This window comes from Brotonthovivens ammoniilytica (assembly GCF_025566885.1).
Classification (GTDB): domain Bacteria; phylum Bacillota; class Clostridia; order Lachnospirales; family Lachnospiraceae; genus Brotonthovivens; species Brotonthovivens ammoniilytica.
In genome coordinates this window covers 601,029-658,699 of record NZ_JAOQJQ010000001.1, presented here as the reverse complement: position 1 = coordinate 658,699, position 57,671 = coordinate 601,029, and the positions used below count along the sequence as shown (strand labels likewise).

General features: G+C 40.8%; 60 protein-coding genes (1 of these 60 only partly in view). 57 read left to right on the top strand and 3 right to left on the bottom strand.

The features are described 5' to 3' along the window. The 16 genes from nuoF to OCV88_RS02935 all read left to right on the top strand — a co-directional run. Positions 1-758, top strand: partial view of an NADH-quinone oxidoreductase subunit NuoF gene (gene nuoF, locus OCV88_RS03010; protein WP_158424145.1) — the 3' end only. Its footprint begins 1,033 nt before the window's first position; the window shows 758 of its 1,791 coding nt (coding positions 1,034-1,791); the start codon falls outside the window, past its left edge; its stop codon occupies positions 756-758. A 14-nt stretch (positions 759-772) separates the two neighbouring features. Continuing rightward, entirely contained in the window at positions 773-2,518 is a 1,746-nt protein-coding gene (locus tag OCV88_RS03005; RefSeq protein ID WP_158424144.1) for an NADH-dependent [FeFe] hydrogenase, group A6, read from the top strand. A gap of 135 nt (positions 2,519-2,653) precedes the next feature. After that, complete coding sequence (locus tag OCV88_RS03000; protein ID WP_158424143.1) at positions 2,654-4,363, top strand: [Fe-Fe] hydrogenase large subunit C-terminal domain-containing protein; 1,710 nt, start codon at positions 2,654-2,656, stop codon at positions 4,361-4,363. After that, positions 4,363-5,535, top strand: a complete 1,173-nt coding sequence (locus OCV88_RS02995; RefSeq protein ID WP_158424142.1) for a SpoIIE family protein phosphatase — start codon at positions 4,363-4,365, stop codon at positions 5,533-5,535. Before OCV88_RS03000 ends, OCV88_RS02995 begins: the two co-directional genes overlap by 1 nt. 141 nt (positions 5,536-5,676) lie before the next feature. Continuing rightward, positions 5,677-7,152, top strand: coding sequence for a tRNA (N6-isopentenyl adenosine(37)-C2)-methylthiotransferase MiaB (gene miaB / locus OCV88_RS02990; RefSeq protein WP_158424413.1), 1,476 nt, complete (start codon positions 5,677-5,679; stop codon positions 7,150-7,152). Further along, entirely contained in the window at positions 7,136-7,555 is a 420-nt protein-coding gene (locus OCV88_RS02985; RefSeq protein WP_158424141.1) for a NusG domain II-containing protein, read from the top strand. Before miaB ends, OCV88_RS02985 begins: the two co-directional genes overlap by 17 nt. 10 nt (positions 7,556-7,565) lie before the next feature. Then, a complete protein-coding gene (locus OCV88_RS02980) occupies positions 7,566-8,054 on the top strand; it encodes a Gx transporter family protein (protein ID WP_158424140.1) in 489 nt (162 codons plus the stop codon). A gap of 18 nt (positions 8,055-8,072) precedes the next feature. Next, positions 8,073-8,687: a Holliday junction branch migration protein RuvA gene (gene ruvA / locus OCV88_RS02975; RefSeq protein WP_158424139.1), complete on the top strand. Its 615-nt coding sequence runs from the start codon at positions 8,073-8,075 to the stop codon at positions 8,685-8,687. A gap of 13 nt (positions 8,688-8,700) precedes the next feature. Further along, positions 8,701-9,705, top strand: a complete 1,005-nt coding sequence (gene ruvB / locus OCV88_RS02970; protein ID WP_158424412.1) for a Holliday junction branch migration DNA helicase RuvB — start codon at positions 8,701-8,703, stop codon at positions 9,703-9,705. A 64-nt stretch (positions 9,706-9,769) separates the two neighbouring features. Then, positions 9,770-11,941: a peptidase U32 family protein gene (locus tag OCV88_RS02965; protein WP_262590615.1), complete on the top strand. Its 2,172-nt coding sequence runs from the start codon at positions 9,770-9,772 to the stop codon at positions 11,939-11,941. Positions 11,942-11,950: 9 nt separating this feature from the next. Beyond that, positions 11,951-13,447, top strand: a complete 1,497-nt coding sequence (locus OCV88_RS02960; RefSeq protein ID WP_158424137.1) for an FtsW/RodA/SpoVE family cell cycle protein — start codon at positions 11,951-11,953, stop codon at positions 13,445-13,447. Beyond that, entirely contained in the window at positions 13,371-14,852 is a 1,482-nt protein-coding gene (locus OCV88_RS02955; RefSeq protein ID WP_158424136.1) for a peptidoglycan D,D-transpeptidase FtsI family protein, read from the top strand. Before OCV88_RS02960 ends, OCV88_RS02955 begins: the two co-directional genes overlap by 77 nt. An 88-nt stretch (positions 14,853-14,940) precedes the next feature. Then, positions 14,941-15,393, top strand: a complete 453-nt coding sequence (locus OCV88_RS02950; RefSeq protein ID WP_158424135.1) for an NUDIX hydrolase — start codon at positions 14,941-14,943, stop codon at positions 15,391-15,393. A gap of 300 nt (positions 15,394-15,693) precedes the next feature. Then, a complete protein-coding gene (locus tag OCV88_RS02945; RefSeq protein ID WP_158424134.1) occupies positions 15,694-16,020 on the top strand; it encodes a hypothetical protein in 327 nt (108 codons plus the stop codon). An 8-nt stretch (positions 16,021-16,028) separates the two neighbouring features. Beyond that, positions 16,029-17,000 carry a hypothetical protein gene (locus OCV88_RS02940; RefSeq protein ID WP_158424133.1) on the top strand — a complete coding sequence of 324 codons (972 nt, stop codon included), beginning with the start codon at positions 16,029-16,031 and terminating at the stop codon, positions 16,998-17,000. A gap of 18 nt (positions 17,001-17,018) precedes the next feature. After that, positions 17,019-17,447, top strand: a complete 429-nt coding sequence (locus OCV88_RS02935; protein WP_158424132.1) for a GerW family sporulation protein — start codon at positions 17,019-17,021, stop codon at positions 17,445-17,447. Between the two features lie 372 nt (positions 17,448-17,819). Here the strand turns inward: OCV88_RS02935 and rpmB are convergent, their stop codons facing one another. Beyond that, positions 17,820-18,005, bottom strand: coding sequence for a 50S ribosomal protein L28 (rpmB, locus tag OCV88_RS02930; RefSeq protein ID WP_158424131.1), 186 nt, complete (start codon positions 18,003-18,005; stop codon positions 17,820-17,822). 225 nt (positions 18,006-18,230) lie between these two features. Here rpmB and OCV88_RS02925 point away from each other — a divergent pair, with 225 nt between their 5' ends. The 5 genes from OCV88_RS02925 to OCV88_RS02905 all read left to right on the top strand — a co-directional run bounded on the left by OCV88_RS02925 (position 18,231) and on the right by OCV88_RS02905 (position 23,887). Beyond that, positions 18,231-18,587, top strand: coding sequence for an Asp23/Gls24 family envelope stress response protein (locus tag OCV88_RS02925; protein WP_158424130.1), 357 nt, complete (start codon positions 18,231-18,233; stop codon positions 18,585-18,587). A gap of 14 nt (positions 18,588-18,601) precedes the next feature. After that, positions 18,602-20,269: a DAK2 domain-containing protein gene (locus OCV88_RS02920; protein WP_158424129.1), complete on the top strand. Its 1,668-nt coding sequence runs from the start codon at positions 18,602-18,604 to the stop codon at positions 20,267-20,269. A gap of 13 nt (positions 20,270-20,282) precedes the next feature. Next, the gene (gene recG / locus OCV88_RS02915; RefSeq protein WP_158424128.1) at positions 20,283-22,340 is read left to right on the top strand and encodes an ATP-dependent DNA helicase RecG; all 2,058 of its coding nucleotides are present in this window, start codon (positions 20,283-20,285) and stop codon (positions 22,338-22,340) included. A 113-nt stretch (positions 22,341-22,453) separates the two neighbouring features. Next, complete coding sequence (locus tag OCV88_RS02910) at positions 22,454-22,660, top strand: alpha/beta-type small acid-soluble spore protein (RefSeq protein WP_158424127.1); 207 nt, start codon at positions 22,454-22,456, stop codon at positions 22,658-22,660. A 303-nt stretch (positions 22,661-22,963) separates the two neighbouring features. Next, a complete protein-coding gene (locus OCV88_RS02905) occupies positions 22,964-23,887 on the top strand; it encodes a LysR family transcriptional regulator (protein ID WP_262590614.1) in 924 nt (307 codons plus the stop codon). A 103-nt stretch (positions 23,888-23,990) separates the two neighbouring features. On the opposite strand, the gene OCV88_RS02900 is transcribed toward OCV88_RS02905, so the two are convergent. After that, positions 23,991-25,736, bottom strand: a complete 1,746-nt coding sequence (locus OCV88_RS02900; RefSeq protein ID WP_158424125.1) for an Rqc2 family fibronectin-binding protein — start codon at positions 25,734-25,736, stop codon at positions 23,991-23,993. A gap of 167 nt (positions 25,737-25,903) precedes the next feature. Here OCV88_RS02900 and OCV88_RS02895 point away from each other — a divergent pair, with 167 nt between their 5' ends. From OCV88_RS02895 to OCV88_RS02850, 10 genes are all read left to right on the top strand, one after another. Continuing rightward, positions 25,904-26,782 carry a YicC/YloC family endoribonuclease gene (locus tag OCV88_RS02895; RefSeq protein ID WP_158424124.1) on the top strand — a complete coding sequence of 293 codons (879 nt, stop codon included), beginning with the start codon at positions 25,904-25,906 and terminating at the stop codon, positions 26,780-26,782. Between the two features lie 9 nt (positions 26,783-26,791). Further along, a complete protein-coding gene (locus OCV88_RS02890) occupies positions 26,792-27,052 on the top strand; it encodes a DUF370 domain-containing protein (protein WP_158424123.1) in 261 nt (86 codons plus the stop codon). A gap of 1 nt (position 27,053) precedes the next feature. After that, on the top strand, positions 27,054-27,695 hold the full coding sequence (gene gmk / locus OCV88_RS02885; RefSeq protein ID WP_158424122.1) for a guanylate kinase: 642 nt from the start codon (positions 27,054-27,056) through the stop codon (positions 27,693-27,695). Continuing rightward, positions 27,692-27,949, top strand: coding sequence for a DNA-directed RNA polymerase subunit omega (rpoZ, locus tag OCV88_RS02880; protein ID WP_158424121.1), 258 nt, complete (start codon positions 27,692-27,694; stop codon positions 27,947-27,949). The genes gmk and rpoZ overlap by 4 nt, the downstream gene beginning before the upstream one ends. A gap of 61 nt (positions 27,950-28,010) precedes the next feature. Next, a complete protein-coding gene (rimO, locus tag OCV88_RS02875; RefSeq protein WP_158424120.1) occupies positions 28,011-29,336 on the top strand; it encodes a 30S ribosomal protein S12 methylthiotransferase RimO in 1,326 nt (441 codons plus the stop codon). Next, positions 29,333-29,875, top strand: coding sequence for a CDP-diacylglycerol--glycerol-3-phosphate 3-phosphatidyltransferase (gene pgsA, locus OCV88_RS02870; protein ID WP_158424119.1), 543 nt, complete (start codon positions 29,333-29,335; stop codon positions 29,873-29,875). The genes rimO and pgsA overlap by 4 nt, the downstream gene beginning before the upstream one ends. Beyond that, on the top strand, positions 29,875-30,378 hold the full coding sequence (locus OCV88_RS02865; protein ID WP_262590613.1) for a CinA family protein: 504 nt from the start codon (positions 29,875-29,877) through the stop codon (positions 30,376-30,378). The genes pgsA and OCV88_RS02865 overlap by 1 nt, the downstream gene beginning before the upstream one ends. Beyond that, a complete protein-coding gene (rsmD, locus tag OCV88_RS02860) occupies positions 30,375-30,923 on the top strand; it encodes a 16S rRNA (guanine(966)-N(2))-methyltransferase RsmD (protein WP_158424117.1) in 549 nt (182 codons plus the stop codon). The genes OCV88_RS02865 and rsmD overlap by 4 nt, the downstream gene beginning before the upstream one ends. A 22-nt stretch (positions 30,924-30,945) precedes the next feature. Further along, positions 30,946-31,431 (top strand): pantetheine-phosphate adenylyltransferase, encoded by a 486-nt coding sequence (gene coaD, locus OCV88_RS02855; protein ID WP_158424116.1) that lies wholly within the window; start codon positions 30,946-30,948, stop codon positions 31,429-31,431. 13 nt (positions 31,432-31,444) lie between these two features. After that, a complete protein-coding gene (locus OCV88_RS02850; RefSeq protein ID WP_158424115.1) occupies positions 31,445-32,071 on the top strand; it encodes an ATPase in 627 nt (208 codons plus the stop codon). Here the strand turns inward: OCV88_RS02850 and OCV88_RS02845 are convergent. After that, positions 32,060-32,983, bottom strand: a complete 924-nt coding sequence (locus OCV88_RS02845; protein ID WP_158424114.1) for a hypothetical protein — start codon at positions 32,981-32,983, stop codon at positions 32,060-32,062. The genes OCV88_RS02850 and OCV88_RS02845 overlap by 12 nt on opposite strands. A 54-nt stretch (positions 32,984-33,037) precedes the next feature. On the opposite strand from OCV88_RS02845, the gene OCV88_RS02840 reads away from it, so the two are divergent. From OCV88_RS02840 to nadD, 26 genes are all read left to right on the top strand, one after another. Then, positions 33,038-34,489 (top strand): aminoacyl-histidine dipeptidase, encoded by a 1,452-nt coding sequence (locus OCV88_RS02840; RefSeq protein WP_158424113.1) that lies wholly within the window; start codon positions 33,038-33,040, stop codon positions 34,487-34,489. Between the two features lie 44 nt (positions 34,490-34,533). Next, the gene (locus tag OCV88_RS02835) at positions 34,534-35,160 is read left to right on the top strand and encodes a M23 family metallopeptidase (RefSeq protein WP_158424112.1); all 627 of its coding nucleotides are present in this window, start codon (positions 34,534-34,536) and stop codon (positions 35,158-35,160) included. Next, positions 35,157-35,873 carry a pseudouridine synthase gene (locus OCV88_RS02830; RefSeq protein ID WP_262590612.1) on the top strand — a complete coding sequence of 239 codons (717 nt, stop codon included), beginning with the start codon at positions 35,157-35,159 and terminating at the stop codon, positions 35,871-35,873. The genes OCV88_RS02835 and OCV88_RS02830 overlap by 4 nt, the downstream gene beginning before the upstream one ends. A gap of 3 nt (positions 35,874-35,876) precedes the next feature. Continuing rightward, positions 35,877-36,545, top strand: a complete 669-nt coding sequence (locus OCV88_RS02825) for an HAD family hydrolase (RefSeq protein ID WP_158424111.1) — start codon at positions 35,877-35,879, stop codon at positions 36,543-36,545. Further along, positions 36,542-38,443, top strand: coding sequence for a YgiQ family radical SAM protein (locus tag OCV88_RS02820; protein WP_158424110.1), 1,902 nt, complete (start codon positions 36,542-36,544; stop codon positions 38,441-38,443). Before OCV88_RS02825 ends, OCV88_RS02820 begins: the two co-directional genes overlap by 4 nt. A 5-nt stretch (positions 38,444-38,448) precedes the next feature. Further along, positions 38,449-39,468 (top strand): RluA family pseudouridine synthase, encoded by a 1,020-nt coding sequence (locus OCV88_RS02815; RefSeq protein ID WP_158424109.1) that lies wholly within the window; start codon positions 38,449-38,451, stop codon positions 39,466-39,468. Between the two features lie 4 nt (positions 39,469-39,472). After that, positions 39,473-40,117 carry a histidine phosphatase family protein gene (locus tag OCV88_RS02810; protein WP_158424108.1) on the top strand — a complete coding sequence of 215 codons (645 nt, stop codon included), beginning with the start codon at positions 39,473-39,475 and terminating at the stop codon, positions 40,115-40,117. Next, positions 40,117-40,650, top strand: a complete 534-nt coding sequence (locus tag OCV88_RS02805) for a Holliday junction resolvase RecU (RefSeq protein ID WP_158424107.1) — start codon at positions 40,117-40,119, stop codon at positions 40,648-40,650. The genes OCV88_RS02810 and OCV88_RS02805 overlap by 1 nt, the downstream gene beginning before the upstream one ends. A gap of 119 nt (positions 40,651-40,769) precedes the next feature. Continuing rightward, positions 40,770-41,957 carry an ATP phosphoribosyltransferase regulatory subunit gene (gene hisZ / locus OCV88_RS02800; RefSeq protein ID WP_158424106.1) on the top strand — a complete coding sequence of 396 codons (1,188 nt, stop codon included), beginning with the start codon at positions 40,770-40,772 and terminating at the stop codon, positions 41,955-41,957. A 12-nt stretch (positions 41,958-41,969) separates the two neighbouring features. Continuing rightward, positions 41,970-42,614, top strand: a complete 645-nt coding sequence (hisG, locus tag OCV88_RS02795; RefSeq protein WP_158424105.1) for an ATP phosphoribosyltransferase — start codon at positions 41,970-41,972, stop codon at positions 42,612-42,614. A 13-nt stretch (positions 42,615-42,627) separates the two neighbouring features. Next, positions 42,628-43,920, top strand: coding sequence for a histidinol dehydrogenase (hisD, locus tag OCV88_RS02790; protein ID WP_158424104.1), 1,293 nt, complete (start codon positions 42,628-42,630; stop codon positions 43,918-43,920). Between the two features lie 12 nt (positions 43,921-43,932). Then, a complete protein-coding gene (hisB, locus tag OCV88_RS02785; protein ID WP_317258582.1) occupies positions 43,933-44,526 on the top strand; it encodes an imidazoleglycerol-phosphate dehydratase HisB in 594 nt (197 codons plus the stop codon). A 6-nt stretch (positions 44,527-44,532) separates the two neighbouring features. Further along, on the top strand, positions 44,533-45,816 hold the full coding sequence (gene hisIE, locus OCV88_RS02780; protein WP_158424103.1) for a bifunctional phosphoribosyl-AMP cyclohydrolase/phosphoribosyl-ATP diphosphatase HisIE: 1,284 nt from the start codon (positions 44,533-44,535) through the stop codon (positions 45,814-45,816). An 83-nt stretch (positions 45,817-45,899) separates the two neighbouring features. Beyond that, positions 45,900-46,223, top strand: coding sequence for a hypothetical protein (locus tag OCV88_RS02775; protein ID WP_158424102.1), 324 nt, complete (start codon positions 45,900-45,902; stop codon positions 46,221-46,223). Positions 46,224-46,304: 81 nt separating this feature from the next. Further along, positions 46,305-47,900: an ABC transporter substrate-binding protein gene (locus tag OCV88_RS02770; protein WP_158424101.1), complete on the top strand. Its 1,596-nt coding sequence runs from the start codon at positions 46,305-46,307 to the stop codon at positions 47,898-47,900. Positions 47,901-48,475: 575 nt separating this feature from the next. Next, positions 48,476-49,813, top strand: a complete 1,338-nt coding sequence (locus OCV88_RS02765) for a papain-like cysteine protease family protein (protein ID WP_262590611.1) — start codon at positions 48,476-48,478, stop codon at positions 49,811-49,813. Positions 49,814-49,857: 44 nt separating this feature from the next. Next, a complete protein-coding gene (locus OCV88_RS02760) occupies positions 49,858-50,301 on the top strand; it encodes a hypothetical protein (protein ID WP_158424099.1) in 444 nt (147 codons plus the stop codon). Positions 50,302-50,523: 222 nt separating this feature from the next. Then, positions 50,524-52,386 (top strand): TIGR03960 family B12-binding radical SAM protein, encoded by a 1,863-nt coding sequence (locus OCV88_RS02755; protein WP_158424098.1) that lies wholly within the window; start codon positions 50,524-50,526, stop codon positions 52,384-52,386. Then, positions 52,370-53,089 carry a TIGR03936 family radical SAM-associated protein gene (locus OCV88_RS02750; RefSeq protein ID WP_158424097.1) on the top strand — a complete coding sequence of 240 codons (720 nt, stop codon included), beginning with the start codon at positions 52,370-52,372 and terminating at the stop codon, positions 53,087-53,089. Before OCV88_RS02755 ends, OCV88_RS02750 begins: the two co-directional genes overlap by 17 nt. 71 nt (positions 53,090-53,160) lie before the next feature. After that, complete coding sequence (locus tag OCV88_RS02745; protein ID WP_262590610.1) at positions 53,161-54,447, top strand: ribonuclease E/G; 1,287 nt, start codon at positions 53,161-53,163, stop codon at positions 54,445-54,447. 106 nt (positions 54,448-54,553) lie between these two features. After that, positions 54,554-54,862: a 50S ribosomal protein L21 gene (gene rplU, locus OCV88_RS02740; protein WP_158424096.1), complete on the top strand. Its 309-nt coding sequence runs from the start codon at positions 54,554-54,556 to the stop codon at positions 54,860-54,862. 16 nt (positions 54,863-54,878) lie between these two features. Further along, positions 54,879-55,202: a ribosomal-processing cysteine protease Prp gene (locus OCV88_RS02735; protein WP_158424095.1), complete on the top strand. Its 324-nt coding sequence runs from the start codon at positions 54,879-54,881 to the stop codon at positions 55,200-55,202. Between the two features lie 4 nt (positions 55,203-55,206). Next, the gene (gene rpmA / locus OCV88_RS02730) at positions 55,207-55,497 is read left to right on the top strand and encodes a 50S ribosomal protein L27 (protein ID WP_158424094.1); all 291 of its coding nucleotides are present in this window, start codon (positions 55,207-55,209) and stop codon (positions 55,495-55,497) included. Positions 55,498-55,584: 87 nt separating this feature from the next. Continuing rightward, the gene (obgE, locus tag OCV88_RS02725) at positions 55,585-56,871 is read left to right on the top strand and encodes a GTPase ObgE (RefSeq protein ID WP_158424093.1); all 1,287 of its coding nucleotides are present in this window, start codon (positions 55,585-55,587) and stop codon (positions 56,869-56,871) included. Positions 56,872-56,885: 14 nt separating this feature from the next. Then, complete coding sequence (gene yhbY / locus OCV88_RS02720; protein ID WP_158424092.1) at positions 56,886-57,179, top strand: ribosome assembly RNA-binding protein YhbY; 294 nt, start codon at positions 56,886-56,888, stop codon at positions 57,177-57,179. A gap of 11 nt (positions 57,180-57,190) precedes the next feature. Continuing rightward, positions 57,191-57,671: nicotinate-nucleotide adenylyltransferase (nadD, locus tag OCV88_RS02715; RefSeq protein ID WP_158424408.1), on the top strand; the 481-nt coding region annotated here is incomplete at its 3' end.

The window sequence follows — 57,671 nt, the reverse complement described above, 5'->3', positions numbered from 1 at the left end:
AAAAGTCAAAAGGCACCAAAGTATTTGCTCTTGGCGGCAAGATTAATAATACCGGTCTTGTGGAAATTCCTATGGGTACAACCCTGCGTACCGTAATTGAAGAAATCGGCGGCGGAATTCCAAACGGAAAACGTTTTAAAGCGGCTCAGACCGGCGGTCCGTCCGGCGGATGTATCCCGGCAGAGCATTTTGATATTCCAATTGACTATGATAACCTTATCAGCATCGGCTCTATGATGGGCTCCGGTGGTCTCATTGTTATGGATGAAGATACCTGTATGGTAGATATCGCAAAATTCTTCCTGCAGTTTACGGTAGATGAATCCTGCGGTAAATGTACGCCGTGCCGTGTGGGAACCAAACGTCTGCTGGAGATTTTAGAAAAGATTACAAGCGGAAAAGGTACGCCGGAAGATATTGATAAAATGGAAGAGCTTTGTTATTACATAAAAGATAATGCATTATGTGGTCTTGGCCAGACAGCGCCAAACCCGGTATTATCGACTCTGCGTTACTTTAGAGATGAATATATGGCTCATGTTGTAGATAAAAAATGTCCGGCAGGTGTGTGTAAAAATCTGCTTACTTATAAAATTGATTCTTCAAAATGTAAAGGCTGTACGTTATGTGCCCGCAACTGTCCGGCTGACGCCATTGCCGGAAACATCAAAGAACCTCATATTATCAGTGTTGACAAATGTATCAAATGTGGTACCTGTCTGGATAAATGTCGTTTTGGTGCTATTTACAAGGAATAATGGAGGAATCAATCATGGAAAATATTACGATTAAAATAAATGGGACAGAGGTTTCTGCTCCTTCGGGTTCAACCATCCTGGAGGCAGCACGTCTGGCAAATATTGAAATTCCCACTTTATGTTTTTTGAAAGATATTAATGAAATCGGCGCCTGCCGTATGTGTGTGGTAGAGGTAAAAGGAGCAAGAACACTGGTAACTGCCTGTGTTTATCCAATCAATGAAGGTATGGAAGTATTTACAAATACCCCTAAGGTCATTGAGTCCAGAAGAAAAACTCTGCAGCTTCTTCTCTCTATTCATGACAGAAAATGCCTCTCCTGTGTCAGAAGCGGCAATTGTGAGCTCCAGAAGCTCTGCAAAGAATACAAAATTGACGATGAAGCCAAATATGATGGAGAAAGAATTCCGTATGACCTGGATGTAAGCGCAGCTCACATGGTTCGGGATAATAATAAATGTATCCTCTGCCGCAGATGTGTGGCAGCCTGTGAAAAGGTTCAAAATATTGGCGTAATTGGAGCAAATGAAAGAGGATTTTCAACCTTTATCGGTTCTCCGTTTGGAATGGGACTAGGCGAAACAAGCTGTGTTTCCTGTGGCCAGTGTATCGCAGTATGTCCAACCGGAGCGCTGTATGAAAAAGATTATACCTCAGAAATCTTTGAGGCCATTGCAGACCCTGAAAAATATGTCATTGTACAGACGGCTCCGGCGGTTCGTGCAGGACTTGGAGAAGCCTTTGGATATCCAATCGGCACAGATGTAGAAGGAAAACTGGCTGCAGCTCTCAAAAAACTTGGATTTGACAAAGTATTTGATACAAACTTCTCAGCAGACCTTACCATTATGGAGGAAGCAAACGAATTTCTGGATCGTGTGCAAAACGGCGGTGTACTGCCGCTGATCACTTCCTGTTCTCCCGGATGGGTAAAATACTGTGAGCACTATTTCCCGGATATGACAGAAAATCTTTCAAGCTGTAAATCTCCCCAGCAGATGTTTGGAGCAATAGCAAAATCTTACTATGCTGAGAAAATGGGAATTCCCAAAGAAAAAATGGTTGTAGTCAGCGTTATGCCTTGTACAGCCAAAAAGTTTGAAATCGGAAGAGACCATGAAGACGGAGCAGGTGTTCCGGATGTTGATATTGCCATCACCACCCGTGAGCTGGCAAGAATGATTGAACGTGCAGGTATCCGGTTTACGGAACTTGCTGATGAAGAATTTGATATGCCTCTGGGACTTGGTACAGGTGCTGCCGTTATCTTTGGAGCAACCGGCGGTGTTATGGAAGCAGCGCTTCGTACAGCAGTTGAAAAGCTTACCGGAGAAGAGCTTGAAAAGCTGGATTTTGCCGATGTCCGGGGAATTGAAGGCATCAAGGAGGCGTCTTACAATGTTGCAGGAATGGAAGTGAAGGTAGCAGTAGCTTCCGGTCTTGGAAACGCAAAAGAACTGCTGACAAAAGTGAAAAACGGCGAAGCAGATTATCACTTTATCGAGATTATGGGATGTCCGGGAGGATGTGTTAACGGCGGAGGACAGCCGCAGCAGCCTGGTTATATCCGTAATACCGTTGATATTAGAGGAAAACGTGCAGAGGTTCTTTACAATATTGATAAGAACAATCCCATTCGTAAGTCTCATGAAAATCCTGCTATTATTGAACTTTACGAAACCTATCTTGGAGAGCCGGGAAGCCATAAGGCACATGAGCTTCTTCATACAACCTATGTAAAACGAACCATTAATAAATAACGAAACTGGTTTTTTGAAAAGCCATTATTTATTTCAATCAAAAAGAATCCTGCATCTGCGGGGTTCTTTTTGATTGCAGATTGTTTCTGTATTGCGTATACTGAAAACAGGAAATTATGTGAGGAGGTATCATCAATGAATGTCATTAGTTTTCAGGACGCGTCCTGTGCGCACTGCTATAAATGTTTAAGACACTGTCCTGTAAAAGCGATCCGGGTAAAGGGGGGGCAGGCCCAGATTATTCAGGACATTTGTGTATACTGCGGACACTGTATGGAAATCTGTCCTCAGAATGCAAAAACATTTGAAAGTGATCTGGCTTATGTAAAAAGCATGTTATATAAAAAAGAAAATGTCGTTATCTCTCTGGATCCGTCGTTTCGAGGGCTTTTGCAATATGAAAAACAGGGACAGGTAGTGGACGCCTTTTTGAAACTCGGATTTTCCCAGGTCCGGGAAACAGCGGAAGGAGCAGCTCTTGTAACAGAAGAATACTGCAGGCTGGTCAAAGAAGGTTCCATGGAAAATATTATTACAACTACATGTCCCGGGGTAATTTCTCTTGTAGAAAAGCATTACCCTATGCTGATTCCTTATCTGGCGCCGGTTATTTCTCCGATGCTGGCACATGGAAAATTAATAAAAGAAATGCTTGGAAATGATGTGAAAGTAGTATTTGTAGGCCCCTGCGTGGCAAAGAAAATGGAGGCCGAGTTAGACCCCAGAACCAGGGGGGTGATTGATGCGGTAATTGAATTTAATGAACTGGAAGCCTGGCTTGAGGAAGAGGGAATTGATTTTATGGATTGCGGAGAAGCAAAGTTTGCAAATCCGGATCCTATGGTCAATCAGCTGTATGCAGTAAATAACGGGGTAATTCGAAGTGTGAAAGCCAGCGGCGGAATGGGGGCTTATATTGATATCAGCGTCAACGGTTTAACCAACTGCAGGGAACTGCTCCACAGTATGAAACGGGGATATATCAGCCGTTGTTTTATTGAATTAAACTGCTGTGACGGCGCCTGTGTAAATGGGCCTGGTGTGAACAAAAAAAGAGGATATCGATTTAAAGCCCGTATGGATATTGAAAATTATGTGTTAAATGCTGCGCCAAAGCTTTTATATCAGCTGTCCGGGGAAAAAATGACCAGAACCTATATGCCAAAACCGGTAATGGAAAAGGAACCAACAGAAGAAGAGATACAAAAAATTTTAAAAACCATCGGAAAGAGCAACAGCGACAAAGAGTTTAACTGCGGAGCCTGTGGATATCAGACCTGCCGGGATAAAGCAATTGCTATCTATCAGGGAAAAGCGGAATCCTCCATGTGTCTGCTCCGTACCTTTGAAATCACCCGTTCAAAGGCGAATGTTGTTATGGAAACCACCCCAAATTTAATTTTTATTTTTGACAGGGAGCTTCGGATTAAAGAGTTCAACCGCCGGGCAGAAGAAGTATTTAAAACAGAGCGGAGAAAAGCTCTGCAGATGTATTTATTTGATTTTATTGATCCAACAGATTTTGAAGAAGTTTTCAAAACCCATGAAAATAAGCTTCGGGAAAAACGTCAGTGGCCCATGTATCATATGACAATTCTAGAGACAATTGTATATATTGAAAATTCTGATACCTGCCTGGCCATTATAGAAGATATTACTGCGGAAGAAAAACGCTCGGAATATATTTTAAACAGAAAACTGAAAACCGTTCAGATTGCTCAGTCTGTGATAGATAAGCAGATGCAGACCGCCCAGGAAATTGCAGGACTTCTAGGGGAAACAACTGCAGAGACAAAAGCAATTCTGACAAAACTGCGGGATTCCATTCTGGAGGATGAAGTATAATGAATGTTTCAGTTGATATGGCGTACAAAAGTCTGAACAAACATGGCGAAGAGCTTTGCGGGGATAAAGTAGAACTGGTACAGACCAGCTGCTCTAAAATTATGATTCTTGCCGATGGAATGGGAAGCGGTATAAGGGCCAATATCCTGGCTACCATGACCTCAAAGATTCTTGGAACACTGTTCACAAACGACTTAAATATTGATGAGGCCGTGAGTACCATTGCCAGAACACTTCCGGTATCAAGTGTTAATGGTGTTGCGTATTCTACATTTAGCATTCTGCAGATTTTTAACAATAAAGACGCTTATCTGGTAGAATTTGACAATCCCGGCTGTATTTTTATCCGGAACAACCAGGTGCTGAATATTCCGTTTTCAGAACGGACGGTTGAAGGAAAGAAAATCAGAGAATACCGGTTTAAGGTACAGGTAAATGACGCATTTGTATTGATGAGTGACGGCTGCATTTACTGTGGAACCGGAGATATTATGAACTATGGATGGGACTGGAAAAGCATTTCTGCCTATGCTCTGAAGGTGTACGGTCAGACAAATTCCGCACAGCATATGGCGGCTATGCTCAGCAAAGCCTGTGAAGATCTGTATCTTCAAGAGCCAAGCGATGATACAACCCTGGCAGTGGCACGGGTTATTCAGGAAAAGGTTGTCAGCATTTTTACTGGCCCCCCTTCTAGCAGGTCCGATGACTGGAAAATTGTCCGGGATTTTATGAATGAACCCGGGGTTAAGATTGTCTGCGGAGGCGTTACCGGACAGATAGCGGCAAGAGAGCTGAAAGAAGAGCTTGTAATGTCCGTAGGTGAATTAGATCCTGAGATTCCGCCGGTTTCTTTTATCAAGGGCATTGATCTTGTAACAGAAGGAGTCATTACATTGAACAAAGTCATTGAAATACTGACAAAATATAACGAAGACGATGTTTCTTTTGAAGTATTTGATGAACTTGCTAAAAATAACGGGGCGGCAAAAATTGCCAATTATCTCATTGACAGCTGCACAAAGGTGAATCTTTATGTAGGGAAAGCAGTAAATGAAAATTACAGCAGTAAAAGTCTTCCCTTTAATATAACAGCCAGAAAAAATATTATTCACGGGCTGGAAGACGCATTGAGGGCATTAAATAAAAATGTTTCTCTGTACTTTTATTAAATTTGTACAATCCAAATTTCCATGCTATAATATCCCAGAATGACTTCAAAAAAGTATGAAAGATTATGGAAACGCAGCTAAAAAGTGTCTGCTGGGAAGCCTTCATACGGAAGTCCTGTTTTGAAAGGAATAATTATGAATATGCTGGACAAGGAAAAAACTGAAGAAATTTTTCAGAATATAAATTTAAATGAGCCGGCTCCGGAAAAAGAGCCTGACCGGCAGTACTATTTTATGAAAAAAGCAAGGCTTTATGTGCAGCAGCTAAAACAGCAGATGGGACGGGAACTGACTTTTTTTGTAAAAACCTTTGGCTGTCAGATGAATGCTAGAGATTCCGAAAAGCTGACCGGAATTTTAGAAACCATCGGATATCTTCCGGCAGACTCCGAAAAAGCAGATTTTGTTGTATATAATACCTGCACCGTTCGGGAAAATGCCAACAATAAGGTGTATGGAAAGTTAGGGTATCTCCACGGATATAAAGATAAAAACCCTGAGATGATGATTGCTCTGTGCGGCTGTATGATGCAGGAAGAAACGGTAGTTGAAAAATTAAAGAGCAGTTACCGGTTTGTGGATTTGATTTTTGGAACCCATAATATTTTTCAATTTGCAGAGCTTATTGTGAAATCAATGGAAGAAAAACAGATGACGGTGGAGATCTGGGAAGGAACTGAGCAGATTGTGGAAAATCTGCCCAATGAAAGAAAGTATCCTTTTAAGTCTGGAGTAAATGTGATGTATGGCTGCAATAATTTTTGCAGCTACTGCATTGTTCCGTATGTGCGGGGACGTGAGCGCAGCCGGCAGCCGGAAGAAATTTTAAAAGAAATCCGTTCCTTTGCCGCTGACGGAGTAGTTGAAATTATGCTTCTGGGACAAAATGTGAATTCTTACGGAAAAACCCTGGAACATCCGGTTACCTTTGCCGCTCTGTTAAGGGAAATTGAAAAAATAAAAGGCATTGAACGGATCCGCTTTATGACTTCCCACCCAAAAGATCTTTCTGATGAACTAATTGAAGTAATGGCAGCATCCGAAAAAATCTGCAGACATATTCATCTGCCGCTGCAGTCGGGCAGCTCTAGAATTTTAAATCAAATGAACCGACATTATACGAAGGAACAGTACCTGGAGCTGGTGGAAAAAATACGTACCGCTATGCCGGATATGGCTATTACAACAGATATTATTGTGGGATTTCCGGGAGAAACGGAAGAAGATTTTGAAGAAACCATGGATGTAGTCAAAAAAGTCGGCTATGACAGCGCATTTACTTTTGTATATTCTAAAAGAACCGGCACTCCGGCTGCCATTATGGAAAATCAGGTTTCAGAAGAAACTGTGAAAGACCGGTTTGGACGTCTGCTGGCAGCTGTACAGGAAATAGCATCCGAAAAATCAGGACGTTTTACCGGAACCTGCCAGAAAATTCTGGTGGAAACAGTCAATGAACAGGATGATAAACTGCTTACCGGGCGCATGAGTAATAACAGCGTCGTTCATTTTAAAGGTGATGCCTCATTAATTGGAACCATTGTGGATGTGGCATTAAAAGAATGCAAAGGTTTTTACTATATGGGAGAATTGATATTACATGAAACAGAAAAATAATGCAGATGGTTCAGATCAGCTCCGGCGTTTTTCAAAACGGGATGCCATCATTTTGGCTCTGGTGTTTGCAGTGATTGTTTTTGTATTTCTTGTGTTCTGGCTCAGACCCAAAACAGGGGGGAGTGCTGTCCGCATAACGGTTGACGGAAAAGTTTATGGGACTTATGCACTGGAGGAAGCGCAGACAATAAGCATCAAAGATAAAGACGGAAAGGTTACCAATCAGCTGGTGATAGAAAATGAAACTGCTCATATGCAGAAGGCGGACTGCCCGGATCAGCTCTGTGTCCACCAGAAGGCTGTTTCCAAAGAAAATGAGACTATAGTCTGTCTGCCTAACAAAGTTGTTGTGGAAGTTACACAGGCAGAAGAACAGGCAGAATTTGATGCAATTGTAAATTAGAGGTTTAGGAATGAAACGAAATGTTGCTTTTATCGGTGTGTTTCTGGCTCTTGCCCTGGTCTGCAGTTATGTAGAATCCCTGATTCCATTTTATTTTGGAATACCGGGCATGAAGCTGGGGCTGACAAATATTGTGATTATTATTATGCTGTACTGCATGGGGACAAAAGAGGCATATCTGATTTCTGTGCTGCGGGTATTACTGGCAGGTTTCCTGTTTGGAAATATGTTCAGCATTCTATACAGCCTGGCGGGAGCGATGTTAAGCTTAAGCATTATGACCCTTTTGAAAAAATCCTCTCTCTGCAAGATAATCACTGTCAGCACCATCGGCGGAATCTGTCACAATGTGGGACAGCTGATTGTTGCCGCGCTGGTAGTAGAAAACTATAACATATTTTATTATCTGCCTTTTTTATTAATTGCAGGATTTATTACCGGGCTTGTAATTGGAATTGCAGCACAGGAAACAATTTTACGTGTAAAAAGATTTTTTTAAAGGCATCTGGAGGCATTTATGTATTCCTATATAAAAGGAACGTTAGAGGAAATAGAAGAAGATAAAATCATAGTAGAAAATCAGGATATTGGATACAATATTTTTGTACCAGGGCGTGTGATGGACAACCTGCCTCAAATCGGAAGTGTTGTTAAAATCTATACATACCTTCATGTAAAAGAAGATTGTTTCTGGCTGTTTGGATTTTTAAATAAGGATGAAATTACACTGTTTAAGATGATGCTAAATGTCAGCGGCATTGGGCCGAAAGGAGCTCTTGGCATACTTACAGTACTTTCTCCGGAAGAATTATGTGCCGCAGTGGTTTCAGAAAATGCAAAAGCTATTGCAAAAGCACCCGGCGTTGGAAATAAAACTGCCCAGAAATTAATAATAGAATTAAAAGATAAGGTGCATCTTGAAGATCTTTTAGATCAAGAGGAGGGGACTCTTTACCCCCAAAACGGAAATGATATGTTATCCTCCAGGAAAAATGAAGCAGTGGAGGCGCTTACCTCTCTGGGATATTCTGTAAAAGAAGCACGGCAGGCGGTAAGTATGATTGAAATTACAGATCAGATGGATACGGAAGCGATTTTAAAAGCATCCTTAAAAAACATGGCATTTTTGTAGGTGGTAAAAAATGATGGAAAAACGTATGATTTCTACCCAGATCCAGGAAGAAGATATTAAAAATGAAAAGACCCTTCGTCCTCTGAGACTGGAAGAATATATTGGACAGGAAAAAATCAAAAAAAATCTGCGGGTATTCATTGAGGCCGCAAAGCAAAGAGACGAGGCTTTGGATCATGTGCTTTTCTATGGACCTCCGGGGCTTGGAAAGACGACGCTGGCAGGTATTATTGCCAATGAAATGGAAGTAAATATTAAAGTCACTTCCGGTCCTGCAATTGCAAAGCCCGGGGAGATGGCGGCTATTTTAAGTAATCTTCAGGAAGGAGATCTGCTGTTTATTGATGAAATCCACCGTCTGAACCGCCAGGTAGAAGAAGTACTGTATCCGGCTATGGAAGATTATGCCATTGATATTATGGTGGGAAAGGGTGCTTCCGCCCGTTCCATCCGGCTGGATCTTCCAAAGTTTACCCTTGTGGGGGCTACCACAAGAGCCGGATTATTATCGGCCCCTTTAAGAGACCGTTTTGGGGTGGTCCATCATCTGGAGTATTATACCCCAAAGGAACTGCAGCTGATTATTGAACAGTCTGCCACGAAGCTGGATGTGGAAATTGATCCGGAAGGAGCCATAGAAATGGCCTCTAGATCCCGGGGAACACCGCGGCTTGCCAACCGGCTTTTAAAGCGGGTCAGAGATTTTGCTCAGGTGCAGTATGACGGTGTGATTACAAAAAAGGTAGCGTCTTTTGCCCTGGATCTGCTGGAAGTAGATAAACTGGGCCTTGATAAAAATGACCGTTCCCTGCTGCTGACAATGATTGAAAAATTTCACGGTGGTCCCATTGGCATTGAGACGCTGGCAGCGGCAATCGGGGAAGATTCCGGAACCATTGAGGATGTATATGAACCTTATCTGGTAAAAAACGGATTCTTAAACCGCACCCCCAGAGGCAGAGTCGTAACAGAATTTGCATATCATCATTTTGGAATACCGATGGAATCAGAAACATAATTTCATACTTGATATGTCTCAAAACCGGTATCTGTTTTGGGACATTCTTTTTTGGAGAAACAACATGAAAAAATTAGAGTTATTATCGCCGGCAGGTTCCCTTGATATTTTAAAAGCTGTGATTCAGGCCGGGGCAGATGCTGTATATCTGGGCGGCAGCCGTTTTGGGGCCAGAGCCTATGCAAAAAATTTCACTGAAGAACAGGTTTTAGAAGGGCTTGACTATGCCCATATGTTTGGCAGTAAAATATTTCTGACCGTAAATACATTACTAAAAAATAAAGAACTTAACCGGGAACTGTATGATTATATAGAACCCTTTTATCAAAGAGGACTGGATGCTGTGATCGTTCAGGATTATGGCGTACTGTCTTTTCTGCACCGGGAATTTCCAGATCTTCCGCTCCATGCCAGCACTCAGATGTCCGTAACCAATGGCTGCGGGGCAGAATTTCTAAAAGAAAACGGCGTTAAACGAATTGTAACGGCCCGTGAAATATCATTGGAAGAAATCCGGGATTTATATGAAAGCACAGGAATGGAAATCGAAAGTTTTATACATGGAGCGTTATGCTACTGTTATTCCGGCCAGTGTTTATTCAGCAGTATGTTAGGAGGCCGCAGCGGCAACCGAGGGCGGTGTGCCCAGCCATGCCGCTTAAATTATCAGGTTATCGACAAAAAGAATCGTATTTATAATCCGAAAGAGTTGTATCCTGTAAGTCCCAAAGATTTATGCACGATAAAGCTGCTTCCGGCTATGGCAGAAGCGGGGGTATATTCCCTGAAAATTGAAGGAAGAATGAAACAGGCAGAGTATGCGGCGGGTGTTACTTCTGTTTACCGAAAATATCTGGATTTATATGAAAATGATCCGGGAAACTATGCCGTTTCAGAGGAAGACTGGCAGTATCTTTTGGATCTTGGCAATAGAGGCGGATTTACAGAAGGGTATTATGAAAAACGCAATGACCGTTTTGTAATGTCTTTTGTTTCTTCTGCTTATAAAAGTAATATGGATAAAAAAACACGGGAAATTCCAGCTCGAAACATAGCATTATCTGCAAGGGCTGAATGTTTCACAGGGTCGGCTTTTAGACTGCATCTGTCAGACGGACGGCATACTTTGACTGTGGCAGGGGCAGAGGTATTAAAGGCACAAAAACAGCCTCTGAAACCGGAAGAGCTTGAAAAACGTCTGAAAAAAACAGGAGATACTGTTTTTCAGATCACAAACCTTTCTATTCAGTGTGATCCGGATGCATTTCTTCCGGTAAAACAGATCAATGAGTTAAGAAGAGAAGCATTAGATCAGTTTGGAAAACTGCTGGCCGCCCCTTATCATCGGACACTGCCCGAAAAAAACAACATTAGCCCGGTGCTTCGGAAAGCACAGAACGCATCAGAAAAACTGTCTGTGCTGATCAGACAAAAAAATCAGCTGAATGCTGTGCTTGAAGCTTCTTTTGTCAATACAGTGCTGATTGAGACCGATTGCTTTCATACCCAGCAGGAACTTTCCGATGCGGTTTTAAAGATTCAAAATACCGGAAAAGAAGCGTTTTTCTGCCTGCCTCCCACAGTACGGAAACAGACAGTCAGCCGGTACCTGGACTGGGAACAGAAGTTCTGGGAACAGTTTGACGGTGTCTTAGCCAGAAGCTATGACGGACTTGGGTTTGCCCTGCACGCTCTTCCCAGATCTGTAACGATTCATACAGATTACGGGCTGTATGCAATGTCTGATACCGCAGGAACAGCTTTTTTAGAAAGCGGAGCGGCAAACATTACAGCTCCCTTGGAACTGAATGAAAAAGAATTGCGGGATTGGGACAATAGGCGGGCAGAGCTGGTTATATACGGGTGGATACCATTGATGGTAACCGCACAATGTCTGTATAAAAATTTTGACCGCTGCTATAAAAATAAGCCGGCCGCAGACCGGGAATTGTATTTAAAGGACCGTTACCTTAAAAAATTCTTAATCACACGAAACTGCAAAGACTGCTATAATGTTATTTATAACAGTCAGCCATTATATCTGATGCATCACAGTGCAAAAATTTCTGATATGAAATTTCAGTCCCTGCGCATAGAGTTTCTTTCGGAATCAGAACAGGAAATAAAGAGGATATTTATGGATTATCAGCAGGCTTTTATGGAAAAGAAAAAAATAGATATGTCCGCCTGGGAAAACCGTTTTACCAACGGACATTTCAGACGTGGAATCGAATAAGGAGCATTCATGGTACATTTAATTACAGAATTTTCAAAATACCTGATGATTATTTTATTTGCCGTGTATACATTTTACAGCTATACGGTGTTAAAACAAAAAGATGGCTCAGACCGGGCACAGCTGATTTACAAAAGGCAGACTGTATGTATGTTTTTGCTGCATCTGGACGCATATGCAGTTATATTTGCCAACACCGGCCAGATAAAAATGCTTGTCTTTTATGCTGCTCAGACAGCCTTTATATTATTTTTGTTTTTTATTTATAAAGTGCTTTATAAGCGTTCGGCAAAATTAATCGTCAATCATATGTGTATGCTGATGATTATCGGGTTTATTATTCTGACACGTCTTAACTTTGAATCTGCTTTGCGTCAGTTTGAGATTGCCTGTGTGGCAGCGGTACTGTCTATATTTGTACCGTTTTTGATCCGCAAAATGAAAGCACTTCGCAGGTTTACATGGTTTTATGCAGTGTTTGGCATTTTAGTGCTGGGGTTTGTCTGCCTGTTCGGAAGCACTACTTATGGCGCCAAGCTTTCTATTCCCATTGGTTCTATTGCGGTACAGCCTTCGGAATTTATAAAAATCTTATTTGTCTTTTTTGCCGCATGTATGCTCTACCATGTAAAGGATTTTAAACAGGTTGTGATAACAACTGTAATCGCAGCTCTTCATGTAATGATTCTGGTGGTATCCAAAGATCTTGGAGCAGCTTTGATCTTTTTTGTTACTTACATTGTCATGCTTTATGTGGCAACCAGAAATCCGCTGTACTTTTTTGGAGGTTTGGGACTTGGAGCCGGGGCAGCGCTGCTGGCCGGAAAGTTTTTTGATCATGTAAAGGTCCGGGTGTCTGCCTGGAAAGACCCCTTTGCTTCCATAGACGGCGGAGGGTGGCAGGTTGCACAGTCGCTGTTTGCCATCGGAACCGGCGGATGGGCGGGAATGGGCCTGTTTCAGGGAATGCCTGAGAGTATACCGGTCCGGGAATCCGATTTCGTGTTTGCAGCCATTTCAGAAGAAATGGGAGGGGTATTTGCTCTTTGTATTATACTTGTTTGTTTTAGCTGCTTTTTAATGACACTTAACATTGCAATGCAGATCAGGGATCAGTTTTATAAGCTGATTGCGCTGGGACTTGGAACGCTGTATGGATTTCAGGTATTTTTAACCATTGGCGGGGTAATCAAATGCATCCCCTCCACCGGCGTTACACTGCCCTTTATCAGTTACGGCGGCAGTTCACTGTTGTGTACTATGATCTTATTTGCAATTATACAGGGACTTTATATTTTAAGACAGGACGAAGGGGAATCTGATGAAAAGAGAAAACCAGCTCAGAAATCCAAAAAGAAAACAGCCACAGAAAAAAAACACGAAACTGACAAAACGCCAGGAAGAAAAGAAACTCCAAAAGACAATCGAAATGATAGACATGAATCTGACAGGAGGCCGGGAAGAAAATCAAGGTTCGATCAGGAAGAAATCGACGAAATCTGGTAGAAATCAGGAATTTGCTATTATCACTTATCTGTTTTTGGCTATCTTTCTGATATTGATCGGTTATTTTATTTATTTTCAGGTATTCAAAAGCGAGGACGTAATCAGCAGTCCGTATAATTCCAGGGCCAATCTGTATGCAGAACATGTAATCCGCGGGGATATTCTCTCAAGTGACGGAAAAGTTCTGGCGGAAACGGTTACAAACAGTAAAGGGGAACAGACCCGCAGCTATCCTTATGAAAATATGTTTGCTCATGTGGTTGGATATGTAAACAACGGAAAATCAGGACTGGAGTCACAGATGAATTTTAAACTGCTGCGGTCCCATTCCTTTTTCCTGGTACAGCTTATGAATGAGCTGAGAGACGAGAAAAACCAGGGAGACTCTGTTGTATCTACCCTTGACTACCGGGTACAAAAAGCTGCCTATGACGCTCTTGGGAATCAGGACGGGGCAGTTGTAGTATTAGAGCCCAAAACGGGAAAGATACTGGCCATGGTTTCAAAACCGGATTTTAACCCCAATACCCTGGCAAAAAACTGGGATTCCATTGTAGCTGATGAAGACAGCTCCATCTTGTTAAACCGGGCAACACAGGGGCTGTATCCTCCGGGGTCTACCTTTAAAATTGTAACGGTTCTTGAATACATCCGTGAAAACGGCGTAAACAATAAATTTCATTTTGACTGTGACGGAAGCGTGGAAGTAAACGGAGAGGTGATTCACTGTTACAACAACAGTGTACATGGTGAAGAGGATTTGAAAAAAGCATTTGCCAAGTCATGTAACAGTGCTTTTTCCACTATAGGTCTGGATTTGAATCTGAAAAAATATGCTGAGCTTTGCAGTGACATGTTGTTTAATCAGGACCTTCCGGTTTCTTTTGAAGCAAATAACAGCCGTTTTTCCCTGGGCACAGACGCTTCCACCGGTAAGATTATGCAGACAGCCATTGGACAGGGAGATACATTAGTTACGCCTCTGCACATGGCAATGATCGCGGCGGCTATTGATAATGACGGAACCGTTATGAAGCCATATCTTGTAGATCATATTGAAAATGACGGCGGTGTGAATATAAAGTCTTATAAGCCTTCCGAGGCCGGAGCTATGATTTCCAAAGAGGAAGCCGGTATTTTGCAGGAGCTTATGGAAGAAGTAGTAAACAGCGGTACTGCCTCTAAATTATCCGGTCAAAGCTACAGCGCTGCCGGCAAAACAGGCTCCGCGGAATTTGGAACTGTAAAGGGCCACAGCCATGCCTGGTTTGTGGGGTATGGTTCCAAAGATTCTTACAATGATATTGCCATAGCCGTTATTGTGGAAGACGGCGGTTCCGGCAGCGGGACAGCTGTGCCAATTGCAAAAAAAGTATTTGATAAATATTTTAATACAAAATCCTGATGGATGTTCCACTGTGAAACCTAGTTGCATGTTCCTTTCAAAAGAGGTATACTGATTGCAGATTTATACCACATCAGGAGGGATTGCAATGATTGAAGCAACCAGTTGTGGTGGTGTGGTTATATTCCGAGGGAAAGTATTAGTATTATATAAGAATTATAAAAACAAATACGAGGGCTGGGTTCTCCCCAAGGGGACTGTGGAATCCGGCGAGGAGTATAAAGATACTGCTACAAGAGAAGTCAAAGAAGAGACCGGGGCAGACGCGACCATTATCAAATATATCGGAAAAAGCCAGTATACATTTTCTATCCCGCAGGATACCGTGGAAAAGCAGGTACACTGGTATTTGATGATGTCCGACAGCTATTACAGTAAACCCCAGAAAGAAGAGTATTTTGTGGACTCCGGATATTATAAATATCATGAAGCATACCATCTGCTGAAATTTGCAAACGAAAAACAAATACTGGAAAAAGCCTATAACGAATATCTGGACCTAAAAAAAAGTAATCTGTGGGGCAACAAAAAATACTTTTAAAAGCTACAAGCAACGCGGCTATCTAAAAAATAGAAAGCTGAGCAGAAAAGCTTGCTTTATCATTCAGCTTTCTATTTTTTAGATGACATGTGGCGCCAGCCACAAAGCGATAAAACCGAAGGTTTTAGAGCTTGCCGCGTTGCGAAAATAAAATTCAGATATACGGCGCCAGCCGTAAGCGATAAAACCAAAGGTTTTAGAGCTTGCATGGCGTATAACTGACATGCGGCTTGCCGCGTTGCGAAAGTAAAAGGTTTTAGAGCTTGCATGGCGTATACAATGCTATCACGGAGGAATTTTATGATATGGAGCAGCCGGATTTATCTGGGAACCGGACTAAAAAAAAAATATCGGCGTATAAAATGGAAAATTATGCACAACATAGCACAACAGGGAATTTTTATTTTGAGGCTGCCTTTGGGCTATTCCGGTAATCCGGAAATCATTTCTTCCTCCATACTCCGGCAGAAATATTATCCTGGAGAACCTTTTTGTGTGATCGGTCTGGCCAATACAAAAAGAGAAGCATTCAGGTTAATAGAACAGATTACTTCAGAAATGTATCAAAAACTGAATGAAATTGATTATTACTGTTTTTTTGAACTGGAAAAACCTAAAACAGACTGAGGAAACCAATGGCAATCATACTGAGTATTCTGAAAATAATCGGGACGGTACTTTTAATTGTCCTGTTGATTCTGGCCATATTAGCCGCCTGCATCTTATTGATACCAGCCAGATATTTTGGACAGGGAGATATCGAAAATAAAAAATATTTTGTAAGGATCAGCTGGTTCTTCCGGCTGCTCCAGTTCCGTTTTCAATATGAAAATGAAAATCCGGAATATGATATCTATATTCTTGGAATCCGCTCCGGAATTTTAGATCCACGGCGCATAAAAAAAAGGAAAGAAAAAAAAGAGAAGCGGCAGGCTGAAAAAAGATTAAAATTAAGACAGCGTTACTTAAAGAAACACAGAAAAGATAAAAAAAATATCGTTTTAGATGAAGAAGTTCCGGCAAAAGAAACTCTCCAAAAAGGAATTTCAGAAAAAAATATTTCAGAAAAGGAAGTTTCAAATAGAGATACTTCGAATGAAGAAATTTCAAATAAAAATACTTCTGATCTTTTAAAACAGGCAGATACAAAGGAAGAACAGGACCAGGAGTCAAAAGATTCAGATGCCGTCCAAAAAGAAGAATTTGAGAAAGATAATTCTTCCTTTTATGAACTATTAAGTAAAGGCAGAAAAGTCTTTCAGATATTAAAGAAGATCAAAGACGGTCATTTGGCAGAGCTTCTTATGCCCCACTTTAAAACATTGATGTATCATGTGCGGCCCAGGGATATCAGAGGAGACTTAAGCTTTGGGCTTTCTGACCCGTCGCTGACGGGAAAGGCAGTGGGAGCCTTCAGCTGTATTTTTTTCCTGTACCAGTATGAGGACTTAAATATAAATCCGGACTTTGAAACCGAAGATACTTATTTTAAAGGCACGTTTCAAATTATGGGACATATACGCGGAATCCATATTGTGCTTTTTATCTTTCGGATTTTTCGCCAGAAAGAATTCCGCACATTTTTAAAATCATTAAAGCAGAAATAAAAACGGAGGTACTGCAGTATGACAGACAATTCATTTCACACCACAGTTGATTCACTGATTCAGGGTATGAGCAGCTTTCTTTCCTCTAAAACAGTAGTAGGAGATGCCATTCACATTGGAGACACTATCATTATGCCGCTGGTAGATGTCTCTTTTGGCATGGGCGCCGGTTCCTTTACCGGTGAAAAGAAAAAGAACTGCGGCGGCGGAATTGGAGGAAAAATTTCCCCTTGTGCTGTTTTAGTGATTCAAAATGGAATTACAAAAATGGTCAGTGTGAAAAATAATGACGGAATTACAAAACTTCTGGATATGGTACCTGATTTTGTAGATAAGTTTATGAAACAGATTCAAAATAAAAAAGATCCGGAAAAAGCGAAGCAGGAACAGGAAGCCAAAGAAAAAGCGGCAGAAGAAATGAAAGCGATTTTAAATATTGAAGAATAAGGCAAGATTTTCAAGGGGGATTCATATAATAAAGTATGAATCTCTTTTTTGATGTGGAGGCCATTATGAAAGAAATGATCGGTTTTATATTGTTCTGGGTGGCGGCTGGCATGATTTTCATGATGCTGATCTCTAACATTTTTATAGGTATTATCATTATCGCACTTTTTTTAATTATAGGTTACAATCTTTATTGCTGCCGGAGATGGAAATAGTGTGTAAAAAATAAAAAAGAATCTCGCCTGCGGCGGGTCGCTTTTGCGACATGACTCCATTCCGCCGCGGTGCGATCAAAAGCGGAGCGTTTTTTATATCATAGGAGCAATTTCCTATGATATAAGAAAAGCTGCCCGGATGGACAGCTCGCATTTTCTATGCTCTTTCTACTTTATTGGATCTCAGACAAGAAGCACAAACATATAATGATTTATGTGTTCCATTAACATTACATTTAACTTTTTTAATGTTAGATTTCCACATTCTATTTGATTTTCTATGAGAATGGCTCACGTTGCATCCAAAATGAGCGCCTTTTCCACAAATACTACATTTTGCCATAATTGCACCTCCTTGCGTTTACTAAGCCTTATCAGCAGGCTCACAACAAATGTATTCTACCAGATACATATTCATATTGCAAGAATAATTTCAAAAAAATAAATTATTTTTCAAAATGTTATTTTCATTTCCTTAAAAAATGGTTATAATATGCTAAGTGTATCAGCCGGAATGAAGTATTTAAGACAGGGCAACCACATAGTAATCGAATGATTGGAGGATATTATGAAAGGATTTATGAGTAACGAATTTGGTACGGTAAGCATTGAGCCAGAAGTCGTTTCTACATATGCCGGCTCCGTAGCTGTAGAATGTTTCGGAATTGTAGGCATGGCTGCAGTCAATGTAAAAGATGGACTGGTAAAATTATTAAAAAAGGATTACCTTCATCATGGAATTTCTGTATTAATTTCGGATAATAAAATTACATTGGATTTTCATGTAATTATTTCATATGGGGTAAGTATTGAGACAGTAGCGGATAATCTTATTTCTACTGTAAAGTATAAAGTAGAATCCTTTACAGGCATGACCATTGAGAAAATCAATATTTTTGTGGAAGGTGTCAGAGTGATTGACTAAGGAGGACAAGTATAGTGGAATGTGCAACATTAGATTCAGCGCTTCTTGCCAAAATGTTTTTAGCAGGCGCTAAAAATCTTGATGCAAAAAAAGAATGGATTAACGAATTGAATGTATTTCCGGTACCTGACGGTGATACCGGTACCAATATGAGTATGACAATTATGTCTGCGGCCAGAGAAGTCAGTGCAGTTGAAAATCCAGATATGCATGCACTCTCAAAAGCGATTGCATCCGGATCTCTGCGTGGAGCCAGGGGAAATTCAGGCGTTATATTATCCCAGCTGTTTCGGGGATTTACAAAAGTAATCGGAAGCCAGGAAACTATTGACAAAATTACACTCTGCAATGCTGTGGAAAAGGCCTGTGAAACTGCTTACAAAGCAGTTATGAAGCCAAAAGAAGGGACAATTCTTACTGTGGCCAGAGGCGCTGCAGATAAAGCCATAGAGCTTTCCTGCGATGAGACTTATGATCTGTCTTCCTATATGAAAGCGATTATAGAAGAGGCAGAAACAGTTCTTTCAAAAACACCGGATATGCTTCCGGTATTAAAACAGGCGGGAGTAGTGGATTCCGGCGGCCAGGGACTAGTAGAAGTCTTAAAAGGCGCTTATGACGCATATCTTGGAAAAGAAATTGATTATACCATAGAAACCGGAAAAACGGCTTCCGGTATTGTTAAGATTTCTGCGGAAACAGAAAAGGAAATAAAATTTGGGTATTGTACAGAGTTTATTATCGTGCTGAACAAACCCCTTACCCAGGAACAGGAGCATGATTTTAAGCAGTTTCTACAGTCTATGGGAGATTCCATTGTACTGGTTGCCGATGATGAAATTGTAAAAATCCATGTACATACCAATGACCCGGGACTGGTAATACAAAAGGCATTGACACATGGTTCTTTAAGCAAAATCAAAATCGACAATATGCGCGAGGAACACCAGGAAAAACTGATTAAAGATGCACAGAAACTGGCTGAAAAACAGGCTCAGGAAGATGCAAAAAAAACACCTCCAAAAGAAATGGGATTTATTTCTGTTTCTATCGGAGAGGGACTGACCGAGGCGTTTAAAGGACTTGGCGTTGACTATATCATAGAAGGCGGCCAGACGATGAACCCCAGCACAGAGGATATGCTGCAGGCAATTGAGAAAGTAAATGCTGAAAATATTTTTATTCTTCCTAATAATAAAAATATTATCCTGGCAGCCCAGCAGGCATCTTATCTGGTTGAGGATAAAAATATTATAGTGGTTCCCACCAAAACCATTCCTCAGGGAATTGCCGCAATGATTAACCTGATTCCAGGACAGTCCTGGGAAGATAATCTTCAGGCAATGGAAGATGCCATTAAATCAGTTAAAACCGGACAGGTAACTTATGCAGTCCGGGATACGGTAATTGACGGGAAAGAGATTACAGAAGGGGATTACATGGGCATCGGAGATGCTTCGATTTTGTCTGTGGGTTCTGATATGAATACCGTATTAAAAGAACTGCTTGCAGATCTGGTAGATGAAGATTCTTCCTTTATCAGCGTTTATTATGGTGAAGATGTATCAAAAGAAGATGCGGAGGCTTTTGGGGCCTATGTATCTGAAACTTACCCGGACTGCGACTTGGATGTAACTTTTGGCGGGCAGCCAATTTATTATTATGTACTATCGGTAGAATAAACGGAGAAAGTTTATGAATATAGATTCCAGTATTCGGGAAATAAAAGGAATCGGCACAAAAACAGAAGAGTTATTTCGAAATGCAGGAGTATATACAGTTGGTGATATACTCCTGTATTTTCCAAGAGATTATGAGCGTTACCCAAAACCTGTTGCACCTGCAGAGGCTGTTGCGGACCGAAAGAATGCGATTGTAGCAAAGCTCCGCCAGAAGCCGGTGCTGATACCGGGCAGCCGTCTTAATATGGTTACTGCAGAAATCGGAAGTGACGATCTGCGGTTTCGATTGAGCTGGTTTCGCAGTCCCTTTGTACGCAGCCTTCTTAAGCCTGGAAAGACCTATATCTTTTACGGAATTGTCCGGCAGAAAAAGCAGATGTTTACTATGGATCAGCCCGAAATTTTTGAACCGGAAAAGTATGAGGCGGTAAGTGCTACCTTACAGCCCGTATATCCGCTGTCAGGGGGCCTTAACAATCACCTGATCCAGCGTACCGTACAGACCTGTTTAAAAGAGATGGCTCTGACCCTTGAATATCTGCCGGAAGAGCTCCGTACCCGCAATCATCTGTGCGAATATAATTTTGCCATAGAAAATATTCATTTTCCCCAGGATGAGGAAAGCTGTATTGCGGCCAGAAACCGTCTTGTTTTTGATGAATTTCTGTTTTTTATTCTCAGCATGCGTTTCGGGAGGGAGCAGTCTGCACAGTTTGAAACGGACTACCGCATCAAAGATCATGACTTTACAGATCATATCTTAAGAAAACTGCCCTATCAGCTTACCGATGCACAGCTGCGCGCTTTTGAAGATATCAAAAAAGACATGAAAAGCGGCTGTGCTATGCAGCGGCTGATTCAGGGAGATGTAGGATCCGGAAAAACAATTGTGGCATTTCTAGCTATGTTTCATGCAGCGCATCAGGGATACCAGGCAGCCTTAATGGCTCCCACTGATGTACTGGCAAGACAGCATTATGAGAAACTGACTGCTCTGTGCCGGGAGCAGCACCTTTCCTTTCCGGTTGTTTTACTGACCGGTTCCTTAAGTGCAAGGCAGAAACGGGAAGCCTTTGAGATGCTGGCTTCTTCCTCCGGTGCTTTGATTGTAGGCACACACGCTTTAATTCAGGAAAAACCGGAATACAAAAATTTAGCCCTTGTAATTACCGATGAGCAGCATCGGTTTGGTGTGAAGCAAAGAGAAACATTTTCCAAAAAGGGAATGCATCCTCATATTCTTGTTATGAGTGCAACCCCCATTCCAAGAACCCTGGCCATTATATTATACGGGGATCTGGACATATCAGTCATTGATCAGGTTCCGGCCAGACGCCTTCCCATCAAAAACTGTGTCGTAGACACCGGGTTTCGCCAAAAAGCATATACTTTTATTTTAAAAGAAATTCAGGCCGGACACCAGGCTTATGTTATTTGTCCGTTTGTGGAAGCTTCTGAGACTCTGGAAGGTGAAAATGTTTTGGACTATTCTGCACAGCTAAAACAGCTTTTTGGAGCACAGTGCACGGTAGGATGTCTTCACGGAAAAATGAAACCGGATGAAAAAAATGAAATTATGGAAGCATTTTTAAAAAATGAAATCCAGGTTTTAGTTTCTACAACCGTTGTGGAGGTAGGCGTGGATGTTCCAAATGCCACAGTTATTATGATTGAAAATGCTGAACGGTTTGGACTTGCCCAGCTGCATCAGCTCAGAGGACGGGTAGGCCGTGGAAGTGCTCAGTCTTATTGTATTATGATAGACGGCTCGGGAAATAAAAAGCAGAATAAACGTTTGGAGATTTTAAACAAAACCAATGACGGATTTGAGATTGCAAGTCAGGACTTGAAATTACGGGGACCCGGCGATTTCTTCGGAATCCGTCAGAGCGGCGAGTTCTCCTTCCGCCTGGCAGATATTTTCCAGGATTCTGATTTATTAAAAAAAGCAGCTTATGAGGCAGGGCTTGTGATCAAAGAGGATCATCAACTGGAACAGGAATGCAATTTTAAATTAAAAAAACGTCTGGAGGCCTATAAAAAAGATTTCAGCCGGCAGCTTAATTTGTAAAGGTTAAATTTACCTGTGTACATCTAAAAAAATGAGAGATACTATATTTACAGCTGTAAAAAAGAAAACATGTTTTCTGACAAAACTTTTTATCTACACAGGAGGAAAATGCAATGTCAGGAAAATCTACAAATAAAGCATCTGTCCCTGAAGCAAAGGCTGCTTTAAACAAATTCAAATATGAAGTAGCGAACGAAATCGGTGTTCCTTTAAAAGAAGGATACAATGGTGACCTTACTTCCCGTCAGAATGGTTCTGTTGGGGGGTATATGGTAAAGAAGATGATCGAAGCACAGGAACGTCAGATGGCTGACAGATAAAAAAACTATGAGTAAAAAGCAGAGCGGATGCGTCCGTTCTGTTTTTTTACGCTATAGGAAATACCATGTTGTGATAAAGCCGAAAAGTGCCGATTCCTATAGAGCAAAAAACGCTCCGCTGATGATCGCACTGCGGCGGAGTGGAATCATGTCGCAAAAGCGACCCGCCGCAGGCGGAGAATTCTGCCGTGGCAGGATTCTTTTTTAGTGTAAGAAAATCTTCTGGCGGCAGTGTGGGTTTCCTGTTACAATATTTATAGAAGCGGAAAAGAAATGATTCTTTTTGGAAAGGGGGCGTATTTTGTGGAATATCAACGAATTAAATACTTTTTAAAAGCAGCCAAAACCCAGAATTTTTCAAAAGCAGCTAAAGAAATGTATATTTCCCCCCAGGCTTTAACCAAACAGATCTCGCTGTTAGAAGAGGAGCTTGGTGTAAAATTGTTTGAACGGTCAACCAGAAATGTGCATCTGACAGAGCTTGGAGTTCTGGCTGAAAATAAGTTTGGCCAGATAGACAAAGAACTGAAGCTGGCGGTTTCTGAAATTAGAAAAGCCGGAGAAGTGTTAACCGGAAAGGTAAGAGTTGGAATTTTTTCGGCCCTTCCAAAGGAAGAGTTTATTACCCCTATACTGACACTGATTCTGGCAAATGTACCCAATAGTCATATTGAGCTTAAAATGATGGAGCTATTTGATATTCAAAAAGATATGATGGAGGGGAAACTGGATCTGGCATTTACCAATGCCCATGAAGAGGAGGACTGGGGCAGCTGCCATAAGCTGGTGTTTCATACAGTTCCCGCTCAGATTGTTGTATCACTGTATCATCCCTGGGCAGTAAAAGATGAGATTACAGAAGAAGATATGAAAAAAGAGACATTTTTGAAAATGGATCACAATGCACCTTATAAAAAGGAAGTAGGAAATGACGGATTTTATTATCATATTCCCTGCAGGGAAGTGGTAACGGTCCCCAACTTTATAACACTGCTTACTATGCTGTCCCAGGCAGAAGGATTCGCTGTGTTTCCAAAAGCGTTTCATGATTCTCATACTGCAAAGTTTAAATATTTTGACGTTCCCGGAAAAGATTTTAGATTTCAGACGGCATGTTTTTATCATAAGGATTCTCCTAATCCTAACATAACCCCCATTCTGCAGCTGATTCGGGACGAATTTAATGTCAGAGAAGCAGATTTTCACGGAGAATGCTGTGAAATTTAAAATACCGGAAAGTAACTGAAGTTTTCAAAACCGAAAAGCCTTACAGCTGTGTGATAATATGGCGCAGCTGTAAGGTTCTTTTGTTTTAGCAGCCGAGAATTGTTTATGATTCAGAAATCAGCTTCAGCGCGCTGATATCCGGTTCCATAGTAAGAGAATAGTTTGTATAGTAAACTACAAACCCCGGCTTGCTTTTATTTGGTTTTTTCACATTTTTTTTCTGCAGATAATCTATCTCCACTTTATCACTGTCCCGTCCCTTTGAGTAGTAAGCTGCCAGACGTCCGGCATCTTCAAATACATGATCCGGCAGATCGCCGGTTTTCGTTTTTACAATGACATGTGATCCCGGCATTCCTTTTGCATGAAACCACCAGTCATTTCCTTCTGCAAATTTAAAGGTTAATTCATCATTCTGAAAATTATTTTTTCCCACATAAATGTCATAACCGTCCTGTGTCTGATAATGATATGGGCGGTTTTTTTTCCCTGATTTTTTCTGACCGGATTTTCGTTTGATGTATCCATATTCCACAAGCTCTTCTTTAATCTGTGCCAGGTCAGATTCTGACACTGCAAGATCAAGGGCAGTAGCAATGGATTCTAAATGTTCGATATCGCTTTTTGTTTCTACAAGTAATTTTGTTAAAGCCTCGCTGGTCCTTTTCAGCTTATTATAGCGTTCAAAATATCTGCCGGCATTTTCTGCCGGAGAAAGTGCCGGATCCAGAGGAACTTTGATTTCTTTATTATTGTCATAGTAGTTTTCACATACTAGTTCTTTTGCTTCTGGTTCCACTCCATAACCGTAAGTATGAAGCATTTCACCATAAATTCTGTATTTTTCCCTTTTTTCGGTATCCTGCATCTGTTTTTGCTGCAGTGCATATTTCTTTCGATTCCGCTCTAATGCAGTGGTAACAATTCTTCTTAAGTCAGAGGACTTCTGCCTGATTCTTGTAAAAATATTTTTTTCTGCGTAAAAGGTTTCTAAAACCTCTGATATAGAATCGCAGGAAACACTGGCAAGGTCACTATATTCCTTTAATGCCACAGAGGAAAATTCCACAGGCTCCTTTCCTCGCTTGATGATGCAGGGCGCATAGGTGTGACTGGATACACAACTTAAAACTGCACAAAAGGAGATATAAAGCTGTCGGATTTCTGCCTCATTGCAGGATGCAGCAGGCTGATCTCCGTCCAGCTTGCAGCGGTAACAGATCTCATTTGCAATCAGCGGACTGATTCCGGTGTAAGAAGTGTAGAGCGTTTTTGAGAGTGTCATGGGCTTTGATAAAATCAACTGGCAGAAAGATGTTTCATCACAGGTCAGAGGATCCTCTTTTTGAGCCGTGTTGGGAATAAAATAGGTTCTGCCGGGAAGCACTTCCCGGACGGAGCTTACCTGTGCGGAAATATGTTTGATACTGTCAATGATTTTATCCTGTTCATCGCAAAAAATAATATTGCTGTGTTTTCCCATAAGCTCTGCAATAAGCTTTTTGTGCCGCAGATCTCCAAGATCATCCAGATGCTCAATCTCAAAAACAACGATCCGCTCTAAACCCGGCTGATAAATCTTTGTAATTCTGCCATTTGCAATATGTTTGCGCAAAAGCATACAGAAATTGGGCGCAGTCATAGGACTGGGTTTATTTTTATCAGTAAGGTACATCAGCGGAAGAGAAGCGCTGGCTGAAATCAGCAGCCGCTTTTGTCCATTGTGACCTTTCAGTGTCAGTAAAAGCTCGTCTGTTTCTGGCTGGGCAATTTTGCTGATTCTGCCGCCGGAAGCAAACTGATTAAGATCATATATTAAATTGGATATTACAATGCCATCCAAAGCCATAATTCATTCCTCCGATTTTGATTTACATATCAGTTTAGTATAACTGATTTTTCCCAAAAAACCAAGAATGTGATTTGACTTCCTTGGAAAAACCTTTTATAATACCATTATCATGCATTCAGAATGTCCGGTTCCAGGAGATGCAATGCATATGAATGGAGGAATCTATGATAAAAAGTATGACCGGTTTTGGCCGCTGTGAACTTAACCATGAGAAGCTTAAGCTGACAGTGGAAATGAAATCTGTTAATAACCGGTATCTGGATTTGAATATCAAGATGCCGAAAAAATTGAATTTTTTTGAGGCGGCCATCCGTTCGCTTCTGAAAGAAAAAATTCAGCGGGGAAAAGTAGATCTTTACATTTCCTATGAAAATCTGGCAGAAAGCTGTGTTACCGTCAAATATAACCGGGAACTTGCCGCTGAATATCTCCGGCATTTAAACAGTATGGCCGAAGAATTCAAACTGGAAAATGACATTCATACCAGTACCCTTTCCAGATATCCGGAAGTTCTTTCCATGGAAGAACAGCCATCAGATGAAAAAGCGCTGTGGCCGTATCTTGAAACAGCCATTCAAGAGGCCTGCTGTCAGTTTATTACTGCAAGAGAAACAGAGGGAGAAAATCTGTACCGGGATTTGAATCAGAAACTGGACCAGATGCTTGTCAATGTGGACAAAGTAGAAGCGCGTTCCCCCAGGATACTGGCTGAATACCGGCAGAAGCTGGAGGAGAAAGTACAGGAGCTTCTTGGGGATACCCAGATTGAGGAATCGCGCCTTGCAGCAGAAGTGGTGCTGTTTGCGGATAAAATATGTACAGATGAGGAAACTGTCCGCTTAAAAAGCCATATTCAGACTACAAAGGAAACTCTGAATATGACCGGAAGCATTGGACGAAAGCTGGATTTTATTGCCCAGGAAATGAACAGGGAGGCAAATACCATTCTGTCTAAGGCAAATGATCTAGAAGTGTCAAATCTGGCAATTGCACTGAAAACAGAAATTGAAAAAGTAAGAGAACAGATTCAGAATATAGAATAAGGACAGCATATGGCAGGTTTAATGAATATTGGTTTTGGCAATGTTGTCAATACAGATAAAATTATTACAATTATCAGCCCTGATTCCGCTCCGGCCAAACGAATGGTGCAGCGGGCAAAAGAAGATGACAGGATTGTAGATGCAACTCAGGGAAGACGCACAAAAAGTGTAATTCTGACGGAAAGCAGTCACATTATATTATCTGCACTGCAGCCGGATACCTTAGCAGGTAGATTTCAGGGAAAAGATTTAACGGAAGAAGGGAAATAACATGAATCAAAAAGGAAAACTGATTATTATGTCAGGCTTTTCCGGTTCCGGAAAGGGTACCATTACCAAACTGCTTCTAGAACAATTTCAAGATGAATATGCGTTGTCTGTTTCAGCAACTACCCGCGGCCCCAGAGAGGGAGAAGTAAACGGTCAGCACTATTTTTTCCTGAGCACAGAAGAATTTGAACAGATGATACAGGAAAATGCGTTTCTTGAATATGCCAGATATGTAGACAATTATTACGGCACTCCTAAAAAATATGTGGAAGAGCAGTTAAACCGGGGCAGAAACGTAATTCTTGAAATAGAAATCCAGGGAGCACTTCAAGTAAAAAAACTTGTTCCGGATGCGCTGCTGCTGTTTGTGACCCCGCCGTCGGCAGAGGTTTTAAAGAAACGTCTGAAAGACCGGGGAACGGAGACAGATGAAGTAATTGCTTCCCGTTTAAACAGAGCCATTGAGGAAGCCGACGGCTGCGAAGCATATGATTATCTGATTATTAATGATGATCTTCAGGTATGCGTAAAACAGATTCATCATATTATTCAGAGCGAAAAATGCAAAATGGCCCAAAATATTTCTATTATTGATCAGATCAGAAATGATTTAAATATAGTTTCGAAAGGAGAACATTTATGATCCATCCATCCTACACAGAACTGATGCAAAAAGTAAATAATGAGGTAGAACTGGGCGATGAACCGGTAATTAACAGCCGGTATTCCATTGTTATTGCTACTGCAAAACGAGCACGTCAGATTATCGGAGGGGCAGAACCTTATGTCAGCAATGCGGCAGGTAAAAAACCATTGTCTATTGCTGTAGAAGAATTATACAGCGGTGATGTAAAAATCCTTGGTGAAGACGATACGAATACAGAAGAAGAATTTTAATTGATAGATTCCGCTGTCTCAAAGTGTATACTTGAGACAGCTGTTTCATTCTGGAGGAAATATGAAGATTTTGTTTATTTCACTTGGATGTGACAAAAATCTTGTTGATACTGAATTTATGCTGGGACAGCTTACGGATGCATCCTATGCATTTACTAATGATGAAAGTGAAGCAGATATTATTGTTATTAATACCTGCTGTTTTATTCATGACGCCAAAGAAGAGAGTATTCAAAGCATTCTTCAGATGGCCGAATATAAAAAGAGCGGCAGTTTAAAAGTACTGATTGTCTGCGGCTGTCTGGCCCAGAGATATCAGCAGGAGATTATGGACGAAATCCCGGAAGTGGATGCCGTTCTTGGAACAAATTCAACAAAGGATATCTGCAAAGCAATTGAAACTGTTTTAAGCGGACAGCCCTTTTCTGCCTTTCATCCCATGAATTATATAGAAAAACGAAAGGCAGAAAGCCGGCTTCTTACAAAAGGAGGACATACTGCTTATCTGAAAATTGCGGAAGGATGTGATAAACACTGTACCTACTGTATTATTCCATCCATCCGGGGAAATTACCGCAGTATACCTATAGAAGATCTTGTAAACCAGGCGGAGTCCCTTGTAAAAAAAGGCGTCAAAGAGCTGATTCTTGTGGCTCAGGAAACGACGGTTTACGGAAAAGATCTGTATGGCAGAAAATCTCTGCCTGCTTTGCTGGACCGGTTAAATAAAATATCCGGCCTGTACTGGATCCGGCTTTTATACTGCTATCCGGAAGAGATCGACGATGATTTGATTCATGCTATAGAAAGAAATAAAAAAGTATGCCATTATATCGACATGCCCATCCAGCATATCAATGATACTATTTTAAAGCGAATGGGAAGGCATACCAGTAAAGCAGATATTTTGAAAATTATTTATAAATTGCGCCAGCGGATTCCTGATATTGCACTGCGGACAACGTTAATCTGTGGATTTCCCGGAGAAACCAGCCAGCAGCATGAAGAGCTGATGTATTTTCTCAACGAAACAGAGTTTGACAGACTGGGAGCTTTTACTTACTCCAGAGAAGAAGATACTCCTGCGGCCGGCTTGCCGGATCAGGTAGACGAAGAACTGAAAGCTCAGTGGAAAGATGAGGTCATGGAGCTTCAGGAAGAAATTATTTTTGACACCAATGAGACCCTGATCGGACGCCAACTGGATGTGATGATTGAAGGAGAACTTACCTCTGAAAACGCCTATATCGGACGAACCTACAGAGATGCTCCGGATATTGACGGCTATGTTTTTATTCAGACGGATGAAACGCTGATGTCCGGGGACTTTGCAAGAGTAAAGATTACAGGCGCTTATGAATATGATCTGATAGGAGAATTGCTATGAATTTACCAAATAAACTAACGATGTTCCGGGTGGTTCTGATCCCCTTTTTTGTATTCTTTATGCTGTTTTCGCCCCTGGGACGAATTGGTGATTATATTGCCCTTATTATTTTTGTTGCTGCCAGCCTGACAGATCTTTTAGACGGCAAGATTGCAAGAAAGTATAACCTTGTAACAAACTTCGGAAAATTTATGGATCCCTTAGCGGACAAGCTGCTGGTATGTTCTGCCATGATTTGTCTGATTGAAGTAAACCGTCTGGCTTCCTGGATTGTAATTATTATTATTGCAAGGGAATTTATTATCAGCGGATTCCGTCTGATTGCTGCCGATAATCAGATTGTGATAGCTGCCAGCATGTGGGGAAAAGTAAAAACTGTGACCCAAATGATTATGATTATTCTTTTAATTCTGAATTTTGCATTTTTACCCTTTCAGATACTGGCTGTCATTGTCACATACCTGGCGCTGGTATTAACAATTGTTTCACTGGTTGATTATCTTGTGAAAAACAAAGGAGTATTAAAGGAGCAGAAATAGTGGAAGCTAAGATAGAAGAAAAGATTGCAAAGCTGTGTGAAAAACATCATCTGACCGTGTCAACAGCAGAGTCCTGCACCGGAGGGCTAGTGGCCGGTACTTTGATTAACGCTCCCGGTGTATCTGCCGTTTATAAAGAAGGCTACATTACTTACTCCAATGAGGCAAAGCAGCGTCTGCTGGCCGTATCCGAAGATACTCTGAATGCTTATGGGGCTGTCAGCCATCAGACGGCATATGAGATGGCCGAGGGATGCGCAAAAGCTGCTGACAGTGATTTTGCAGTAACTACCACAGGAATAGCAGGCCCCGGCGGAGGCACAAAACAAAAGCCTGTGGGACTTGTTTACATTGGATGTTATGCCAAAGGCAGCACAAAAACATATGAGAAACATTACTCCGGCAGCCGGACAGAAATCAGAAACCAGGCAGTAACTGATGCTCTGGCTCTTTTGTACCACGCTGTTTTGGAAGTTTGTGAAACAGATGGAGGTCATTTATGAGAATTATAGCCGGCACTGCACGAAGCATGCCTTTAAAAACCATTCCGGGAACAGATACAAGACCAACTACAGACCGTATCAAAGAAACACTTTTTAATATGATTCAGATAGAAGTGCCCGGATGCTATTTTCTGGATCTGTTTTCCGGAAGCGGCAGTATTGCTCTAGAAGCAGTGAGCCGCGGCGCCACAAAAGCAGTTCTTGTGGAAAACAGCCGGAAGGCGGCTGCATGTATCCAGGATAATATTAATTTCACAAAATTCAACTCTTTTTGTGATCTGAAAGTTATGGATGCAGTATCCGCTTTAAGAACACTGGAACGAAAATATGTGTTTGATATTGTTTATATGGATCCGCCCTATAATCAAAATCTGGAGAAAGAGGTTCTTTCCTATTTGAAAGAGTCTTCTGTGATAGATGAAGATTCTCTGATTATTATTGAAACTTCTCTGGAAACAGATCTATCAGAATACACAGCAGAGGGGTACAGAATCGTAAAACAAAAAAAGTATAAAACCAATCAGCACATTTTTTTACAAAAGTAAAGTTAGCAAGAGGATAATTCCTATGAAAAAAGCAATTTATCCCGGAAGTTTTGATCCTATGACTTTCGGACACCTGGATATAATAGAAAGATCATCCAAAATCTTTGATGAGCTCAATGTGGCGGTTTTGCGCAATAATGCAAAAAATCCGTTGTTTTCTACAGATGAACGTGTTAGTATGATAAAAGATATGACCAGCCACTTGCCAAATGTAACTGTATCATCTTTTGATGGGTTACTGGTAGAATACGCAGATGAAATCGGTGCAGGCATTGTAATTCGTGGTCTGCGCGCTGTTACCGATTTTGAATATGAGCTTCAGATTGCCCAGACAAACCGGATTGTAAATCCAAAGCTGGATACGGTATTTTTAACGACCAGTCTGGAGTATGCATATTTAAGTTCTACAATTGTCAAAGAAGTTGCGTCTTACGGCGGTGATATTTCCAAATTTGTTCCGGAGAAGATTCTGCCGGAAGTATATAAGAAGTTAAATATCAACAGATAAGGAGTTGTTCAAAATGAGTAGCCGTTTGGAACAGATTATTGAAGAAATTGAAAATTATATCGGAAGCTGCAAGACACAGCCGCTGTCTCCTTCCAAAATTATTGTAAATAAAGATGAAATCGAAGAGCTTTTGACAGAACTGCGGATGAAGACTCCGGACGAGATCAAGCGCTATCAGAAAATTATCAATAATAAAGACGCTATTTTAGCAGATGCCCAGGCAAAAGCGAATGAAATTATTGAAGCTGCACAGATTCACACTAACGAACTGGTAAGTGAGCATCAGATTATGCAGCAGGCCTATGCCCAGGCAAATGAAGTTGTAATGATTGCCACCAATCAGGCTCAGGAAATTCTGGATAAAGCAACGGAGGATGCCAACAATATCCGCACCGCATCCATTGAATATACAGATAACCTTCTTGGAAATCTGGAGAATATTGTATCTCATGCAATTGACACTTCCAAGGCAAAATATGACAGCCTCCTTGCATCTTTGCAGAACTGCCAGGACATCGTATTAGCCAACAGAAATGAACTCAAACCCGATGTGGAAGGGGAAGGAGCCGGAGATTCTGAGGCTTCTAAAAAGGAAGAGCAGGATGAAATCTCTATTATTTCTTCCAAATCAGAAGAATAGCTGATACAGAATTTTTGCGGCAATAAAGCTGACTGCGGTACAGATGAGTTTAAAGGTGATATATTGTTTTCTTTTAAATTCTGCCCCTTTCATAATTGCATTTGTCTGAAACAGCCCGCAGAAGCCGCCGAAGGATACGATGGCGCAGATCAATGGCAGTTTCCATGCTTGGGACATGTCAGAAGCGGCAATGTTCTGAGTGCCGGTTGTGATTTCCAGGATACCGGATATCAGGGCTTTGCCTGCCGGAATATCAACAGGCAGCGATTCTACAGCGCCGGATAAAATAGAAAATACTACAATATATCCGGCCACTCTCAGCATTGTTTCAAATCCATTCATAATACCGGCATCTATGATTTTAAAGTTTATTTGAGATCGGGATGCCGGTATTTTGCGTAAAGAAGCGCTTTTATCCCGGCGGCTCATCCAGACGGCGCCGCATATTAACGGTGGAAGATAAATAGACAGCAGCAGGATGGGTGCAAATCTGCTGTCCTTAAGCTGTGAAGCTGCTATGTAATTTACGACAAAAGCCGGACCGAACTGATTGCTGATGGCACACAGCTTTGTTGCTTCTTTTGCATTCAGATGTCCTAAAGCGTACATATCTGCCGTCAATTTGCTTCCAATGGGAAATCCGCATACAAAACCAAGACAGATGGGATAGAGGGTTTCCGGCCGTATCACCCGTTTTCCCGGTAACAGTGAAAGAATCTGCCGGAAAATGGTATGATATAAATTGCTTTGAATTATAATATAAGAAATAATGCAAAAGGGCAGAAGCGTTGGGACAACGTTTTTATACCACAATAAAAGACCAAAAGCTGTGTCTGCGGCCATCTGTTTTGGAAATAATAATAAATAAATTAATAATAACGTAAGTACAATAGAAGGAATGATTCTTTTCATAGTTCATTATATGGTCTTTTTTTTAGATCATTCCTGTACAGGAGGTTATCTTTTATGCAATTTCATCATTCACCTGCAGAGCGGGTTTTTTACTATTTTCATGAAATCTGCCAGATTCCCCACGGATCCGGCAATACAAAAGCTGTCAGTGATTACTGTGTGCAGTTTGCAAAAGAGCACGGACTGGAATATTATCAGGATTCCTTAAATAATGTTATTATCATACGGGAAGCCGCGAAAGGATACGAAGATCATAAACCATATATTATTCAGGGCCATCTGGATATGGTTTGTGAAAAGGATGCAGACCGTACCATTGATTTTGAAAAGGAAGGGCTTGATCTGTACGAAGAGCAGGGGTATCTGAAAGCTAGAGGAACAACCCTTGGTGCGGACGACGGTATTGCCATTGCTTACGGACTTGCACTGCTTGAAAAGGAAGATTTGAAAAGCCCCCGGCTGGAAGTTGTTTTTACGGTAGACGAAGAAACCGGAATGTACGGAGCTAAGGGTATTGACTTATCTGTATTAAAGGGGCGGGAGCTTTTAAATCTTGATTCTGAAGAGGAAGGCATTTTTCTGTGCGGCTGTGCAGGAGGGATGCGGGCAAGAGCAGAATTTTCTTTTACAAGGGAAATCCGGTCCGGTATTTTAGCAGTCCTGACATTGACCGGTCTTCATGGGGGCCACTCAGGTTCCGAAATTCAAAAAGAGTACGGGAATGCCATACAGCTGATGGGCCGTGTTTTAAAAGAATTAGAACAGCTGTGTCATTATTCTTTAATTCATATAAACGGAGGGTTAAAGGATAATGCCATACCAAGAGAGGCATCCGCAGAAATACTGCTTTCTGAAGATAATATGGACTCCTTTCACAGCGCAGTATCCCATATGGAGTCAATACTGCACAAAGAGTATGAAAATACAGATCCTGAATTGAAACTTTCAGCAAGTGTGAAAAAGGCTGAAACCTCAGAGCATGTTATGGCCAAACAGGGGAAACATCAGATTTTAACTTTTCTGTATACCATGCCAAACGGGGTTCAGCATATGAGTACAGATCTTTATGACCTTGTGGAAACTTCCCTGAATGCCGGAATTATGACTACATCAGAGAATCATGTTCAGATTTCCTTTTCCATTCGCAGCAGCGTATCTTCCAGAAAAAGACTGCTGGCTGACCAAATCCGGCTCTTGACAGAAAGTCTTTTGGGATGTTATACCGAAGATGGCGAATATCCGGCCTGGGAATATCGGAAGGACTCCTTGCTGCGTAAGCGTTTGATACAGGTTTATGAGGAACTATTTAACCAAAGGCCTAAAGTAGAGGCGATTCATGCAGGACTAGAATGCGGTCTGTTCCTTGAAAAACTTCCAGATCTTGACTGTGTATCCTTAGGGCCCCAAATTGACGATATTCATACGCCGTCAGAAAAGCTCAGTATTGCTTCCACTGAGAAAATTTGGAAGTTTTTATTAGAATTTTTAAAGAAGGGTAATCTTTGATTTTTAGGAAAATAAAAAAAAGAAAACTATGGTTACTGCTTTTTGTGATAATCATTCTGTTTGACATTCTGATGCAGTATGCAATTACCAGGAATCTTTCATCAAACAGAGTGCTGAAAAAAACAGAACAATCCGAAATCCTTAAGGAGCTGGAATTTTTTCCGATTCCAGTCTCTTTGGATGACGAGAGCCTTTCCTTCAGCTATGTAGATACCTGGAACCAGAGCCGTACATATGGAGGAGACCGCCATCATGAAGGAACAGATATCATGACGGATCTCAATGAACCGGGAATTTATCCGGTGGTCAGCATGAGCGACGGTGTTGTGGAGAAGCTTGGCTGGCTTGAGCTTGGCGGTTATCGGGTTGGTATCCGGACAGACAGCGGACTTTACCTTTATTATGCCCACCTGCAGTCCTATATGCCGGATATCAAAGAAGGACAGGAAATAAAAGCGGGAGAATGCATTGGTTTTATCGGTGATACCGGATACGGAAAGGAAGGAACCACCGGAAAATTTGCAACACATCTTCATGTGGGATTTTATCTCCCTGACAAAGAAGGAAGTGATGAAGCCTTGAATCCATATCCATATCTTCAGAAGCTTACGGAAAAAACATTATCCTATCACTATCATAATTATGACTATAATAAAGAAGATACAGCATGAAAACAATCCGATTAGATAAATACTTAACAGACTGTGGGTGCGGCACAAGATCAGAAATGAAACGGGCCGTGCGCCAGGGACTTGTAACGGTAAATGATATTCCCGCTGCCGACAGTTCCATGAAACTAACCCCCGGAACAGATATTGTAAAGTTTCAGGGCCGCACATTACATCACAGTCAGTTTCAATATATTATGTTTCACAAACCGGCGGGCTGCGTAACCGCCGTTACAGATCAGATTCACAAAACAGTTATGGATTATCTGCCCTCTGATCTCCACAAAAATATGGCTCCGGCAGGGCGGCTGAATCTTGACACTGAGGGACTGCTTTTAATAACTGATGACGGAGCCTTAGTCCACAGACTGTTATCTCCCGCCCATCACGTGACGAAAACTTATATTGCCCGGGTAAACGGGCCGGTAACCGATCATGAGATAAAGCTGTTTTTTAGCGGCCTTGATATCGGAGAAGAAAAAACCACAAGACCGGCTCTTCTTAAGATTTTTCATTCGGCATCGGAAGAATCAGAAGTATCTGTTACTGTCACAGAAGGAAAATTTCATCAGATTAAGCGGATGTTTCAGGCAGTAGGGCTTTCTGTTCTCTATCTGAAACGAATTTCCATGGGAAGTCTGACTCTGGATGAATCCCTCCCTCCGGGAGCATACCGGATGCTCACAGAAGAAGAAATTAAAAAACTAAAGGAATAAATTATGTTACATAAAACAAAAGCTGTCATTTTTGATCTGGACGGAACGATGGCGGATTCCATGACCGTCTGGACCGATATTGACCATCTATTTTTTAAAAACAGGGGAATTACTGTTCCAAAGACACTGCAGCAGGATATCGAAGGCAAAAGCTTTACAGAAACCGCAGAATACTTTGTAAAAACTTTTTCACTGCCGGAAACAGTGGAAGAATTAAAGGCAGTCTGGCATAGCCAGGCCATAGAACAGTATCAGTATCATGTGGCGTTAAAGCCAGGTATCCTTGAATTTTTGACATACTTAAAAAGCCGGTCTGTAAAAATTGGAATTGCCACCAGCAATTCCAGGGATCTGCTGAATGCATTTTTAGAGGCCCGCAGTCTTACCGGTTATATTGATGTGTCTGTTACAAGCTGTGATGTTTCCGCCGGGAAACCAGCTCCGGATGTATACTTAAAAACTGCAGAGCTTTTAAAGATTTCCCCAGAAGAATGTCTTGTTTTTGAGGACGTTCCCATGGGGATTCTGGCAGGAAAGCGTGCAGGCATGAAAGTCTGCGCTGTTGAAGATGCCTATTCGGCAGATCAAAGAACCCGGAAACGGGAACTTGCAGACTTTTACATTAACGATTATTTTCAGATATTACAGTCAGATTATGAGGTGCTCCCATGAATGAGTTTTTGCCAGTCAATCGAAAAGAAATGGAAGAAAGAGGTATTACACAGCCGGATTTTGTATATGTCATTGGCGACGCCTATGTAGACCACCCTTCCTTTGGACATGCTGTGATCAGCCGGGTGCTGGAAGCAAATGGTTTTTCCGTTTGTATTATTTCCCAGCCTGACTGGAAAGATCAAAAAAGCATTCAGATTTTTGGCAGGCCCAAACTGGGCTTTCTTGTAACCGGCGGAAATATGGATTCCATGGTAAACCATTATTCCGTTTCCAAAAAACGAAGAACAAAGGATGCCTTTACCCCGGGAGGTGTTATGGGAAAAAGGCCGGATTACGCCACGATTGTATACTGTAATCTGATCCGGCAAAGTTACAAGGATATTCCCATTATTATCGGAGGGCTTGAGGCAAGCTTAAGACGCCTTGCCCATTATGATTACTGGTCCAATAAGGTAAAACGCTCGATTCTGCTGGACTCAGGCGCTGATCTGTTACTTTATGGAATGGGAGAGCGCAGCATTATAGAGACTGCCGAAGCGCTGCAAAGCGGTATTGATATCAAAGATCTGACCTTTATCGACGGAAGCGTTTACCGCACCGGTTCTTTAGAGAGCGTTTACGATGCTGTTACCCTTCCGGATTATCAGACAATTCTGAAAGAGAAACGTTCCTATGCAGAAAGCTTTTATATCCAGTACTGCAATACGGATCCTTTTTCCGGCAGGCGGCTGGTGGAAAGCTACAACAGCCATCTGTATGTAGTACAGAATCCGCCGGCGAAACCCCTTACTCAAAGTGAAATGGACAGTGTTTACAGCCTGCCCTTTATGCGGACCTTTCACCCGTCTTATGAGGAGGCAGGCGGGGTTCCTGCCATTGAAGAGGTAAAATTCAGTCTTGTAAGTAACCGTGGATGTTTTGGCGGCTGCAATTTTTGCGCACTGACCTTTCATCAGGGCAGAATTATTCAGACCAGAAGCCATGAATCCATCTTAAGAGAAGCCAAAGAGATCATCTGGGATCCGGATTTTAAAGGATACATCCACGATGTAGGCGGGCCTACTGCCAATTTTCGTTTTCCTTCCTGTGACAAACAAATGGAGCAGGGCGTCTGCCCCCAAAAACAGTGTCTGTTTCCAAAACCCTGCAAAAATCTGAAGGTAGACCATAAAGATTATCTGCATCTGCTGCGCAGCCTCAGAGAACTGCCAAATGTTAAAAAAGTATTTGTCCGCTCCGGCATCCGGTTTGATTATCTAATGTACGATTCGGACCGTACCTTTTTTCACGAACTATGCCAGCATCATGTCAGCGGCCAGTTAAAGGTGGCCCCGGAGCATATTTCTGATGCAGTTTTGGAAAAAATGGGAAAACCTTCTGTAGATGTTTACAATAGATTTGTAACAGAATATAAAAAAATCAATGAGGCTATAGGGAAAAAACAGTTTCTGGTGCCCTATTTAATGTCTTCCCATCCCGGTTCCACTTTAAAAGAAGCAGTAGAACTGGCGGAGTATTTAAGAGATCTGGGTTATATGCCGGAGCAGGTACAGGATTTTTATCCAACACCTTCCACCATCTCTACCTGCATGTATTATACCGGACTGGATCCTCGGACTATGAAACCGGTTTATACAGCTGTAAATCCTCATGAAAAGGCTATGCAGCGGGCGCTGATTCAATACCGCAATCCCAAAAACTATGATCTGGTATACGAAGCGCTGAAACTGGCCGGCCGGCTGGATCTTATAGGGTACGATAAGAAATGCCTGATCCGTCCAAGAAGGGGACAAAAGCCGGGGACCGGCTATCAGGCATCTAAAAATAAACCAGAAGGAAAAAACAGACCGAAGAAAAAGAAAACCATTCGGAATGTCCATAAAAAGAAAGTATAACTCTTATGAAAGAATTTGAAATCAAACCCTTTGAGGCAGGCCAGCGCCTGGACCGGTATCTGGCAAAACTGTTAAACCAGGCACCAAAAAGTTTTATCTATAAAATGCTTCGGAAAAAAAATATTGTACTAAATGATAAAAAAGCCACCGGCCAGGAATGTCTGGCCGGCCGTGACCGGATAAAGCTGTACTTATCGGATGATACTTTTGATAAATTTTCATTAAAGCCGGCAAAGGAGACAGCATTTAAAAAAGAAGTAAAACCGGCAGAAGAGACCGGCTGTAAAAAACGGTCGCCTGTAAAGAAAGTCCCCGGCAGATTGATTCCTCAGATTGTATATGAAGATCATGATATTCTGATTCTGAATAAGCCTGCCGGTCTGCTGTCCCAAAAAGCAGCGCCACAGGATGATTCCGCGAATGATTTTGTTTTGGACTATCTGTTAGAAAGCGGACAGCTCACAAAGGAAGATCTTTTGACTTTCCGCCCTTCGATCTGCAACCGGCTGGACCGCAACACCTCCGGACTTTTAACTGCCGGGAAATCTATCCGGGGGCTGCAGCAGATGGCAGAGCTTTTAAAGGACCGGACACTGAAAAAATATTATCTGTGCATTGTAAAAGGAAAAGTTACAAAGAACCGGCATTTAAAAGGTTATCTGAAAAAAGATCCCGGGTCTAATAAAGTAGAAATACATACAAAGCCATTTGAGGGAGCGGATTTTATTGAGACTAGCTATATACCATTGAAAACAGCAGAAGAAGCAACGCTTTTGCAGGTGCATTTAATTACCGGACGGTCTCATCAGATCCGGGCGCATTTAGCCTCTATCGGACACCCTGTTCTTGGGGATTATAAATACGGAGATCGAAATATAAACCAGTTTTTAAAAAGCAGAACAGGCATATCCGGCCAGCTGCTTCACGCCTGGAAAATGATTATGCCCGACGGCCGGGAATGGACTGCGCCGCCCCCTGAGAATTTTCGGAAAGCTTTTGATACAATGACAGATAAAAGAGGATAATGAGATGAATATTTATATTATGCGCCACGGAGAAACCTATTGGAACAGCCAGGGACTGATTCAAGGTTCCTCTGACATTGAACTGACTCCCTATGGAATCCAATTGGCAGAACATACAAGAGACGGATTTGAAAAGGACGGCATTTTATTTGACCGAATCTATACCAGCCCTTATATCAGAGCGGTAAAAACAGCGGAAATTATAAACGAAAAACAAAAAGCTCCAATTATCACAGATTTAAGAATCCGTGAAATGTGTTTTGGAGTATACGAAGGAAAAAATATAAAAGAAATTACAGCCGCAGACAGCAATATTCGAAATTGCTTTTCGGTTCCCAGTAACTATCAGGCTTCTGGGGATGCGGAAACCTTTGAAGCAGTATATGAACGTGCAGAAGACTTTTTTCAAAATGAAATAAAACCGTTGGAACATGAATGTAATACAATTTTAATTGTCTGCCACGGCGCTTTTATCCGGGCGGTACTGACAAGGATCCGCAAAATGGACCTGGATGAATTTTGGAGCATCCGCCAGCCAAACTGCTGTGTCAATCTTCTGACTTTAAAAGACGGGAAATTTGCTGTTGAAAAAGAAAATATTCTTTACTATGAAATCAGCGAAGCCCTTGCTAAAAGAGGAATCGTATAATGCCCACATGGAATTCCAGGGGCCTTAGAGGTTCCACTTTAGAAGAATTTATTAACCGGACGAATGAAAAATATCTAGAGCACAATCTCGCTCTGATTCAGAAGATTCCAACACCCATTACACCGGTAAATATTGATAAACAGCACCGGCATATTACTCTTGCTTATTTTGAACAGAAGAGTACTGTGGATTATATTGGGGCGGTGCAGGGGATTCCTGTCTGCTTTGATGCAAAAGAATGCCAGGCAGAGACCTTTCCTCTCCAGAATATCCATGAGCATCAGATCATCTTTATGGAAAACTTTGAAAAGCAGGGGGGAATCGCGTTTCTGATCCTGTATTTTATAAAAAAGGACCAGTTTTATTACCTGAGCCTGCGCCAGCTGATGAGGTTCTGGAACCGCTGTCAAAAGGGCGGAAGAAAAAGCTTTCGATATGATGAGCTGGATCCTGCCTACTTTTTTCAAAGGAACGGCGCCCTGCTGGTTCCATATCTGGATCCCATGCAGATGGACCTTGCGTCCCGGGAATAAACGGTCCTTTCTCTTGACTTTTTAAATAAAATCTTTTATAATAAGCAAAGTTTATTTTGGTAGCATGGTAGCACACTAAAGTGATTCCGGTTACAAAGGACAAGAATGGAGGATTTTGCGTGAAACGAGAATTACTGCATACTCCTGAGGGAGTACGGGATATTTACAGCGAAGAATGTGAAAGGAAGCTGGCACTTGAAAACGGTATTATGTCTGTATTAAGAACATACGGATATCATCCCATTCAAACCCCTGCTTTTGAATTTTTTGATATTTTTGGGAAGGAAATCGGCTCCACCCCTTCTAAAGATCTGTATAAGTTTTTTGACCGGGAAGGCAATACGCTGGTGCTGCGGCCGGATATTACTCCGTCCATTGCCCGCTGTGCTTCCAAATATTTTATGGATGAAAAGATCCCCCTCCGTTTCTGTTATACAGGAAATACATTTATTAATAATTCCAGCTATCAGGGCCGGTTAAAGGAATGTACCCAGTCCGGAGCCGAACTAATCGGGGATCCTTCTGTGGATGCAGATGCGGAAATGATTTCGCTTGCGGTCAATTTGTTAAAAAATGCGGGACTGACTGATTTTCAGATCAGTATCGGTCATGTGGATTTTCTGGAAGGACTTTTAAAGGCCGCCGGATTTGATGAGACAACGGAAGAAGAAATTAAAGATTTTATCAGCAACAAAAATTTTTACGCAGTAGAGGAACTTGTAAAACATGTTTCCCTTGATCCCGACTTAATTGATTTGTTTGGAATGCTGAAAACCTTTATGATACAGACTTCTCATATCAAAGAGGCAAAGGAAAAGGCTAAGAATTATGAAAAAATCTATCTGGCCCTGGAACGGTTAGAACAGCTGGATGAAATATTAAAACTGTATCAGGTTGATCAGTATGTCTCTTATGAGCTGGCAATGCTGTCCGGTCTTGAATATTACACGGGCATTATTTTCTCCGGATATACTTTCGGAACAGGAGAGGCCATTGTAAAAGGCGGAAGATATGATACTCTTTTAACTTATTTTGGAAAAAATGCGCCTGCCACAGGCTTTGTGATTGTGGTAGATCAGCTGATGGCCGCTTTATCCAGACAGAATATAGAGATTCCTCTGGCAAACCGGAATATCTGGATTGTGTACAACTGTCAGAATCAGGCCAATGCCATTACCATTGCCGGAAAACTCAGAAAATCCGGTGAAAATGTAGAATTAATGAAGCTTACAAAAGATACATCCAGGGAAATGTTTGAAGCATATGCTGAAAATTTTAACATAAAAGATGTCATCTACTGTTTATAGGAGGTATGCCCTGTGAGATATTTAACATTCGCACTTGGAAAAGGAAGGCTTGCCAGTAAAACCCTGGAAATGTTTGAAAAGATCGGCATTACCTGTGAGGAAATGAAAGATAAAGATACCAGAAAACTGATTTTTGTAAATGAGGAATTAAAACTCCGTTTTTTCCTTGCCAAAGGTCCTGATGTGCCTACTTATGTGGAATACGGTGCTGCGGATATTGGAATTGTAGGAAAAGACACGATTCTAGAAGAAGGCAGAAACATTTATGAAGTGTTAGATCTTGGTTTTGGAAAATGTAGAATGTGTGTCTGCGGACCTCAGTCAGCAGAAGAACTTTTAAAGCATCATGAACTCATTCGTGTAGCTACAAAATATCCGAAAATTGCAAAGGATTATTTTTATAATACAAAGCATCAGACTGTTGAGATTATTAAACTTAATGGTTCCATTGAACTGGCTCCCATTGTGGGACTTTCAGAAGTAATTGTTGATATCGTGGAAACCGGTTCCACTCTGCGGGAAAACGGGCTGAATGTTTTAGAAGAAGTCTGCCCGCTGTCTGCAAGGATGGTAGTCAATCAGGTAAGCATGAAAATGGAACAGGAAAGAATTTCAAAACTGATTGACAATCTGCGCACAGTACTGACAGAAGCATAAAGGAGAGACAAATATGCGTACTTTAAAATTAACACAGGATACAATAAATAGTCTGCTGACAGATCTGCTGAAACGAAGTCCCAGCCAGTATACTGAGTTTGAGAGCAAAGTTGGCGAAATCATTGAAAACGTCCGGGCAAAAAAAGATGCGGCAGTCTTTGAATATACGAAAAAGTTTGACGGTGCAGATCTTACGGCAGAAAATGTAGAAGTAACCGAAGAAGAGCTGGCAATGGCCTACAAATTTGTTCAGCCCGAACTTTTAAAAGTAATACGGAAAGCACTTGTAAATATTAAAACCTACCACGAAAAACAAAAACAGTACAGCTGGTTTGATAGTTCTGAAAACGGCATTATGGTGGGACAAAAGGTAACCCCCATTGACCGGGCAGGGGTTTATGTTCCCGGAGGCAAAGCAGTATATCCTTCCTCTGTACTGATGAATGTTATGCCTGCTAAAGTTGCCGGTGTGAAAGAAATAATTATGACGACACCATGTGACAAAAACGGCAATGTCAATCCTGCTACTCTGGTAGCGGCAAAAGAGGCGGGGGTAGACCGCATTTTTAAAATCGGCGGCGCCCAGGCCATTGCGGCTATGGCCTTTGGTACAGAAAGCATCCCAAAGGCAGATAAGATTGTGGGCCCCGGCAACATCTATGTAGCCCTTGCGAAAAAGGCTGTTTTCGGACATGTAAGTATAGATTCTATTGCAGGTCCCAGTGAAATTCTGGTGCTTGCTGATGAAACTGCAAATCCGTCTTATGTTGCCGCAGATCTGTTATCTCAGGCAGAGCATGACGAGCTTGCTTCCGCTATCCTGATTACCACCAGTGAAAAACTTGCAGCTGAAGTCTTAGCAGAAGTTCAGCGTTTTACCCATGAGCTTTCCAGAAAAGAGATTATTAAAAAGTCCCTGGATAATTACGGATATATTTTAATTGCTCCGGACCTTAATACTGCCATTGATACTGTCAACGAAATTGCCTCTGAGCATCTAGAAATTGTCACTGCCAATGCTTTTGAAGTGATGACCCGCATTAAACACGCCGGAGCCATCTTTATCGGAGAATACAGCAGTGAGCCCCTGGGAGATTATTTTGCCGGACCAAATCACGTACTTCCCACCAATGGAACTGCAAAATTCTTTTCGCCCCTTAGTGTTGACGATTTTATTAAAAAATCCAGTATTATTTCTTATTCCAAAGAGGCGCTGGAACCAATTTATAAAGATATTATACAGTTTGCAGAATGTGAACAGCTGACTGCCCATGCCAATTCCATTCGCGTCAGATTTGAGGATTAGGAGGAAAATGATATGCAAAAGCCGCGTATGGCAGAAATAAGCAGGACAACCAAGGAGACTGATATCAAAATAGATCTTAATCTGGACGGAAGCGGAAAAGCGGATATAAAAACAGGCGTTGGCTTTTTTGATCATATGTTAGATGGTTTTGCACGCCATGGTTTTTTTGATCTTACCGCATCTGTCAGCGGAGATTTGTTTGTGGACTGCCATCATACCATTGAAGATACCGGGATCGTACTTGGAACAGCCATTTTTAAAGCACTGGGAGATAAGCAGGGAATCAAACGGTATGGCAGTATGATGCTTCCCATGGATGAAACCCTTGTTTTATGCGCCATTGACCTGTCGGGCAGACCATATCTGGGATTTGATGCTGAATTTACCAGTGATAAAATCGGTGATATGGATACTGAAATGATTCGTGAATTTTTCTATGCAGTATCTTACAGCGCCGGTATGAATCTCCACATCCGTGTGTTATCCGGTACAAACAATCATCACATTGCAGAGGCAATTTTTAAAGCCTTCGGAAAAGCGCTGGATGAAGCCGTTTCATACGATCCGCGCATCGAAGGTATATTATCAACGAAAGGAAGTTTATAAGAAACTATGGTAACAAAAAGCATCATAGCAGCTATTTATTTAAAAGACGGAATTTCTGTAAAGGGTTTTTCGGACTTAACCCCGGCAGAGGATCTTTTTACAGCTGTACGCCGCTATAATGATAACGGTGTTGATAAAATATTTGTTTTCGATTTATCTTCTGACGACAAAGAACATGAGGAAAACCTGCATACCCTGAAAAAAATTAACCGGGTATCAGAAATTCCTGTTTACGCAGGAGGAAACATTAACCGGCTGGAAGATATTAAAAAAATTCTCTATACCGGCTGTAAAAAGGCTATTTTAAACAGTTTAAAACCCGTTTCCACAGAGCTGGCAAAAGAAAGCTCCATGCGTTTTGGCAAAGAGAAAACGGCGATGTCTCTGTTTAATGTGGATATATTATTTAAACAAAAAGAACTAATAGAAGAAAATATCAGTGAACTGATTATCTTAAATCAGAAATTGATCGGAACGATAGAAAATGTTACTGAAATCCCTTATACTCCCATCGTTAATGAGGTAACCGAAGATGAGATTGTAAAAATTTTCAATGCTGATGATACTCTCACAGGGCTTGCCAGCGATTCCTTCAGTCAGCCGGGAGCAGATATTATGGGCTTGAAGGAGATTCTCTCCCAAAAAGGTATTTCCACCGGAAGACTTACTTCTAATATGGACTGGTCTGAATTTCAGCTGAATTCTGACGGGCTGATTCCCGTCATTGTTCAGGATTATAAAACAAACGAGGTTCTTATGCTGGCGTACATGAACGAAGACGCTTTCCACATTACACTGTCCATTGGAAAAATGACTTACTGGAGCAGAAGCAGACAGGAACTCTGGACAAAGGGGATGACCTCAGGCCATGTTCAGTATGTAAAGTCTCTAACGTTAGACTGTGATCATGATACAATACTGGCAAAAGTTTCCCAGGTAGGAGCGGCCTGCCACACCGGAAATCCCACCTGTTTCTTTCAGGACCTGGTGGCAGAAGAATACCTGGAGAAGAATCCATTAAAGGTATTTGAAAATGAATTTAACATTATTAAGGACAGAAAAACAAATCCAAAGGAAGGTTCTTATACAAATTATCTGTTTGATAAAGGAATTGATAAAATTCTGAAAAAAGTAGGAGAGGAAGCAACTGAAATTGTAATTGCAGCTAAAAATCCGGATCCGGAAGAAATTAAATATGAAATTGCAGATTTTCTTTATCATGTTATGGTTTTGATGGTTGAAAAAGGGTTAAGCTGGGATGATGTTATTGAGGAGCTTTCTCAAAGATAATTTTAAAAATCTGATACATAATCCTTCAGGAGTTTACATACGTATGTATTAAACTCCTGTTTTTTTTCGGAAAGGAATCAATCATGCAGACAAACTATGACAGCAGAAAAGAATATATTCAACAGATAAAGGAAAGTTTTCAAACACCGTCTTCCTATGAGCGCAAAAAGCACGACAGATTTGAATCAGATTATTCCAATGAGGAACCTGCCGTTATAAGATCCTTCTGGAAAATACGCCTGCTTGCCGCAGTGCTTTGCTTTCTTGGATTTATCACCATTCATCAGACCGGCTATCAATGGAAAAATCTTTCGGAAAAAACAATTGTCACACAAATTCAAAAGGATTACGATTTAAAAGATGTAAAAAACTGTTTTTCAGAAATACGAAATTTTTTTGAAAAATAATACCTGACGTTTTGATTTGCAGCTATCTGTGGTATACTTTTCTTAGTTTGATAAATTTTAAGTATTTACGAGGTTTTTCTAATGATGAAGAAACATATATGTATACTGCTGGCTGCCGCATGCATACTGTTTTTATTTACAGGATGCCAGAATAAAGAAGAGGAAATCTCTGTCAGCAGTCTGAGCTCGGAAACAAATCAGGAGACAGAGGAAAATAAGGAGCTGATTTTTGCTGGAAATAAAATAACTGAAATCAATCCCCTTTTAGACACTTGTGAAGGTCTTTCTGATCTTATATTTTCAGGTCTGCTTAAACACAGCAAAGATGGAAGTCCTGTGGCAGATCTTGCAGAAAGCTATGCGTTTGATGAAGAAACACTGACTTATACCTTTCAGTTAAAAGAAGGTATTATGTGGCATGACGGGGAACTTTTTACTGCGGATGATGTTGTGTTTACCTATAATCTGCTGACCCAGGATAGAAACCTGGATTCAGACCTTGAATGTAATTATACAGATATTGAATCTGTGAAGCCTGCCGGGCCATATACGGTGGAAATCAAATTTAAAAAATATAATGCATCTATGCTGAATTATTTCACCATAGGGATTCTCCCGGTTCATCTGCTAGAAGGGGACAATATGAACACAACAGCATTTAATCAGGCTCCTGTAGGCACCGGAAGATACCGTTTTGTATCCTGGGATAATAGCAGCGGTGAAATCCGCCTGGAGCGGAATGAATATTATTATGATAAGGTTCCTGAAATTGAAACTGTCATTTACCGGATGGCCAATAATGATCAGGAAAAGGCAGAAATGTTAAAAAACAAAGAGGCAGACCTTGCCAGTATTGGACCTGTTACTTCGGAACAGTTGAAAGATTCCTCCCTATATGAACATTTGGAATGTCAATCGGCAGAATACTGTTTTATTTCTTTTTCTTATCTATCAGACTTCTGGGAAAATAACGCAGATTCTATGACCGTTTTAAATTATGCGGCAGATAAGGGAGCCATTGTAAAAAATATTTTGAAAAACAGCGGAAGCGCCGCATTCAGTCCCATTCAGTATCATTCTTTTGGCGGAAACAAAAAAGCTGATATTTATTCCTATGATCTGGATACCTTTGCCAAAAAGATGGAAAAGCTGGGATGGAAAAAGAGTGATGATGGATTTTATGTCAGAAACGGACAGAAATTTACCATCCGGATTCAGGTTCTTTCTTCTGAGGACACACAGGTGGATATTGCCAATATGATATCTTTGCAGCTAAAAAATGCAGGAATTGATATGCAGGTGGTTCTTGTGGATGAAATAAGTCAGGATTCGGAAACAGACGGATTTTTAACAACCTTTGCCGTTCCTTTTGAACCGGACGAGCTGTATCGGAAATTTACTTCAAAGGGAAGCTCCAATATTACCGGATATTCCAATTCCCGGATTGATACTCTTTTAAATGCGGGACGCCATGAAAAGGATACCCAAAAAAGAAAGCAGATATATCAGAATTTTGAAACAGCCTATGCCAAAAATCCCGGTGAAATTCCCATTGCTTATATGAATGCAAATTACGCGGCTGTCAATGGATTGAAGGGAATTGATACAGACAGAATGTTTTCAGGACATGCCTGTGATATTATGTGGAATATAGAAAATTGGACAATTGTAAAATAGGAAGTGACCGAGCAGAGCGAGGGATACTTCTTGAACGAAAGTTCAAGAAGGTGTAACTGTTAGATGACTTGGATTTTATGAATGGAGAATGTATTTATGGGACAGATAGCAAACCAAGCGGCATTAGAATTATTTTTTAAACTTAAAGAACGAATAAAAGAAAAAAAGAGACAAAAGCAGGCCAAGAATGGTAACAGTTCGAAGAAATAGATAAAATCCAAGTTTATCACTTTGAAAATGTTTTGTATTGTTACGCAGTAAGTCGGCTTGTAATACACTCACAGCAGCACTATCCAGCAGGAAATCTTGAAAAGGACTTCCTGCTTTTTCTTTTGACAAAATCAGAAAGACAAGAAACAAAGAAAACCAGCAGGTCCCTTTGTAGCTGTGTTGAAATTCTATATAGGCTTTTTACAAAAAAACAACATATTTTCAGAAAATATTGAGAAATATCTGATAATATGTTAATATAAATTAAAAACTAGGTTCTTGTATGGATAGGAGGTAATACCATTGGAAAGCACTTTGATAACTCGATGATAATACACAGGGAAAAAATAATGAAAGGAGAAGTTATGAAAAAAACATTAGCAAGAATGCTTTCTATAGTTTTATCAAGTGTCATGCTGTATGGCATGTTAGGAGTTTCTGTTAGCGCTCAAGACATAAACAATAATCAATTCAAATTAAATATCCAAACGTCAGTTAAATATACGGCAAAATCTGTTGTTCCAAAAGATCAGTCTGAAATTCGCAGATTAAATGATGAAATTGTAGATTTTGTTTCGGCAGTATTTGAGGTTGAGAATATAAATGTAAATGTAAAAGAAGATATTCGTTTTCTGGATATTATAAAATGTTATAATGATACTGATATTTTGCAATTGAATATATACGATGAAACTGATATTTTAGAGGAATTGGATAGTGGAAATTATGCCTATTACGTATATGTAGACGTAGCAGGGTACAAAGTAGAGATTATTTTAAGTAAGGGGTCTCCGGTAACTGAAGAAGCCAAAAAAGTATTCACTGAGGAACAGCTACGATCATCTCTTGATGATGTTGGAAGATGGACTGTTTCAGGTGCGGGTATTATACAAAATGATAATATCTGCTTAGATGATTTTATATCAAAATTTGAAGGAGAATATGATAATATAATTTTAGCGTCATCTCAAAAAGGATTTGAATATCCTGTGATAGTTGCTATCCAGGATGAAGAGGCAAAAGATATTATTCCGGTGTATGAAGAACAGGCATATGAAGCAACAAATATTTTGAAAGAGGAGGAAGGTATATATAGCTTTTCAGAAGCAGTAATGTTGTCTTTAAATCCCCAATACGATAATATATTTATAGAGGCAGAAAATAGTGAGAGTATTATTGATAGCGCAACATTAGAAGAAGCAACACTGTCGTCTAGTTCAGGATATACTAAACAACTAGGCGTGACACGCCAAAAACAGGAGGATACGAAATGGTGCTGGGCCGCAAGTGCAAGCATGATAGGGAAGTATATATCAAGTCCTGGAAAAACACAGACCGCTATTGTTAAATATGTAAAAGGATCTAAAGTGAATGAAGGCGCAACAACGTCTGAAACAAAGAAAGCTGTACAATATGCAGTTGGAAGCAACCATAAAGTAAAAACGTATAATATTGTTCCAATGACAACTTTTATCAAATATATTTATTCTATGAAACACCCAATTGCAATGGAACTTGACTGGGATTCAGGTAATGGTCATGTTGTAGTTATTGCTGGTGTAAAGTCTTCTAATAATCTTTTATATGTTATAGATCCTTGGAAAAGTGTCACGAACAGATGGTTAAATTATAATTCAATGTGTAATGGAACTGTATTTGGTTCAGGAACAGGAAGATATGATAAGATTCATGTGGTAGATTAACAATACTATAAAGTCCCTGCTTTATTAAAAAAGGAATGTAAATTATGTTTAATAGAAAAATCAAAAGGCTGGTTTTAATTTCTATGATTGTTATTCTATTGTTGATATTTCTTTTTCTATTTTTTAAAATTAGAAAACCTATTTATTGGGCACAGAATTTAAAGACAGAAAATGTATCTAATATAAAAGTGACTGTACAGCCACCTATAAATGATAAATCCTATAAAATATTTGAACCAGATGAATTTGATAATGTAGTAGCACAGATAAATCAATGTGCGGAAAAATTTACAATAAATCCGTCGAAACCGAGTGGACTTTCCATTGTATATGATATTACGATGAAAAATGGTGATATACACACAGTAGCAAACAACGAAATGGACATTATTATAGACGGTATATATTATAAGGGAAACAATGAGTGGATACGTCAATGGCTTGATGAAGTTGTGGATGAAGTAGACAATGCATCATTAGAGAATTAACCAGTAAAAGATATTTTAATGAGTTATATAGGGTGTCGCAAAATCATCGTTAGAGATGATTGAACGGCACCCTTACCTGTGTAACAGCAAACCAGCAGGTCCCTTTGTAGCTGCATCTGAACTCTATACAGGCTTACGAATCATAATTTATTTGCTTGAACTCCTTTGGCAAAAAATATATAATATTGTAAGTTGATTGAAACTAAAAGTGAAAGGATAACCATGAAAAAACTCGCTTTAGATGATGAAATATTATTAAAAATTGATAAACCTGCCCGATATATCGGGAATGAGGTAAATATGATAAAAAAGGATCCAAAAGGAAAGTGCAGGGTGGCTTTCGCCTTTCCGGATGTATATGAGATCGGCATGTCTCATCTGGGAATTCAGATCCTTTATGATATGTTTAACAAAAGGGATGATGTCTACTGTGAAAGGGTTTATTCGCCCTGGCCGGATCTTCATCAAATCATGAAGGAACAAAGGATCCCGCTGTTTGGCCTAGAAAGCCAGACACCAGTGAAAGATATGAATTTCCTTGGGATTACCATTCAGTATGAAATGTGCTATACAAATATTCTGCAGATACTGGACTTAAGCCAGATCCCAATGCGGGCGGCAGACCGTTCTGAGGCAGATCCCATTGTAATAGGAGGGGGACCCTGCACCTACAATCCGGAACCTCTGGCAGATTTTTTTGATATTTTTTATATCGGAGAAGGTGAAACCGTTTATGATGATTTGTTTGACCTTTATCAAGATATGAAAGGTTCTTCTTACAGCCGGTTTGAATTTTTAAAGGAAGCAGCGAAAATACCGGGACTTTATGTTCCGTCGCTTTATGAAGTTTCTTATCATGAAGACGGGACCATTGCTTCCTTTCAGCCAAAGTATGAAGGAGTTCCAAAAACTATAAAACGCCAGGTAGTGGAAGATTTATCTGCGGCAGTTTATCCTGAAAAACCGCTGGTTCCTTTTATCAAAATCACTCAGGACCGGGTTGTACTTGAAATTCAGCGTGGATGTATCCGGGGATGCCGTTTTTGTCAGGCTGGTATGGTTTACCGCCCTCTTCGGGAGCGCGGAATTGAAATGTTAAAGGATAAAGCTTATCAAATGCTTCAGAATACAGGACATGAAGAAATTTCCCTGAGCTCTTTAAGCTCCAGTGATTATACTCACTTAGAGGAACTTTTAAACTTCTTAATAGAAAACTTTAAGTCAAAAGGGGTGAATATTTCACTTCCGTCTTTAAGAATTGATGCTTTTTCCTTAGATGTTATGAGCAAGGTACAGGATATTAAGAAAAGCAGTCTGACCTTTGCACCGGAAGCAGGTTCTCAGCGGATGCGGGATGTGATTAATAAAGGGCTGACAGAAGAGGATATTATCAATGGCGCCGGACTTGCCTTTGACGGCGGCTGGCAGAAGGTGAAGTTATACTTTATGCTTGGACTTCCAACCGAAACAGAGGATGATATGCGTGCCATTGCTCAGCTGGCAGAAAAAATTGCAGAGCGCTATTATGAAATTCCCAAGGATCAAAGAAACGGTAAATGCCAGATTACAGTCAGTACCTCCTTCTTTGTTCCCAAACCCTTTACCCCATTCCAGTGGTTCCCTATGTGCACAAAGGATGAGTTTTTAAGCCGTGCAAAAGTTGTAAATGAAGCTGTCAAAGAGCAGCTGAACCGAAAAAGTATCCGCTATAACTGGCATGAAGCTGATGTAACTGTCATTGAAGGAATTTTAGCCCGGGGAGACCGGCGGCTTTGTGAGGTTCTCTTAAAGGTATATGAAAGTGGAAGTATTTTTGATGCCTGGTCCGAATACTTTAAGTTCGATCATTGGATGAACGCCTTTTTAAGTGCCGGCATTGATCCTGATTTTTATACAACAAGAATCCGCGGGGAAGATGAAATTTTCCCATGGGACTTTATTGACACCGGAGTGACAAAAGAGTTTCTTCTCAGGGAGTGGCATACTTCTCAGAGAGAAAAAATAACTCCAAACTGCCGCCAGAAGTGTTCCGGATGCGGCGCTATGACCTACAAAGGGGGTGTGTGCTATGAGAATCAGAATTAAATTTAAAAAATATGGCAGCATGCGTTTTATTGGTCATCTTGATATGATGCGCTATTTTCAGAAAGCCATCCGGCGGGCAGATATTGATATTGTTTATACGGAAGGATTCAGTCCCCACCAGGTTATGTCTTTTGCGGCGCCTCTGGGTGTGGGGATTATCAGCGACGGAGAATATCTGGATATCGAAGTACATTCCTCAAAATCTTCCAAAGATGCGATGGACGCTTTAAATCAGGTTATGGCGGAAGGAGTTGAGATTACAGATTATGTACAGCTTCCAAAGGATGCCAAAAAGGCAATGGCCATTGTTGCCGCAGCAGAATATGAAGTATTTGTAAAAGAACCGATAGAAAAACCAAAAGAGTTGTTTTTGGAACTGGAAGCAAATCTGAATTCTTATTTTTCAAAACGTGATGAAATCATAATTACCAAACAGACCAAAAAGGGAGAACGAACCCTTGATATAAAACCACATATTTATCGTCTGAATGCCTATCAGAGAAATCAGGAGGCCGGATTTTATCTGTTTTTATCAGCGGGCAGCGAAGAGAACATTAAACCTGAACTGATTGTAGAGGACTTTCACCACTATATAAATAAAAATTACCATAAATTTGACTGGCAGATACGAAGAAAAGACGTTTATGCGAAATCAGATCATGGGTTTCTTCCTTTAAGTGCCTTTGGCAGTCCTGTTGTATGATTAGATGAAGCTAAAGGAAGTTTTACTTTACGAACTTAAAAACAAAAATTAGGAAAATAAAGAAAGCAGAAATGAAAGACATAGAAACGAAAACACTAAACATGAATAAATCAGAGATTAAGCAACCGGAACTGACCGGAAGTAAGAACCAGGAAAACAACAGACATCTTAAACTTGTAATAACCAGATTTTCCTTTGGCGGCCAGGATACTCCATTTATACTTACCGGTCTTTTTCGTGATTGTCAGCTGATGGAGGTAAACTGCCAAAGGAGCTGTCAGGAAAGTGTTCTCGGCAATATTTATGTAGGACGTGTTCAGAAAATTGTAAAAAATTTAAACGCTGCTTTCATAGAATATGAAAAGGGAAAAAACGGATATTATTCTCTAGAAGACTGTAAGGATCCAATTTATATAAAAAAAATCAACAGTCCCAATATGGTTCAGGGAGACGAAGTTTTAGTCCAGGTGGCAAAAGAAAATTTAAAGACGAAGCTTCCGGTTCTTACAACAAATATTAATCTGGCCGGAACGTGCTGTGTGCTGACTTCCGGCAATAAAAAACTGGGAATCTCATCTAAAATTAATAAAAAACGGCGGGAAGAATTGCAGGAATTATTTTCCGATCTTTCCCTGGAATCCTTTGGGCTGATTCTTCGCACCAATGCAAAGGATGCAGAAACTTCTGAAATTTTAAAAGAATACCAGTTATTAAAACGGCAATTTGACAATCTTTTAAAAGATGCCAAATACCGCACCTGTTTTTCCTGTCTGAAGCGATCTGAACCGGGCTATCTAAAAGCTTTGAAAAACAACTATGTTTCCAGTCTGGAGGCAGTCATTACTGATCAGCCGGATATTTTTGAGGAAATCGAAGATACTGTTTCTGAGATATTAAAGTCCAGACAGGTTCCGCTGACACTCTATCAGGATAAACAGTTCCCTTTAGCTGCGCTTTTTAATATTGAAAAGCAGATGGAGCGTGCAGTCCAGAAAAAAGTCTGGCTGAAATCCGGCGGGTATCTGGTTATCGAGCCAACAGAAGCGCTGACCGTCATAGATGTAAATACCGGAAAAAGTATGATGAAAAAAAATCCTCAGGAGCACTTTTTAGATTTAAATAAAGAAGCAGCCCTTGAAATTGCATTTCAACTGCGTCTGCGCAATATTTCAGGAATTGTGATTATTGATTTTATAGATTTAAAATCAAAAGAAGATCAAAAAGAACTTCTGCAGACTTTAACACAGGCGGTCCGCCAGGATCCGGTTCCGGTGCAGGTTGTTGACATGACCAGGTTAAATCTGGTGGAACTGACCAGAAAAAAAGTTTCAAAATCCTTAAAAGAACAGTTGACGTAAGTAATGGCCCGTGCTATTATAATTGAGTATGCCGCACAATGAGGTTGAAGTATGTCATTTTGACAACACCGAAATTGGCGAGTAATGATAAAATAGGAGGTGCCATATGTACGCAATTATAGCAACAGGTGGTAAACAGTACAAAGTATCCGAAGGCGATATCATTACCATTGAAAAGCTTGGTGTGGAAGCTGGTGAAACAGTAACTTTTGATCAGGTGCTTGCTGTAAACAACGGAGAACTGAAAGTAGGAGCTCCAACTGTTGAAAATGCAAGTGTTGAAGCATCCGTTGTAGCAAACGGACGCGGTAAAAAGGTTATCGTTTACAAGTATAAAAGAAAAACCGGTTACCATAAGAAAAACGGCCACAGACAGGCGTTTACAAAAGTAAAAATCGAAAAAATTAATGGCTAATCGATAGGAAATTGTTATGATTCAAATAACGATTTACCAGGACACAGAAGGCCGTTTTCACGGATTTGACAGTGAGGGACATGCAGAATATGCAGATCCGGGATTTGATATTGTATGCGCAGGAGTCAGCTCTCTTGTAATTACAGCAGTTAATTCCATAGAAACACTGACGGCGGATTCTTTTAACAGTGAAACGGAGCAGGAGAGCGGACAGATCAAATTTCGTATGAATACATTCGGACATGATTCACAGCTTCTCTTACAGTCGCTGATCCTGGGCTTAGAGGAAATGGAACGTAACTACAGTGAATATATCGATGTTATATTCAAGGAGGTGTAGAAACATGATGAACATGAATCTTCAGTTCTTTGCTCATAAAAAAGGTGTTGGTTCTACAAAGAACGGCCGTGACTCCGAATCTAAAAGATTAGGTGCCAAAAGAGCAGACGGACAATTCGTAAAAGCTGGAAATATCTTATATAGACAGCGCGGTACAAAAATCCATCCAGGTGTTAATGTAGGCATCGGTGGAGATGATACTTTATTCGCAAAAGTTGACGGTGTATTAAGATTTGAAAGAAAAGGAAGAGACAAAAAACAGGCTTCCGTATATCCGGTTTCAACTAACGAATAATAATTAATTATTATCCGAACATAGGACTTTCATAGACTCGACTGACGCAGCCGAGTCTATTCTATTATAATCAAAGGAAAGAAAATTATGTTTGCAGACAGTGCAAGAATTATTATAAAATCAGGAAAAGGCGGAGACGGCCATGTAAGCTTCCGCCGGGAAAAATATGTGCCCAACGGCGGTCCTGACGGTGGGGACGGCGGAAAAGGCGGAGACGTTATTTTCCAGGTAGACGAGGGAATGAATACTCTTGTAAATTTCCGTCACAAAAGAAAATATGCCGCGCAAAACGGTGAAGAAGGTAAAAAACGAAACTGTCACGGTAAAAACGGCGAAGATATTATCGTAAAAGTTCCTGCCGGTACTGTGATCAAGGAAGCAGAATCCGGTAAAGTAATCGCAGATATGTCCGGTGGTAATACAAGACAGATTGTATTAAAAGGCGGACGGGGCGGCAACGGGAATCAGCATTATGCAACATCTACCATGCAGGCGCCAAAATATGCCCAGCCGGGACAGCCTGCCATTGAACTTTTAGTTTATCTTGAACTGAAAGTAATAGCAGATGTGGGTCTTGTTGGATTTCCAAATGTTGGAAAATCCACGCTGCTTTCCCGGGTTACAAATGCAGACCCTAAAATTGCCAACTACCACTTTACAACTTTAAATCCTAATCTTGGTGTTGTGGATCTGGAGGGCGCAGCAGGGTTTGTAATGGCAGATATTCCAGGACTGATTGAGGGCGCTTCTAAAGGAGTGGGACTGGGACATGAATTTTTAAAGCATATTGAACGTACAAAGGTCATGATCCATATGGTAGATGCCGCATCTACAGAAGGGCGGGAGCCCATTTCTGATATCTACGCCATTAATAAAGAACTAGAAGCCTACAATCCGGAATTAATCAAAAAGCCTCAGGTAATTGCGGCAAATAAAATTGATGCAGTTTATGCACAAGACAGCGATCCTGTCGCAGCATTAAAAGCAGAATTTGAACCTCAGGGAATCAAAGTATATCCAATTTCTGCAGTCAGCGGCCAGGGATTGAAAGAGCTTTTATATGATGTCTCAAAACTGCTGGATACTGTAGATTCAGCTCCGGTTATTTTTGAACAGGAATATTTCCCTGAACTTTCTGTTTTCAGCGATGAACCTTATACTGTAACCTATGATCAGGAAGAAGATGAATATGTAGTAGAAGGTCCCCGGATTGAAAAAATGCTGGGCTATACAAATATTGATTCTGAAAAAGGATTTTTATTTTTCCAGAGATTTTTAAAAGACCAGGGTATCTTAGAACAGTTAGAGAAACTTGGCATCCAGGAGGGCGATACTGTCCGTATGTATGGCTTATCCTTTGACTACTATAAATAGAACAGGAGCGTATTATGACCAGTAAACAGAGAGCATATTTAAAAGGGCTTGCCATGAATATAAACCCAATCATTCAGATTGGAAAGGCCAGTGTGACGCCGGAGGTTGTTCAGGCAATCGACGAAACTTTTTCTACCCATGAGCTTATCAAACTGGCAGTATTGAAAAATTGTTTCGATGACCCAAAAGAAATCGCATCAGTAATTGCGGAAAGAACCCATGCACAGGTAGTGCAGGTTATCGGAAAAAAAATTGTATTATACAGGCCTGACAAAAAGGATCCCAAAATTATTTTACCTTCTAAATAGAGGTGAACATCATGAATCATAATGCAGAAAAGCGAATTGGAATCATGGGTGGTACTTTCAATCCCATTCACTATGGGCATTTAATCATTGCAGAAAATGCATGTGAACAGTATCATCTTGACCGGGTCATATTTATGCCCACCGGCTATGCTCCCCACAAAAAATTTACCGGAGAGCAGATGACACAGCATCGGTGCGAAATGATACGTCTTGCAATTGAAGGAAACGAAAAATTTTCTCTTTCTCGTTATGAAACAGAAAAACATTCCACCAATTACACCTATCAAACTCTGCATCATATGCATAAAATCTATCCGGATTCAGATCTGTATTTTATTCTTGGTGCAGATTCCCTTTTTGACTTCGATAAATGGCGCAGACCGGAATTGATCTGTCAGGAAGCTGTTATACTGGCAGCCGTCAGGGATTATCTTACAGAGGCAAAAGTGGACACTCAGATTCAGTATTTAAAGGATACGCTGAAAGGTGAAA

Excerpts from the sequence above, each read along its gene's own strand:
- OCV88_RS02805 (WP_158424107.1), top strand. The coding sequence starts at position 40,117 with ATGCCCACATGGAATTCCAGGGGCCTTAGAGGTTCCACTTTAGAAGAA.
- hisB (WP_317258582.1), top strand. The coding sequence starts at position 43,933 with ATGCAAAAGCCGCGTATGGCAGAAATAAGCAGGACAACCAAGGAGACT.
- OCV88_RS02980 (WP_158424140.1), top strand. The coding sequence starts at position 7,566 with ATGAAACGAAATGTTGCTTTTATCGGTGTGTTTCTGGCTCTTGCCCTG.
- recG (WP_158424128.1), top strand. The coding sequence starts at position 20,283 with ATGAATATAGATTCCAGTATTCGGGAAATAAAAGGAATCGGCACAAAA.
- OCV88_RS02755 (WP_158424098.1), top strand. The coding sequence starts at position 50,524 with ATGAAAAAACTCGCTTTAGATGATGAAATATTATTAAAAATTGATAAA.
- rpoZ (WP_158424121.1), top strand. The coding sequence starts at position 27,692 with ATGATCCATCCATCCTACACAGAACTGATGCAAAAAGTAAATAATGAG.
- OCV88_RS02945 (WP_158424134.1), top strand. The coding sequence starts at position 15,694 with ATGATATGGAGCAGCCGGATTTATCTGGGAACCGGACTAAAAAAAAAA.
- rplU (WP_158424096.1), top strand. The coding sequence starts at position 54,554 with ATGTACGCAATTATAGCAACAGGTGGTAAACAGTACAAAGTATCCGAA.
- OCV88_RS02950 (WP_158424135.1), top strand. The coding sequence starts at position 14,941 with ATGATTGAAGCAACCAGTTGTGGTGGTGTGGTTATATTCCGAGGGAAA.
- OCV88_RS02750 (WP_158424097.1), top strand. The coding sequence starts at position 52,370 with ATGAGAATCAGAATTAAATTTAAAAAATATGGCAGCATGCGTTTTATT.
- OCV88_RS02900 (WP_158424125.1), bottom strand. The coding sequence starts at position 25,736 with ATGGCTTTGGATGGCATTGTAATATCCAATTTAATATATGATCTTAAT.
- OCV88_RS03005 (WP_158424144.1), top strand. The coding sequence starts at position 773 with ATGGAAAATATTACGATTAAAATAAATGGGACAGAGGTTTCTGCTCCT.
- OCV88_RS02925 (WP_158424130.1), top strand. The coding sequence starts at position 18,231 with ATGAAAGGATTTATGAGTAACGAATTTGGTACGGTAAGCATTGAGCCA.
- rpmA (WP_158424094.1), top strand. The coding sequence starts at position 55,207 with ATGATGAACATGAATCTTCAGTTCTTTGCTCATAAAAAAGGTGTTGGT.
- OCV88_RS02940 (WP_158424133.1), top strand. The coding sequence starts at position 16,029 with ATGGCAATCATACTGAGTATTCTGAAAATAATCGGGACGGTACTTTTA.
- OCV88_RS02890 (WP_158424123.1), top strand. The coding sequence starts at position 26,792 with ATGGCAGGTTTAATGAATATTGGTTTTGGCAATGTTGTCAATACAGAT.
- OCV88_RS02820 (WP_158424110.1), top strand. The coding sequence starts at position 36,542 with ATGAATGAGTTTTTGCCAGTCAATCGAAAAGAAATGGAAGAAAGAGGT.
- OCV88_RS02815 (WP_158424109.1), top strand. The coding sequence starts at position 38,449 with ATGAAAGAATTTGAAATCAAACCCTTTGAGGCAGGCCAGCGCCTGGAC.
- OCV88_RS02850 (WP_158424115.1), top strand. The coding sequence starts at position 31,445 with ATGAGTAGCCGTTTGGAACAGATTATTGAAGAAATTGAAAATTATATC.
- hisIE (WP_158424103.1), top strand. The coding sequence starts at position 44,533 with ATGGTAACAAAAAGCATCATAGCAGCTATTTATTTAAAAGACGGAATT.
- rpmB (WP_158424131.1), bottom strand. The coding sequence starts at position 18,005 with ATGGCAAAATGTAGTATTTGTGGAAAAGGCGCTCATTTTGGATGCAAC.
- OCV88_RS02845 (WP_158424114.1), bottom strand. The coding sequence starts at position 32,983 with ATGAAAAGAATCATTCCTTCTATTGTACTTACGTTATTATTAATTTAT.
- OCV88_RS02965 (WP_262590615.1), top strand. The coding sequence starts at position 9,770 with ATGAAAAAATTAGAGTTATTATCGCCGGCAGGTTCCCTTGATATTTTA.
- OCV88_RS02775 (WP_158424102.1), top strand. The coding sequence starts at position 45,900 with ATGCAGACAAACTATGACAGCAGAAAAGAATATATTCAACAGATAAAG.
- OCV88_RS02765 (WP_262590611.1), top strand. The coding sequence starts at position 48,476 with ATGAAAAAAACATTAGCAAGAATGCTTTCTATAGTTTTATCAAGTGTC.
- coaD (WP_158424116.1), top strand. The coding sequence starts at position 30,946 with ATGAAAAAAGCAATTTATCCCGGAAGTTTTGATCCTATGACTTTCGGA.
- rimO (WP_158424120.1), top strand. The coding sequence starts at position 28,011 with ATGAAGATTTTGTTTATTTCACTTGGATGTGACAAAAATCTTGTTGAT.
- OCV88_RS02735 (WP_158424095.1), top strand. The coding sequence starts at position 54,879 with ATGATTCAAATAACGATTTACCAGGACACAGAAGGCCGTTTTCACGGA.
- OCV88_RS03000 (WP_158424143.1), top strand. The coding sequence starts at position 2,654 with ATGAATGTCATTAGTTTTCAGGACGCGTCCTGTGCGCACTGCTATAAA.
- OCV88_RS02825 (WP_158424111.1), top strand. The coding sequence starts at position 35,877 with ATGTTACATAAAACAAAAGCTGTCATTTTTGATCTGGACGGAACGATG.
- rsmD (WP_158424117.1), top strand. The coding sequence starts at position 30,375 with ATGAGAATTATAGCCGGCACTGCACGAAGCATGCCTTTAAAAACCATT.
- OCV88_RS02745 (WP_262590610.1), top strand. The coding sequence starts at position 53,161 with ATGAAAGACATAGAAACGAAAACACTAAACATGAATAAATCAGAGATT.
- ruvA (WP_158424139.1), top strand. The coding sequence starts at position 8,073 with ATGTATTCCTATATAAAAGGAACGTTAGAGGAAATAGAAGAAGATAAA.
- gmk (WP_158424122.1), top strand. The coding sequence starts at position 27,054 with ATGAATCAAAAAGGAAAACTGATTATTATGTCAGGCTTTTCCGGTTCC.
- miaB (WP_158424413.1), top strand. The coding sequence starts at position 5,677 with ATGCTGGACAAGGAAAAAACTGAAGAAATTTTTCAGAATATAAATTTA.
- OCV88_RS02985 (WP_158424141.1), top strand. The coding sequence starts at position 7,136 with ATGAAACAGAAAAATAATGCAGATGGTTCAGATCAGCTCCGGCGTTTT.
- OCV88_RS02910 (WP_158424127.1), top strand. The coding sequence starts at position 22,454 with ATGTCAGGAAAATCTACAAATAAAGCATCTGTCCCTGAAGCAAAGGCT.
- obgE (WP_158424093.1), top strand. The coding sequence starts at position 55,585 with ATGTTTGCAGACAGTGCAAGAATTATTATAAAATCAGGAAAAGGCGGA.
- OCV88_RS02760 (WP_158424099.1), top strand. The coding sequence starts at position 49,858 with ATGTTTAATAGAAAAATCAAAAGGCTGGTTTTAATTTCTATGATTGTT.
- OCV88_RS02935 (WP_158424132.1), top strand. The coding sequence starts at position 17,019 with ATGACAGACAATTCATTTCACACCACAGTTGATTCACTGATTCAGGGT.
- OCV88_RS02770 (WP_158424101.1), top strand. The coding sequence starts at position 46,305 with ATGATGAAGAAACATATATGTATACTGCTGGCTGCCGCATGCATACTG.
- OCV88_RS02840 (WP_158424113.1), top strand. The coding sequence starts at position 33,038 with ATGCAATTTCATCATTCACCTGCAGAGCGGGTTTTTTACTATTTTCAT.
- OCV88_RS02895 (WP_158424124.1), top strand. The coding sequence starts at position 25,904 with ATGATAAAAAGTATGACCGGTTTTGGCCGCTGTGAACTTAACCATGAG.
- pgsA (WP_158424119.1), top strand. The coding sequence starts at position 29,333 with ATGAATTTACCAAATAAACTAACGATGTTCCGGGTGGTTCTGATCCCC.
- ruvB (WP_158424412.1), top strand. The coding sequence starts at position 8,701 with ATGGAAAAACGTATGATTTCTACCCAGATCCAGGAAGAAGATATTAAA.
- yhbY (WP_158424092.1), top strand. The coding sequence starts at position 56,886 with ATGACCAGTAAACAGAGAGCATATTTAAAAGGGCTTGCCATGAATATA.
- OCV88_RS02830 (WP_262590612.1), top strand. The coding sequence starts at position 35,157 with ATGAAAACAATCCGATTAGATAAATACTTAACAGACTGTGGGTGCGGC.
- hisD (WP_158424104.1), top strand. The coding sequence starts at position 42,628 with ATGCGTACTTTAAAATTAACACAGGATACAATAAATAGTCTGCTGACA.
- OCV88_RS02960 (WP_158424137.1), top strand. The coding sequence starts at position 11,951 with ATGGTACATTTAATTACAGAATTTTCAAAATACCTGATGATTATTTTA.
- OCV88_RS02955 (WP_158424136.1), top strand. The coding sequence starts at position 13,371 with ATGATAGACATGAATCTGACAGGAGGCCGGGAAGAAAATCAAGGTTCG.
- OCV88_RS02995 (WP_158424142.1), top strand. The coding sequence starts at position 4,363 with ATGAATGTTTCAGTTGATATGGCGTACAAAAGTCTGAACAAACATGGC.
- OCV88_RS02810 (WP_158424108.1), top strand. The coding sequence starts at position 39,473 with ATGAATATTTATATTATGCGCCACGGAGAAACCTATTGGAACAGCCAG.